We start from the raw sequence: 47,665 nt of genomic DNA, 5'->3' as shown, positions 1-47,665 counted from the left end.
ATACGACAGACAACCTGCTCTTGTCATTGAATGTTGAAAGCCTTGCAATGAGGGAGGAGACCATATACGACAACCCAGGCCACCGCCGGCTTTTGCCCCTTGACATTGGCCTGGCTCTACGGCACAGTACGCGACCTTATTTATACCCTAATTCACTGATTTTCTGAGGAGCAAGACGGTGGCCAACTCACCTCAAGCCAAGAAACGCGCCAAGCAGGCCGAGAAGCGCCGCAATCACAATGCAAGCCTGCGCTCCATGGTTCGTACCTACATCAAGAACGTAGTCAAGGCGATCGACGCCAAAGACCTCGAGAAAGCCCAGGCAGCCTACACTGCCGCCGTTCCGGTCATCGATCGCATGGCCGACAAGGGCATCATCAACAAGAACAAGGCCGCTCGCCACAAGAGCCGCCTGAACGCACACATCAAGGCCATGGCTACCGCCGCCTGATCGCGTTCTGCGTTGATGCAAAAAAACCGGCTCATTGAGCCGGTTTTTTTGTGGCCTGCCATCCTGCAAACCAGAGCGCCACACCAAGCTGCAGGTGATCATCGAGCACTGGCTCGACGATGGAGCACTGCCAACCCCCGCAAGGCGTAGCGCAGGCGCGCTACACCCCCAGCCCGGGGCTGTCGAGCGCCTGCTCGACGGCGGGAGCACACCAACCTCCGCAAAGGCGTAGCGCTGGCGCGCTACACCCCCGCTACCCCTCTACACCAGCACCAGGTTATCCCGGTGCACCAACTCCGGTTCGTCGACGTAGCCGAGAATTCCGGCGATCGCCTCGCTGGGTTGACCAAGAATCCTCGACGCCTCATAGGCGCCGTAGTTGACCAACCCCCGCGCAACCTCGCTGCCGTCCAGCGCGGCGCAGACCACCATTTCACCACGCCGGAAGTTGCCTTCCACCGCCTTGACCCCCACCGGCAACAGACTGGAGCGCCCGCTCTGCAGCGCCCGAACCGCACCATCATCGAGCAGCAGCCGGCCACGGGTCTGCAGATGGCCAGCCAGCCATTGCTTGCGCGCCGCCAGCATGCCCTTCTCCGGCAGCAACAGGGTGCCCAGGTCTTCGCCGACCTTGAGCCGCGCAATCACCTGCTCGATACGCCCACCGACAATGATGGTGCTGGCACCCGAGCGGGCCGCCAGCCGCGCGGCGCGCAGTTTGGTCTGCATGCCGCCGCGCCCCAGGGCACCGGCGCTGCCGCCAGCCATGGCATCCAGCCGGGGATCATCAGCCATGGCATTGGAAATCAGCTCGGCCTCGGGATTGTTGCGCGGATCAGCAGTAAAAAGGCCGTCACGGTCGGTGAGTATCACCAACAGATCGGCCTCGACCAGATTGGTCACCAGCGCACCAAGGGTATCGTTGTCACCAAAGCGGATCTCGTCAGTGACCACCGTATCGTTCTCGTTGATGACCGGAATCACACCGAGATCGAGCAGCCCCCGCAGGGTACTGCGCGCATTCAGGTAACGCTTGCGGTCGGACAGGTCGTCATGGGTCACTAGCACCTGGGCGGTGGTCAGCCCGAACTCCTCGAAGCTGCTTTCCCAGGCCTGCACCAGGTCCATCTGCCCCACCGCAGCGGCCGCCTGCAACTGATGAATGCTCTTCGGTCGCTCGCTCCAGCCCAGCCGGGTCATGCCGGCAGCCACGGCGCCGGAGGACACCAGCACCACATCCACCCCGCTGTTGCGCAGCTCCACCATCTGCCGCACCCAGATCGCCATGGCCTGGCGATCCAGGCCGCGCCCATCGCCGGTCAGCAGCGCGCTACCGATCTTGATCACCCACCGCCGGGCGGCCGTTACCTTGTCACGCATGCAATGTCAGCTCCGCTCACTGAACGTAGAAAATTTCCGGCCCATCTTCGTCATCATCATCCTCGTCGTCGAAGTCGTCATCTCCGTCGTCGAGACCTGCCTTGCGCCGCGCCCGGCGATCATCCAGCTCCTGGATATGCGCACGCGCCTCGTCCTCGATACGCTGGTCCAGCTCGGCCATCTCGGTGGCGTACTCTTCATCCTCCTGCAGCCGCAGGACGCGCTCATCCAGCCAGTTCATGACTTCCTTGGCCAGCTCCTGGGTACCCTGGCGCTCGGCGGCGGAAATGACGAAAACCGGACCTTCCCACTCCAGCCGCTCGACCACATCGTCGAGGATCGCCTGCTGCTCGTCTTCCAGCAACTGATCGCACTTGTTCAGCACCAGCCAGCGCTCGCGCAGGGTCAGCGACGGACTGAACTTGCCCAGTTCGTGGATGATGGTCTCGACCGCCTCGACCGGGTCACTCTGGTCCAGCGGCGCCATGTCCACCAGGTGCAACAGCAGCCGCGTACGCGACAGGTGCTTGAGAAAGCGCGTGCCCAGCCCCGCCCCTTCGGCAGCCCCGGCGATCACCCCCGGAATGTCGGCAATCACGAAACTGCGCAGCTGCCCGACATCCACCACGCCCAGGTTGGGCACCATGGTGGTGAAGGGATAGTCCGCCACCTTGGGCTTGGCCGCCGATACGGCACGGATGAAGGTACTCTTGCCGGCGTTGGGCAGCCCCAGCAGGCCGACGTCCGCCAGCACCTTCAACTCCAGCTTGAGGTCACGCAACTCGCCCAGGCTGCCATTCGAGGTCTGCCGGGGAGCGCGGTTGACACTGGACTTGTAACGGGTATTACCCAGGCCGTGAAAGCCACCCTGGGCAACCAGCAGGCGCTGGCCCGGCTCGGTCAGGTCACCAATGATTTCCTGGGTGCCGGCATCGACCACGGTGGTACCTACCGGTACCCGCAGCACCATATCCTCGCCCTTGGCCCCGGTACAATCGGAGCCACGCCCGTTCTCGCCACGCTTGGCATTGAAACGACGGGTGTAGCGATAATCGACCAGGGTGTTCAGGTTGGCATCGGCTTCCAGGAAGATCGAGCCACCATCGCCACCATCACCACCATCGGGCCCGCCCTTGGGAATGAACTTTTCCCGGCGGAAGCTCATGCAACCATTGCCACCATCACCCGCCTTTACGGTAATGGCCACTTCATCTACAAATTTCATTTCGCTCCCCCTCATGAGGGGTTATAAGGAAGACCTACGCTACAAACAAAAAAGCCCCGTCGCAAGACAGGGCTTTTTGAAACCGGGGAACTATCAGCCGGCTACGACACTGACGTAGCGACGATTGAACTCACCCTTGACTTCAAACTTGATCACGCCGTCGGCCTTGGCGAACAGAGTGTGATCCTTGCCCATACCAACGTTCTTGCCGGCGTGGAACTGGGTGCCGCGCTGACGAACGATGATGTTGCCGGCAGTGGCAGCCTGGCCACCGTACAGCTTCACACCAAGTCGTTTGGCTTCTGAATCGCGACCGTTACGTGTGGAACCGCCTGCTTTTTTGTGTGCCATGAGTCTTTACTCCTCAATACTTAGGCAGAGATGCCGGTAATCTTGATTTCGGTGTACCACTGGCGGTGGCCCTGACGCTTCATGTGGTGCTTGCGGCGACGGAACTTGATGATGCGAACCTTTTCACCACGACCATGGGCGCTGACTTCAGCGGTCACCTTGGCGCCTTCGACAACCGGAGCACCGATGGTGACGTCATCACCATTACCGACCAGCAGTACGCGATCGAACTCAATGCTGGCGCCGGTTTCGGCCTCCAGCTTCTCTACTCTCAGGTATTCGCCTTCGGCGACCTTGTACTGCTTGCCACCAGTAACAATTACTGCGTACATGTTGCTTTCTCCGTAATCCTGCTCACCCGGCGCTTGGGTATAGTCGTTAATGGCCGGCATGGCTGCAAGTGAACCCGCCTATCGGGCCCGAGCTTGCCATTGTCAAAACAGGGATGCTGTAAATCGGGTTTTCAGGGGCGGGGATTCTACCGACAAATCGGCGCCAGCGCAATGCCGAACCAGCGCGCCTGAAGAATGCGGTAATAGCCGAATGCCGCTGCTTTCTTGACAGTACGCGAGCCGCCGCCTAGCATGCCGCGCAACCCTTCTGAAAGCGTGCTGTAGATGACCACCCTGCCTTTTTACACTGCGGTCACTGATGACTTCGAAGCTGTAAACCAGTTGATCATGCGTCAACTGCATTCGCGCGTGCCCCTGGTCGAGAAGATCGGCAGCTATATCATCAGTGCCGGCGGCAAGCGCCTGCGCCCCCTGGTCGTGCTGCTTGGCGCCCGCGCCTGCGGCCTGACCGACGAGCGCCCGCACACCCTGGCGGCTATCATCGAATTCATGCACACCTCCACCCTGCTGCACGACGACGTGGTCGACACCTCCGACCTGCGCCGTGGCCGCTCTACCGCCAACGCGCTGTGGGGCAACGCGGCCAGCGTGCTGGTCGGCGACTTCCTCTATTCACGCTCGTTCGAGCTGATGGTCGAACTCGACGACATGCGTATCATGCGGGTACTGGCCGGCGCCACCAACGTGATCGCCGAGGGCGAAGTGCTGCAGCTGTCCAAGGTACGTGACGCCAGCACCGACGAAGCCACCTATATGGAAGTCATCCGCAGCAAGACCGCCATGCTGTTCGAGGCCTCGACCCATACCGCCGCGCTGCTCGCTGGCGCCCCGACACAGCAGGTCGAGGCACTGCGCCGCTACGGTGACGCGCTGGGTATCGCCTTCCAGCTGGTGGACGACCTGCTGGACTACAACGGCGACGCCGAGGCCATGGGCAAGAACGTCGGTGATGATCTGGCCGAGGGCAAGCCCACGCTGCCATTGATCTACACCATGCGCGAAGGCACCGCCGAACAGGCTACCCTGGTGCGCCGGGCGATCCAGAAAGGCGGCATCGAGGACATCACCCCGATCCGCCAGGCGGTGGAAAACAGCGGCGCCCTGGAATACACCGCAAACCTGGCCCGCCAGCATGCGGATGAGGCCATCAGCCTGCTGCAGACACTGCCGCCGTCAATCTACCGGGACTCCCTGGAACAGCTGGCCCGCTTTGCGGTGGACCGCCAGTTCTGACGGGGCATAGCGCACCTGCGCTACGCCAGCCAACCGGCCAGCCTGTGCAACACCGTCGGCGAGCAGGCACTCGCCAACCCCAGCATACCCCCGGGGTGTAGCGCACCTGCGCTACGCCAGCCAACCGGCCAGCCCGTGCAACACCGTCGGCGAGCAGGCGCTCGCCAACCCAGCATCCCCGGGGTGTAGCGCGCCTGCGCTACGCCAACCACCGGAGGCGATATGCACTTGGTTACAGAACCTTGATCAACTCGATATCGAAGATCAGCGTGCTGTGCGGCGGGATGCTGCCGGCGGCGCGCTCACCGTAGGCCAGGTTGGAGGGGATGTACAGGCGCCATTTGGCACCTTCCTGCATCAGCTGCAGCGCCTCGGTCCAGCCAGCGATGACGCCACCGACCGGGAATTCGGCAGGCTGGCCGCGCTTGTAGGAGCTGTCGAACACTTCGCCGCTGATCAGCGTACCTTCGTAGTGGGTGCGCACGGTAGAGCTTGCGGTCGGCGTGGCGCCGCTGCCCTCACTGACGACTTCATACTGCAGCCCCGACGGCAGGGTCACCACGCCCTCGCGCGCGGCGTTGCGCTCGAGGAACTCCAGGCCAGCCTTGCCTGCCGCACGAGCGGACTCCTCGGCCAGTGCCTGCATCTTCGACTGCAGGGTCTGGAAGGCGGCCTGCATGGCGGCTTCGTCGACCGGGCTGGGCTGCTGGGTGTAGGCATCGCGCAGGCCGGCCAGGACCAGATCGACGGCCAGGTCGGGGATATTGCTCGACAGCAGTTGATCGCCCATTTGACGGCCTATGCCGTAGCTGACGCGCTGTTCGTCGGTTTCGAATGTATTGCTCATGGCGGCTCTCCGCAAAAATGGCCGTAAAGACTGACACAACGAGAGCAAAAATTCACCCTGCAACCACACCCGTCGCCACAGCCGTGCCCCTTGCTGCACGGTAGGGGTAAATACGCTAGAATGCCGCCCTTTTCGGCCTCCCCACCCCGAGATCCCGCCATGCTGGAAAAGCTGTTCCAACTCAAAGCCCACGGTACCACTGTCCGCACCGAAGTACTGGCCGGCGTGACCGTCTTTCTGACGATGGCCTACATCATCTTCGTCAACCCGATGATGATGGCCGATGCCGGCATCGATCCAGGCGCCGCGTTCGTCGCCACCTGCCTGGCCGCTGCACTCGGCTCGCTGGTGATGGGCCTCTGGGCCAACTACCCGATCGCGCTGGCACCGGGCATGGGCCTGAATGCCTTCTTCAGCTATACGGTGGTCGGTTCCATGGGCTACAGCTGGCAGGTGGCGCTGGGGGCGGTGTTCATTTCCGGTCTGCTGTTCTTCCTGCTGAGCATCTTCAAGATCCGCGAATGGGTGATCAACAGTATCCCGCTGCCGCTACGTTCGGCAATCGCTGCCGGCATCGGGCTGTTTCTGGCACTGATCGCCCTGAAAAGCGCCGGCATCGTGGTCGATAACCCCGCCACCCTGGTCGGCGCTGGTGATATGACCCAGCCCGGCCCGATGCTCGCCGCACTCGGTTTCATGGTCATCGTCGCGCTGGCCTACCGCCGGGTAACCGGGGCGGTGATGATCGGTATCCTGCTGGTCACCGGGATCAGCCTGCTCGCCGGCTTCACCCGCACCGATGGCCTGGTCTCGGCACCGCCGAGCCTGGCACCGACGCTGCTGCAACTGGATATCCGCGGTGCGCTGGATGTGGGGCTGGTCAGCGTGATCTTCGCCTTTCTGTTCGTCGATCTGTTCGATACCTCCGGCACCCTGATCGGGGTCGCGCAGAAGGCCGGCCTGGTCGATGAAAAGGGCAAGCTGCCACGCCTGGGCCGGGCGTTGATGGCCGACAGCAGCGCGACCATGTTCGGCTCGCTGCTGGGCACCTCGACCACCACCAGCTATGTGGAGTCAGCCGCCGGCACCGCGGTTGGTGGCCGCACCGGCCTGACCGCCTGCGTGGTCGCCGCGCTGTTTCTGCTCAGCCTGTTCCTGTCGCCACTGGCCGGTGCGGTACCACCCTACGCCACCGCGCCGGCACTGTTCTTCGTCGCGGTACTGATGACCAGCGGCCTGGTGCAGGTCGACTGGGAGGACCTGACCGAGGCGGCGCCGGTGGTGGTTACCGCGCTGGTCATGCCACTGACCTTCTCCATTGCCAACGGCATTGCCCTGGGCTTCATCTCCTGGACCGCGATCAAGCTGCTGTCCGGGCGCTGGCGTGATCTGAATCCCAGCCTGTACGTGCTGTCGGCACTGTTCATCGTCAAACTCGGGTTCTTCAGCTGATGGCCGTGACCTTCGATCCCGCCGGCTATGCCGGGCAACTGCAAGCCAAGCGCCAGCGCCTGGTTGAACTGCTGCAACCCTTCGCCGCACCGGAGCCCGAGGTGTTCGCCTCGCCGCCCGAGCATTTTCGCCTGCGCGCCGAGTTCCGCCTGTGGTACGAGGATGGCCAGCCGCACTATGCGATGTTCGAGCCGGGGGACAACCGCCGGCCGATCCTGATCGAGCAACTACCGATCGCCAGTCGCCGTATCAATGAACTGATGATGCCACTGCTCGACGCCTGCAAGGCTGACCCGCAACTGGGTCGCCGGCTGTTCCAGGTGGAGTTTCTCACCACGCTGTCGGGCGAGGCGCTGGTCACCCTGTGCTACCACCGCCCGATCGACGAACAGTGGGATATCGCAGCGCAGCGCCTGGCCGAGCAGCTGGACATCCTGTTGATCGGCCGCAGCCGCGGCCGGCGGCGGGTCCTGCAGCGCGACTACGTGGTGGAGCAGTTGCAGGTCGCTGGTCGCAGCTGGCGTTACCAGCAGATCGAGGGCGGCTTCACCCAGCCCAACGGCCAGGTCAACCAGCATATGCTCGGCTGGGCGCTGGAGGCGGCCGGCCACAACAGCGATGATCTGCTGGAGCTGTACTGCGGCAACGGCAATTTCACCCTGCCGCTGTCCACGCGCTTTCGCCGGGTACTGGCCACCGAGCTATCGAAAAGCTCGGTACGTTCGGCGCTGGAGAATATCGCCGACAACCAGGTCGACAACGTCACCCTGGTGCGCCTGGCCAGCGAGGAAGTCACCCAGGCCCTGACCGGGGTACGCGAATTCCGCCGCCTGCAGGGCATCGACCTGAGCGGCTACCAGTTCGGCACGGTGTTCGTCGACCCGCCCCGTGCCGGTCTGGACCCGGCGACCTTGGAACTGGTCAAGGGCTACCGGCGGATTCTCTACGTGTCCTGCAATCCAGAGACCCTGGCAGCGAATATCGCCGAGCTGCAGCACACCCATCACATTACCCGCTGCGCGCTGTTCGATCAGTTCCCCTATACCCACCACATGGAGTCGGGAGTGCTGCTGGAGCGCCGCTAGCGCGCCATCAGCTCCAGCAGCGGCTGGTAGGCCGCGTGGCTTACCGGAATGATCCGCTCGGCGCGCTGCGAGCGCAGAAACTCGCTGACCTGCGCCGAGGGCGTGTGCATCAGGCTGCGGATGCGCTCTTTCAGCAGTGGGCATACCTCGGCACTGAACACGAAGGGGTCGTAGTGGATCGGCGCCGAACGCCAGAGCACCCGCAGCGATTTCTCGTCGATCAGCCCGCGCCGCAGGTATTCGTCGGCGCGTTCGCTGGACACGAACGCCGCCTCCACCCTGCCCTGCAGCAGGGCGTCCAACGCCTTGTCGTGGGAGCCGGCATAGATCTGCCCGGCAAAATGCGCGTCCAGCGGCCTGCCGGCGCTGGCCGGGAACTCCCGGTTGGGCACCAGCGCCCCGGAGGTGCTGGCCGGATCGTTGAGCACCACGCGGCGCCCACGGGTGTCCTCCAGCGTTCTGAACTCGCTGTCGCCACGCACCAGCAGCAGTGAGTGGTAATAGCCCCCGCCAGTGGAAAAATACCCGGCCCCGAGCGCCAGCGAGGCGAAGGCCTCGATGCGCGGGTTCTGTTGCCAGGCCAGCAGATAGGACGCCGGCCCCAGCAACGCGATATCGGTACCGCCGGATACCGTGGCATCGATCACGCTTGCATAGGAGCTGGCTCGCAGGATCTGCACCGGCAGGTCCAGCCCGGCGCTGAGCATGTCCGCCAGCGGCTGGTATTCCCTGACCAGCTCGTCGATATTCTTCACCGGAATGATGCTGATGCGCAGGCTGTCCTGACGGCAGGCCACCGCCTCGGCGATGGCAGTGGAGGGGTAGAACAGCATCCACAGGAAAACCAGCAGCAGTTTCATCAGGCAGTGACCTTGGCGGCGCGGAACTCGTTCTGGAAGTCGGCCACCCGGTCAGCGGTCATCGGGCGGCTGAAATGATAACCCTGGACGATGTCGCAGCCGGCCAGACGCAAGTACACCAGTTGCTCCGGCGTTTCCACGCCCTCGGCCACCACCTCCAACGACAGCCGCTTGGCCAGGGTGATGGTCGAGGAGACGATCAGACTGTCATCGTGACTGTTGGACAGCTGGGCGATCAGGCTGCGGTCGATCTTCAGCTTGTTCACCGGCAGTGAATTGAGGTGGGCGAAGCCGGCATAGCCCTTGCCGAAATCATCCAGGGCGATGCTCAGCCCCGCACTCCTGAGCAGCTCCAGGCTGGCAATGGCGATCTGCTCCTGTTCGAGAATCGCGGTCTCGGTGATTTCCAGTTCCAGGCGCCAAGGCTCCACCCCATGGCGCTGCAGCTCGCCCAGCACCATGTCGCTGAATTGCGGCTGGCTCAATTGCAGCGCCGAGACATTCACCGCCACCCGCCCGGCCACGCCCTCGGCAACCCACTCGGCCAGTTGCCGGCAGGCCAGGGAGATCACCTCCAGGCCCAGCGGGATGATGAAGCCACTGCGCTCGGCGATCGACACGAAGCGATCCGGATAGATCAGCCCGAATTCCGGATGCTGCCAGCGCACCAGGGCCTCGTAGCCGATGATCGACATCGAGTCCAGGGCGACCTGCGGCTGGTAGTGCAGCACGAACTGATGCTGCTTCAGCGCCTCGCCGAAGGCCTGCTCCAGATGGAACTCCTCCACATCCGAGACGTTCAGCGACTGGTCGAAGAAGCGGTACTGGCCCCGGCCGGCGCGCTTGGCCGAGTACATGGCCGCATCGGCATAACGGATCAGGCTGTCCACATCCTGGGTGTCGCGGGGGCAGATGCTGATGCCGATACTGGGGCTGGTATTCACCTCGCTGCCTTCGAGCTGGTAGGTGGCGGACAGGCGCTGGGTCAGGGTATCGACCCAGGCGACGATATCCTGCTCGGTGCGCTCGCCGGCCAGCAGCACGACGAACTCGTCACCACCGAACCGTGCAGCCTCATCACCGGGTTCGAGCAGCCGGCGGATACGCCCGGCCACCGCCTGCAGTAGCAGGTCACCGATGCGGTGGCCGAGGGTGTCGTTGATCGACTTGAAACGATCCAGATCGATGAACAGCAGCGCCAGCAGGCGCCGGCGATTACGCTGCTCGGCCAGCACCTGGTTGGCCACCTCGATGAACTGTCGGCGGTTGAACAGGCCGCTCAGGTGATCGGTGGAGGCGGCCCGGCTGCTGCGTTCATGCTCACGTTCCAGGCGCTCGATCAGTTGCTGGTTTTCCCGCTGCGAGTTCTGCAGGGTGACCAGCGCCACCTGCTGGCCATGCAGCATCCTGACCATCCAGAACACGCAGGCCACCACCGCCAGGCTGACGATGACGTTGAGCAGGAACTGCCGTGACTTGCCCGCCTCGAACGGGCCGAGAATCTCATCGTAGCGCTTGCTGATGACCACGGTGAAACCATGCTGCGGCATGGCATGGAAGGCACTCTGATAGCGGTCACTACCCACCACCGAGGTATACAGACCGGCCTGGCGGCCCTCCGGCGGCAAGGGCGCCAGGCGCTGCCCGGCGATGATCACGCCACTGGAGTCGGCACGCATGCGCTCGCGGCCATCGGCGTCCAGCACCTGGATGAATCCGCTCCTGCCCAGGTCGATGTAGTGATACAGGCTGACCAGATAACCGATATCCATCTCGATCAACATGGCCTGGGTGCTGCGCTCGCCGTTACCAGCCAGGGGTACCAGAAACGGCAGGCGCCAGTGCGGAAAGGGACTCGCCTGGTCATGCGTATCCAGCACCGGTGGAATGATCGGTTCATTCACCGTCGGGCCGGCGGTACCGCGCAGGCGTTGCCACCAATCGGACGGCATGCTGGCCAGGCCCGGACTATGACTGGCAAACAGCAGCTCGCCGCGCGAGCCGAAGATACTCAGGCGATTGAACACCGGGTCACCGGCCAGCAACCGCGACAGGTTCGGGCCGACCCGACCCTGTTGCCGCCCTTCCGTGTTATAGATACTGCCCGCCGCCCTGGCCCGATCGGCCATCTGCCGCAGGTTCTCGGCCACGATCACCGCCAGGTTCAGATGCCCGGCGCCTTCGGCTTCCAGCCGCTCATCGTGTACCTGCCGATTGTGGTAATGGTACATCGACCAGACAAAGATCAGGATCACCGCACCCAGCACCACGATGGCACGCTGAACGAGACCGAGGGAGATGGGCAGGCTGCGATGATTCACGATGGAGGTACCGGCAAGCAAAGTAAGGCGCATGACACCAATGATGCCAAATAGACATTACGCATAGATGACATGCTGCCAGACGGACAACGTGACGGCTCTCGCAAACCCGGCTGCTGCGACTTGGAGCGGCTGACGCTCCCGCTATAATCCTCGCATCACGTACGGGCGGATGTTGGCTGTAGCCCCCTTTCACGAGGACTGCAGCATGCTCAATCGCGGCTTTACCCTGGTCGAGATGATGGTAGCGATGGCGGTGCTGGCCATCCTGCTGAGCATCGGCCTGCCCGCTTTCGGCGGGCTGATCGACAGCCAGCGCATGGACAGCAGCGTCAACAGTCTGGTGCGCGGTATCCAGTTCACCCGCACCGAGGCCATACGGCGCAACCGCCATGTGACCATGACACCGCTCCAGCAGGACTGGAACGATGGCTGGGTGATCTTCCTGGATACCAACCATAACGGCCGCCATGACGCCGGCGAGCAGATCCTGCGCCAGGAACAACCTGCTCTGGTCAGCCATATCCATGCCAATACCAACATTGCCGACTACCTGCGCTACAACGCCCAGGGCGAATCGGAACTGCTCAACGGTGGCTTCCAGTCCGGCACCTTCTCCCTGTGCCCACGGCAACCAGGGGTGCAGGGGCGCAAGGTCATCATCAACCGCGTCGGCCGTGCACGCACCGAACGCGCGCATATCGCATCCGGCTGTCCTGGGTAGTCGACACCCTGCGGGCTCGCAATGACCAGACTCACCCCCTATACTGAGGTCGCTGAGCGCAACTACGACAATAACAAGGTGAAACGGCGACGCTCATGGCCCGTGATCTCTTCCTGTATGAGAATATCAGCGAGCACCTGCGCAACCATATCCTGAGCGGCAACTACCGGGCAGGTGAGCGTTTGCCCTCGGTCAGGACGCTGAGCAGACTGTTCAACGTCAGCATCAATACCGTCATTCAATGCTTTCGCAAGCTGGAGATGGACGGCCTGGTCGACGTTCGTCCCCGTTCCGGAGCATTCGTTGCCAGCAGCGCCCGCATGCCTGCCGCCAACGCCGATATCGCGCATTTCCCACTGCTGCCGGTGGAAGTGTCGCTGAGCGAAGATATCTTCAACTACATGGAACCGCATCTGGAACAGCAGTTGCTGCGTCTTGGCATCGCCCTGCCCAGCCCGCAGATCATGCCGATCGAGCGCATCCTGCTGACCCTGCGCGATGTTACCCGTAAGCAGCCACTGGAAGTCTGGGACTACATGCACCCCCATGGTCACCAGCGCTTCACTCACCAACTGGTGCGACGCAGCCTCAACTACCCGATCCCCCTCACCCCGAATGATGTGATCGTCACCAACGGTTGCATGGAGGCCCTGGAGCTGGCACTGCGCACCGTGACCCGACCCGGCGATACCGTGGCAGTCGAAACGCCCACCTACTACGGCACCCTGGTGGCCCTGGAAGTGATGCAGCGCAGGGCACTGGAGATCCCCACCCACTATCGCGACGGTATCTGCCTGTATTCCCTCGAGCAGGCATTCAAGCACGGCCAGGTCAGTGCCTGCCTGATCTCCTGCAATGCGCAGAATCCGTTGGGCTTCACCATGCCCGAGGAACGCAAGCGCAGACTGGTGGAACTGGCGACCCGCTATTCGGTGCCGGTGATCGAGAACGATATCTGGGGCGAGACGGTGTATGCCGGCAACGCCATGCCTGCCAAGGCCTATGACGAGGCCGGTATGGTCCTCTACTGCACCTCTTTTTCCAAATCGCTGATACCCGGCATCCGCCTCGGCTGGGTCGCGCCAGGGCGCTTCCATCACCGCCTGCGGGAACTCAAGCAGATCAGCAGCATCACCAATGCCTCGGCGCCACAGCTGCTGATGGCGCGGCTGATGGAAAGCGGTTTCTATACCCAGCACATCCAGCAGCTACGCCAGCACCTCGCCAACCAGTCCGAGGCTGCCGCGGCCCTGGTGCGCAGCAGCTTCCCCAGCGGTACCCGGGTCAACACTCCCACTGGAGGCTGCGTACTCTGGATCGAGCTGCCCGGCCGGATGGACTCCCGTCAGCTGTTCAAGCAGGCCATGGCCGAAGGCATCCATATCTTCCCCGGCCCGGTATTCTCCGCCGGCCCACGCTACGGCAACTACTTCAGGCTCAATGCCGGCAATCCGATGAGTCAACAGATCCGACAGGCGATCGAGCGTCTGGGCGCCATTGCCGACAATCTGCAATGAAACCGGTAGCGCCTCCATGGCGTACCGGTTCCATCCTTCACTTGACCATGGTTCTAGTCGAGGCGTGACACTCCGGTGTAGTCATCGCTATAGCAGGGAGTATCACCACAGACATCGGTGACCGCCCCGTTGCTGCGCATGAAGTCCGACTTCTGTTGTCTGGCAGCGACCGTATTGCGCGGGGATTCGTGCGGGTCGTTTCCGTAGGAGGGGTCGGGACCGGTATTGTTGGTCGGCGGGAAGGGGTTACCCTTGTCTCCGGACACATCACCCGAATCCCAGATCATCAGGCCATGGCCGTCATAGGGGTACTGTTCTATCCGCTCGATGCCGAACAGTGGATTGCTGTCGACGCTTTCGCCCAGCAGGGCGGTGGGTCCATGGACTGCGGCGCCAATGGTGCGGGCCATGATTTCCGCGCTCCACTGGGTCACCTGGTAATCCCCCAGGGCGACATGCAGCAACACCTTCTTGTCGGTCGGCGTTCCGGGCAGGAAGTTGCCGGCCAGATGACTCAGGTAACCATTATTCTCCGCCCGATCCCAGAGCATCTGCATCAGCGCGAAGTTCAGCGACTGGTCCAGCCCGTCGGGATAGGCCTCATACAGAACCGGCCCAAAGCGCTGGTTGAAAGGCCCGTAGCGGCGCAGCAGCAGACTGTAGTTGCTACCGGGCACACCCAGCACCCCGCGATGGATGTTGGGCGCCGTGGCCACCAGGGCCCCGCCGAGGATACCGCCCTGGCTGTTGCCGTCGTAGAACACCTCTGCGGGATCGTAGACCAGGGCATCACCCGCTCCATGGCGGAAACGCGCATCGCTGGCGAAGCCATCGGGGTGCTCCATCAACTCGGCCAGGAACATGAAGTTCAGCAGCCCCTGCTGGCTGCGGTCCAGCTGCCTGGGCAGGCCGGTCAGGTCCGCCAGGATCTGGTGGATATTCCCCGCCACCAGATCGTCCTGGGCCATGCCTATCCAGTCGGTGGCGCAGAACATGATGTTGTGCTCGGCCTGCATCCGGCGTACCTGTCCGCCACCGAACTCGCCCCCCGAGATGGCATAGGTACTCTGGCCGAACAGGCCATGCCCGTAGATGGCGGCACGCGCCGGCTGTACCGTGCCGCTGCCATCGGCAAAGTCAGCCACGGCTGTCCGCGGTATCTGGCAACGGAAGCGCGCCTGCAGGAACTCCGCACCATCGAGCACCACTGGCAGGGCATCGGGATCATCGCTGGCGTAGTTGAACGAGGCCCCCACTCCCCCGCCCGGCTGGTTCAGGTAGTTCGGCACTTCGAAGGTGCCGAGGATATTCCGGCTGAACTCGGCGTTCAGATCGTCCTCAACTTCCGTGATGGTAAATGCCGGCGCGCCATTCCCCAGACGCCCGAAGGCATCATCACGAATCGCCAGCAGCCGCTCAGTGATCGATTTCTGACTGGCAATGGTGAAATCCCAGGCCAGGGTGATCTCATCCCGCTCCACACCGGCACTGGTCAGTATCGCGAAGATGTCCTCCATGGCTTCGCGCCGCTCTTCGAATGCCGCCTCACCGGTATCGATACCGTCACGGTAGGCGCGGAACAGCTCATTCACCGCCAGCGGCTCACCGTCGGCCCCCTTGGCGTTGCGGATCACCGCGATATAGCGCTGGCCCTCCTCGAAGTTGCGCGCCGGCCTGATGATCAGCGCCTGCTGGTCCGGGTCGGTATTGTTGGCATCCAGCTCGGCCCAGATCAGTTGCTGCTCCAGGCTCGCGGCATTGATCACCATGATCGGCGCATCCGGGTCCAGCGAGGGCTCCAGATCGGTCAAGCGCACCGCCCCGGTCTGCTGCAGATCGATACCCGGCAGGTGGGCCAGCAGCATGGAGCCGGGGGAGAAACCATCGTTGCGGTTCCACTGCTCCGGCTGGATAGCTGCCGGTTCCGTGGTCTTGATATCCACGTAGCGGGTACGGCTCGGATCGGCGGGCATATCCACCGGACGGGCAACCGGCATGCCTCGTACATCGAAATCGACCCGCAGGCGGGTGGGCGTGCTGTCGTCCTCGCGGGTGAAGAAGTTGTTGGGGAAGGGGTACATGCAGTGGGCCAGTACCGTATGGTCGCAATAGCTGGCCGTGGCCGGGTCGAAACCACTCAGGTCCAGCTCGGGCTGGGGTTCGCCAGGCCTGCTGGAACTGGACCCCGAACTGGAGCCGAGACAGCCTTGCAGCACGAGGACACTGCAAGCCAGTGCCAGGAGGTTACGTTGATTGCGCATGATGCTTCCCTTTTATGATTCTTGTTGGACTGTCAGCCTAGACGAAGTAGCGTTAGCCAAAACAGGTACAGTTGCGCTGATAGCAGTCAAACAGATTGCCACCGGCCCCTGTGTCAGTCAGATACCGCAATCTGTATCTGTTTCCCCCGGTTGCTGACGCATAGCATCGATTGCTCCATAACAAGAACAATGGAGTCATTCATCATGAAGTCAGCAAAACACTATTGGCTACCCTGCGCAGCCGGCCTGCTGGCCCTGGGGTTGACCGGGTGCCTGAGCGGGTCGGGCGGCAGTTCCAGCAGCAAGACGCCCAAGCCTGAACTGAGCCTGTCGGTACTCTCCAGCGCCTCCGATCAGGTCAGCGGTGGTGATGTATTGGTGACCATCAAGGGCGATCCCGAGTTGCTCGAGCAGGAAATGGATGAACTGGAGTTCTGGGTCAACAACCAGAGCGTCACTCCAACCAGGATGAATGAACGCAACGATCAGCTAGAAATACTGATCGAGGGGCTGGGACTCGGCGAAAACCAGCTGGAACTGCAGCACAAGAAACACGGTCGCCTGGACCAGTTGGAGCTGGTCAACCATCCAATCACGGGCCCCATTTTTTCCGGTCCGCAGCAGTACCCCTTCGTCTGCACCACAACAACCGAACTGGGCAAGCAGCCACTGGTCGATACCGATGGCGATACCGGTTTCCCGGTGCTGGATGAGCTGGGTACCCAGATCGGCCTGAGCATGGATTGTTCGATAGAACCTTACGTGGTCTTCCTGTATCGCACCAATGATCCGGTCAATCCCAGCTATCAGCCCCTCCCCACCGACGGATCGCGGCCCGCCGATATGGCCACCACCAAGCTCACCGATGGTCGGGTAGTGGACTTCATCGTCCGCCAGGAGCGTGGCACCATCAACCGCTTCATCTACAGCTTCGCCACCCTTGCCACGCTGGGAGACGCAGCGGATGCCGCCGCATCAGACAAGTGGAATGGCCGTCTGCTGTTCCATTTCGAAGGCGGCGTCGCCATCGGCCATACCCAGGGCCGGGTGAGCGGTCGCGCCCTGGCACCTGAGGTGTTGGGCAAAGGCTACGCGGTGATCTATTCATCAGGCACCCGCACCAACGCGCACTACAACCTTCAGGTCGGCGGCGAAACCGCCCTGATGGTCAAGGAGCACTTCATCAAGCGCTTCGGCACACCGGACTACACCGTGGCGATAGGCGGTTCCGGCGGAGGCATCCAGCAGTATGTCTATTCGCAGAACCATCCCAGCCTGCTGGATGCTGGCGTACCGCAGTACTCCTACCCCGACATGGTCACCCAAACCATCCATATCGGTGATTGCGAACTGCTGGAATACTTCATGGATGCCACCGACAAGGACAACCCCCTGTGGCGCACCACTGCCAATCGCAGCCTGCTGGTCGGCCTGAACGCCACGGATGACTATCCCGACCCCTTTGCCGCCGCCAAGACCATGCTGGGCTACAGCACCGCACCGGGTATGACCGAATGCATACCCGCCTGGCGTGGCCTGACACCCCTGGTGATGAACCCTCATTACGGTCAGGCCACCAACCAGGAGTTAATGCAACCACCCGGCATCATGGATACGGTGCAATGGACCCATTACGACGACCTGCGCAATATCTACGGGCTCGATGAGAACGGCAACCCGCGCACTCTGTTCGACAACGTCGGCGTGCAGTATGGGCTCAAGGCGCTGACCGATGGCAACATCACCCCTGAAGAGTTCCTCAGGCTCAACAGCAAGATCGGCGGCTGGAAGCATCCGAACGAGATGGTGCAGGAGGGCTTTCCATTCCTCGGCAGCGAGGAGGATGTCATGGCCGACCCGTCCCGGTTCGACCCCTGGAGTAGCCGGAACATGCGTCTGAGCCCCGACGCAACCAGCCATGCACCACGTACCGAGGGTGACCTGCTGGCGATGAATGCCGCCTATACCTCGGGCATGGTGTTCGACGGTCAACTGGACATGCCGGTCATCGACTGGCGGCACTATCTGGAAGAGGTGCTGGACATGCACAACAGCCACCAGTCCTTCTCCGCTCGCCAGCGAATTCGCAACCAGATGGGGCACTCGGACAACCAGGTGATCTGGTTCACTGACGCCCGTCCGACCAACCTCACCGACCCCAACCGACCGCGTCCCCGCGAGGACTTCGATCAGACCTGGATGGCCCTGGATGTACTGCATGAGTGGCTGATGAATATCCGCGACAATCCCGAGCAGGGCATTACCGGTAACAAGCCCGAGGCTGCAGTGGATAGCTGCTTCGAGACCAACGGTGATCTGATCGCCTCCGGTGAGGAAGTCTGGAACGGCATACTGGATGACAGCCCGGCAGGGGTCTGTACCAATCAGTTTCCGACCCACACCACCTCCAGGATGGTTGCCGGTGGCCCGATCGAAGGCAGCATCTTCAAATGCAGCCTTAAGCCGGTCAGCGCAGCACTCAATGACGGTACCTATGGCAGCTGGACGCCAACCGCCGAGCAGCTGGACGAGCTGAACGCGATATTCCCGCAGGGCGTATGCGACTACAGCCAGCCGGACCAAGGCAGACCCTAGCGCTGAGCAGGCACTGAGAAAAAAGAAAACCGGTACGCCAGGGCAGGCGTACCGGTTTCAGTTGGTGCTCTCCGGCCCCTGTCTCAGGTGCGGTATTCGGCGTTGATCCGCACGTACTCGTGGGACAGGTCGGTGGTCCAGATGGTCTCGCTGATATCACCCCGACCCAGTTCGATACGAATGGTGATCTCGGCCTGGGCCATGACCCGCGCGCCCTGCTCCTCGGTGTACTCGGCCGCCCGACCGCCGTTGCGGGTGATGCATACCTCGTCAAGGTAGACGTCGATCTTCTCCACATCCAGCTGCGGCACGCCGGCGTAGCCGACCGCCGCCAGGATTCGCCCCCAGTTCGGGTCGGAGGCGAACAGCGCGGTCTTGATCAGTGGCGAATGGGCCACCGCATAAGCCACATCCAGGCATTCGTCACGATTGGCACCGCCATTGACCTGGACGGTAACGAACTTGGTCGCCCCCTCGCCGTCACGGACAATCGCCTGGGCCAACTCCAGCATGACCGCATTCACCGCCTCGGCCAGTTGGGCGTATTCGCTGCTGTCCAGATCGGCAATTTCCGTCATCGATACCTGCCCGGTGGCGATCAGCATGCAGGAATCGTTGGTACTGGTATCGCCATCGATGGTGATGCGGTTGAAGGACAGGTCGGCCGCCTGACGCAGCATGTGCTGCAGTACCGGCTGTGCGACCTTGGCGTCGGTAGCCACGTAGCCGAGCATGGTCGCCATGTTCGGACGGATCATGCCGGCACCCTTGGAGATGCCGGTGATGGTGATGCTCTGCCCGCCCAGGGTGATCTGCCGGCTGGCGCCCTTGGGCTGGGTATCGGTGGTCATGATGCCTTCGGCGGCAGCGGCCCAGTTGTCCTCGGCCAGATTCTCCAGCGCCTGCGGTAATGCCGCGATGATCTTGTCCGCCGGCAGCAGCTCGCCAATGACGCCGGTACTGAACGGCAGCACCTGGCCGGACTCGACCTGGGTCAGGCGCGCCAGCTCGTCACAGGTGCGCAGCGCCGCCTGCATGCCCGGCTGTCCGGTGCCGGCATTGGCGTTGCCGGTGTTGACCAGCAGGTAGCGCGGGGCGTTGCCCAGGTGCTGCTTGCACAGGGTCACCGGAGCGGCGCAGAAGGCGTTGGTGGTGAAGACACCGGCGATGCTGGCACCGGCGGGGGCCTGCATGACCACCACATCCTTGCGCCCGGCGCGCTTGATCCCGGCGCAGGCGATACCAAGACGAAACCCGGCAACCGGGTGAAGAGTCGGGAGAGGGCCAAGGCCGACGGGCATGAAAGGAACTCCAGAAATAGAATGGATGGAACACTACACCGATTGTGGAATCGACCGTGGGAGCCGCGCCCCGCGGCGATGCGATACTGCCAATTGCCTGCTCGGCTGGCAGCTCGCTTCGCACCGAGGCGGTGCTCCCACACGGTCGTCCGGGTCTTGAAGGAACAGCACTACCGCCCCGTCCAATAACGAGGCTTCCCGCTCAGCCTATCTTGCCGTGGCACTGCTTGTACTTCTTGCCCGAGCCACAGGGACAGGGATCGTTGCGGCCGATCTTGGGACCATCGCGGGTGATCGGGCTGGCCGGAGCCGGTGCGCCCTGCTCCGCCGGAGGCTGCTGCTCCTCGGGATCCTCACCGACGCCGGGTACCGAGTCATGCTTGAACTGCATGCGCTTGGCCAGCTCCTCGGCCTGCTGGCGCAGCCGCGCTTCCTCTTCGGCCGGGTCTTCACGGCGTACCTGTACATGGCTGAGCACGCGAATGGTGTCATGCTTGATCGAGTCGAGCATTTCCTCGAACAGGCTGAAGGCTTCGCGCTTGTATTCCTGTTTCGGGTTCTTCTGCGCGTAGCCGCGCAGGTGAATGCCCTGGCGCAGGTGATCCATGGTCGCCAGGTGTTCCTTCCACAGGTCATCCAGCACCCGCAGCAGCATCTGCTTCTCGAAGGTGCGCAGCGCTTCGGGACCGGTCAGCTGCTCCTTCTCGGCATAGGCGGCGATCAGCGCATCACGCACCCGCTCGCGCACACCCTCTTCATGCAGGGCATCGTCTTCATCCAGCCACTGCTGGATCGGCAGATCCAGCGCCAGCTCGGTGCGCAGGTGCTGTTCCAGCGCCGGGATATCCCATTGCTCGGGCACACTCTGGGGCGGCATGTACTGGCTGATGCAGCTTTCCACCACGTCGTCGCGGATCGCCTTGATGGTGTCCTCGACAGTATCCGCGGCGAGAATCTCGTTGCGCTGGGTGTAGATCACCTTGCGCTGTTCGTTGGCTACGTCATCGTATTCCAGCAGCTGTTTGCGGATATCGAAGTTGCGGCCTTCGACCTTGCGCTGGGCCTTCTCGATGGCGTTGGTGACCATGCGATGCTCGATCGCCTCGCCCTTCTCCATGCCCAGGGCCTTCATGAAGTTCTTCACCCGATCGGAGGCGAAGATACGCATGAGGTTGTCTTCCAGCGACAGGTAGAAGCGGCTGGAACCGGGGTCGCCCTGACGACCTGAACGGCCACGCAGCTGGTTGTCGATACGCCGTGATTCATGGCGTTCACAGGCAATGATGTGCAGGCCGCCGGCATCCAGCACCTGCTGGTGGCGCTCCTGCCATTCGGCCTTGATCTGGTCGATCTGCTCGGGGGTGGGGTTCTCCAGGCTGGCGATCTCCGCCTCCCAGCTGCCGCCGAGGATGATGTCGGTACCACGACCGGCCATGTTGGTGGCGATGGTCACCGCACCGGGACGGCCCGCCTGGGCGATGATCTCGGCCTCCTTCTCGTGGTACTTAGCGTTCAGTACCTGGTGCGCGATACCTTCCTTGTTCAGCAGTTGGGACACCACCTCGGAGGATTCGATCGAGGCGGTACCCACCAGTACCGGGCGGCCGCTCTCCCTGCAGTCCTTGATGTCCGCGGCGATGGCGGCGAACTTCTCGCCGATGGTCAGATAGACCAGGTCGTTGTAGTCCTTGCGGATCATCGGCTTGTTGGTGGGAATGACCACCACGTCCAGGCCGTAGATCTGGCGGAACTCGAAGGCCTCGGTATCGGCGGTACCGGTCATGCCGGCCAGCTTGTTGTACAGGCGGAAGTAGTTCTGGAAGGTGGTCGATGCCAGGGTTTGGCTCTCGGCCTGGATATTCAGGCCTTCCTTGGCCTCGATGGCCTGGTGCAGCCCCTCGGACAGGCGACGGCCGGGCATGGTCCGCCCGGTGTGCTCGTCCACCAGCAGCACCTGACCATCCTGCACTATGTACTCGACGTCGCGGTGGAACAGGGTGTGGGCCCGCAGTGCGGAATGCACATGGTGCAGCAGGTTCAGGTTCTGCGCCTGGTACAGGCTGTCACCCTCGGCCAGCAGGCCTTCGCGGGTCAGCAGCTCCTCGACGTACTGGTGTCCTTCCTCGTTGAGTTCGACCTGGCGGGTCTTCTCGTCGATGAAGTAGTGACCGTCGACACCCTCTTCGCCTTCCTCGGCCTTGATGCCACGCTTGAGCTGCGGCATCAGCTTGTTGATGGCGGTGTACAGCTTGGAGCTGTCCTGGGCTGGCCCGGAAATGATCAACGGCGTGCGCGCCTCATCGATCAGGATGGAGTCCACCTCGTCGACGATGGCGAAATTCAGCTCGCGCTGGAACTTGTCTTCCAGGCGGAAGGCCATGTTGTCACGCAGGTAGTCGAAGCCGAATTCGTTGTTGGTACCGTAGGTGATGTCGCAGCGATAGGCAGCGCGCTTCTCCTCCGGGTCCTGGAACGGCACCACCACGCCAACGGTCAGGCCGAGGAACTCGTGCAGCGGGCGCATCAGGTTGGCGTCGCGGCGAGCCAGGTAGTCGTTGACCGTGACCACGTGCACGCCCTTGCCGGACAAGGCATTCAGATAGGCCGGCAGGGTCGAGACCAGGGTCTTGCCCTCACCGGTCTTCATTTCCGCGATCTTGCCTTCATGCAATACCAGGCCACCGATGAGCTGCACATCGAAGTGGCGCATGCCCATCACCCGCTTGCTCGCCTCGCGCACCAGGGCGAAGGCTTCCGGCAGGATGGAATCGAGACTTTCGCCCTTGCTTACGCGCTCCTTGTATTCGATGGTCTTGGCCTTGAGCTGTTCGTCGCTCAAGCCATTCAAGCCTTCTTCGAGGGCGTTGATGGCATGCACTATCTTGCTCATGCGCTTCAACTCACGCTCGTTCTTGCTTCCAAACATTTTCTTCAATAAAGGCGCAAACATAGTCGACTTCGATATCCGTTTGGTGAAGGTGATGGGCCCGTGCACAGGTCGTTCACCGGAAAAAAACCATTCTACTCTGAAAGTCTCGAGACAATAAACCGTGGTGACTCTGAGGGGGAGGCAGGTCGGGACAGCGATGATCCATGCTCCGCCGAAGCGGAGCATGCAAGGAGCGGTGGGTAGATCAATTCAGGGCGAGGAAACGGGCCGGATTGATGGCCATGCCGTTGCGGTAGACTTCCAGGTGCAGGTGCGGTCCGGTCGAGCGGCCGGTGGAACCGACGGTGGCGATCTGCTCACCCTTCTTCACCAGGTCGCCCTTCTTCACCTGCAGCTCGTGGGCGTGGGCGTAGCGGGTCTTGTAACCGCCGGCGTGGGTGATCTCGACCATGTTGCCATAGGCGCCACGGCGGCCGGAGAAAGTTACTACGCCAGCCCCCACTGCATGGATTGGCGTCCCACGCGGCGCAGCGAAATCCAACCCTGAGTGAATCGCGATGCGCTTGGTGATCGGGTCGGTACGGCGACCGAAACCGGAAGATATGTAACCGGTCTGCACCGGGGTAAAATCCAGCGCCGCGTTGGCGTCGGTCTTGCGGTTGAGCATCAGCTCCTCGAGCAGGCGCAGCTGCTGGGTGCGATCATCGATGCGTGCGGTCAGCCGGTCGAGCACTACCTGGATATCCGCGCCTTCGTATGCCGCGCTGCTACCCTGCAGTTCCGGACCACCCATGCCGGGATCGGTATTGAAGTCGAACTCGCCATCGGACAGCTCGGCCAGCTCGGTCAGCCGCTCGCCCAGCGCATCAAGACGGGACAGGCGGGTCTGCAGGCGGCCCAGCTGCTGGGTCATGTGCTCCAGCTGTACCTGCGATTCTTCCTTTATATAGTCCGAGCCGGGCTCGTAGCCCTGCATCGACTGTTGCCAGATATGCTCGTAGTCCAGCGCGGCGGTGACATCGTCGGGCGCCTTGCCCGATGCTCCCAGTAGCTGCCAGGTCAGCAACGCCGCGGCGACCGGCATGGCGAGTATGCCCAGCACACCGGCGAGGACCCAGGGTGAACCAAGCGTCAACGCCTTGGTGGCGCCCTGGCGCCCGGTAAGAATGATGATGTTCACTTGAAAGATCCCCAAAAACGTTCCTGCGGTTCTGCTACGATGACCGCTGTTAAGTCACTCCAGACGGCAGCTCAGAGATTCCATGTCCTTTCATCCCCTGGATGCGCGTCGCCCGGGCGACCTGCTAAGAACCCACTCCACCCTGAAGGGCCTTTTCAACCAGGCTCGGGCTGTCGAACGACTGCAGCTCCTGCTTGAGTCCGTACTGGAACCCGCAGCCCGTGAGCACTGCCGCGCGGCCAGCTATCGAGATGGTCTGTTACGGCTGCTGGTGTCCGACAGTCAATGGGCGACCCGAATCCGTTACCAGCAAAAACGCCTCATCCGACAACTGCAGGCCTACACGGAATTCGCAACCTTAACGAAAATACACTGCAAGGTACAACCGCCATTGGTCAAAAAAGCGCCACCAGTTCGCAAAATGAAGCGGTCAAATGTCGCAGCTGAGAGTTTGAGCGAAACGGCGGAACAAATACGCGACCCGGATTTGCGTTCGGCGCTGGAACGACTGGCAAGGCATCACCGCGGAGAATTCTGAACTCCTGAGATGACAGGCAGGTTGCAACCGCCCGGACAAATAAAAAACGGCCACCGAGGTGGCCGTCAAACGAAACGAGGAAATGTCAGACCGCAGCGGCCGGTCGCATGAAGGAGATGGGTGCGGTTCCGGCATCTTCGAAGGTGACGATTTCCCAGGCATCTGCATTGGCCAGCAGCGCGCGCAACAGCTTGTTGTTGAGTGCATGCCCCGACTTGAAGCCGCGGAATTCACCCACCAGGCTCTTGCCCAGCAGATAGAGGTCACCAATGGCATCGAGAATCTTATGCTTGACGAATTCGTCCTCGTAACGCAGGCCGTCTTCGTTGAGTACGCGATACTCATCCACCACGATGGCATTATCCACGCTGCCACCCAGCGCCAGATTCTGCGAACGCAGGTACTCGATGTCACGCATGAACCCGAAGGTACGTGCGCGACTGACTTCCTTGACGAAGGAAGTGCTGGAGAAATCCACGCTGGCGAACTGGCTCCGGCCACGGAAGACCGGATGATCGAAGTCGATGCCGAACGATACCTTGAACCCCTCGAAGGGGACGAAGGTGGCCGTCTTGCCGTCTTCCTCGACCGTGACTTCACGCTTGATACGAATGAACTGTTTCGGCGCTTCCTGCTCTTCGATGCCCGCTGACTGGATCAGGAACACGAAGGGTCCGGCGCTGCCGTCCATGATCGGCACCTCGGGTGCACTGAGCTCCACCACCGCGTTGTCGATACCCAGGCCGGCCATGGCCGACAGCAGGTGCTCGACGGTATCCACCTTGATGCCATCCTTGATCAGGGTAGTGGACATGGTGGTTTCGCCGACGAACTCCGCACGCGCCGGGATCTCGACCACGGGGTCGAGATCGGTCCGGCGGAACACGATTCCGCTGTCCACAGGCGCCGGTTTCAGCGTGAGATAAACCTTCTCACCCGAATGCAGGCCAACACCGGTGGCCCGGATGATGTTCTTCAGTGTGCGTTGTCTGATCATGCTTGAACTGGCTTCCGCTCTAGTTGCGAATAATTTTCAACAAGTGGCGCACAGCATAGCAAATTTCGCCTTTGTTGAACACTAATCAGCCTTATCAAACCGATTGAATCACTCAATCGGCCTGCCGCCGCAGGAACGCCGGAATATCCAGATAATCCAGATCTTCCGCCGGCTGGCTCAGGCTTGCCGCTGCCGCATGACCGGCACCGGAGTTACGCATCACCGTCGGACGGTCCAGGTCGCGATAGTTCGGCGCGGTGCCGTGTTCCGGCTGACGGGCCGGCTGGGCAGCAGTGGTATTGTCCACCACCTTGACCGGCTTCTCGATACGCGCACCCAGGCCGGTGGCGACTACGGTCACCCGCAGTTCATCACGCAGTTCGGGGTCGATCACGGTGCCGACCACCACGGTGGCGGTTTCCGAAGCGAACTCCTCGACGGTGTTACCGACTTCGGAGAACTCACCCAGCGACAGGTCCGGACCGGCGGTGATGTTCACCAGAATACCGCGTGCGCCCATCAGGTTGACGTCTTCCAGCAGCGGGCTGCGAATCGCCGCTTCGGCTGCTTCACGGGCACGGTTCGCGCCGCTGGCGTGGCCAGTACCCATCATCGCCATGCCCATTTCACTCATCACGGTCTTCACGTCGGCGAAGTCGACGTTGATCATGCCGGGACGGATGATCAGGTCGGCAATGCCCTGTACCGCGCCGAGCAGTACGTCGTTGGCCTTGCTGAACGCGGACAGCAGACTGGCGTCCTTGCCCAGCACAGTGAGCAGCTTCTCGTTGGGGATGGTGATCAGCGAGTCGACATGCTGGCCCAGTTCGCGGATACCCTCTTCGGCGATCTGCATGCGCTTGCGACCTTCGAAGGGGAACGGCTTGGTGACCACGGCCACGGTCAGGATACCCATGTCGCGGGCCACTTCGGCAACGATCGGCGCAGCGCCGGTGCCGGTACCACCGCCCATGCCGGCGGTGATGAAGACCATATCCGAGCCCTGCAGCACCTCGGCGATGCGCTCGCGGTCCTCGATCGCCGCTTCACGGCCGACCAGCGGGTTGGCGCCGGCGCCGAGACCCTTGGTCACCGCCGAACCCAGTTGCAGCACGGTACGCGCGGTCATGTTCTTGAGTGCCTGCGCATCGGTGTTGGCGCAGATGAAGTCGACGCCTTCGACGTTGTTGATCACCATGTGCTGGAGCGCGTTGCCGCCACCACCACCAACGCCGACGACTTTGATTACCGCGTTTTGCGGGAGGTTATCGATCAATTCAAACATGGTCCCATCTCCTCGAGTTCAATACTCGTCTTGTTTCGTTTGTTTCGTTTCGTGGTACTGCCGTCCCGGATGACCCGGATGCCCGCTTCTGCGGGTCTGTTAAAAATTCCCCTTGAACCACCGCTTGACCTTGATCAGCGGCGACTCCCTGCTCTGCTCCGAATGTCCGTGACCTCCGTCGGCATGGTGCTTCATGCCGTAGTGCAGCAACCCGACTCCGGTGGAGTAGATGGGATTGCGCACCACGTCAGCCAGTCCCTTGAATTCCTGCGGTACGCCCAGGCGCACCGGCATATGGAATATCTCTTCGGCCAGCTCGACGGCGCCTTCCATCTTGGCTGTGCCGCCGGTCAGTACGATGCCGGCCGGAATCATGTCTTCATACCCCGAGCGGCGCAGTTCGGCCTGGATCAGGGTGAACAACTCGTCGTACCGCGGCTCGACCACCTCGGCCAGCGCCTGACGCGACAGGTCCCGCGGCGGCCGCTCACCGACGCTGGGTACCTTGATGGTCTCCTCCGGGCCGGCCAGCTTGGCCAGCGCGCAGGCGTAGCGGATCTTGATTTCCTCGGCGTGCTGGGTCGGAGTGCGCAGCGCCATGGCGATATCGTTGGTGACCTGGTCACCGGCGATCGGGATCACCGCGGTATGGCGGATCGCACCCTCGGTGAAGATGGCGATATCGGTGGTACCGCCACCGACATCGACCATGCACACGCCCAGTTCCTTCTCGTCCTCGGTCAGCACCGAGTAGCTGGAGGCCAATTGCTCAAGGATCACGTCCTCGACCTCCAGGCCGCAGCGACGGATGCACTTCTCGATGTTCTGCACCGCATTCATCGCGCAGGTCACCAGGTGCACCTTGGCTTCCAGGCGCACGCCGGACATGCCACGCGGCTCGCGTACGCCTTCCTGGTTATCGATCACGTATTCCTGCGGCAGGATGTGCAGCACCTTCTGGTCGGCGGGAATCGCCACCGCCTGGGCCGCATCCAGCACCCGCTCGATGTCCGCATGCACCACTTCACCCTCACGGATGGCAACGATGCCGTGGGAGTTCATGCTGCGGATGTGATTGCCGGCGATACCGGCGAATACCGAGTGAATCTGGCAGCCGGCCATCAGCTCCGCCTCTTCGATGGCGCGCTGGATGGACTGCACGGTGGACTCGATATTCACCACCACGCCCTTCTTCATCCCCCGGGACGGGTGCGAACCGATGCCGACGATCTCCAGCTCACCGTCAGCACCTATCTCGCCGACCAGCGCGACCACCTTGGAGGTGCCGATGTCCAGCCCGACGATCATCCTGCTACCCTGCTTGCTTGCCATGATTACTCGTTACTCCCCGTTTCAACCGTTGCAGGCTCGCGCCATGCCACTGCCATGCCATTGCTGTAGCGCAGGTCGACCCGCGCTATGAGTTCGCGGCGCTCGGACAACATCAACTTGTCGATGGCCAGGAACCGCTGCATTTTTTCCACCACATCATCGCGTCCCAGCAGGATCTCGATACCCTCGCGGGTAGTCAGGAACCAGCTGCCGCGGTCACGCATTTCCAGTCGCGCCACACCATGGCCGTAGGGCCGCAGCAGTCGGTTGAACTGCTGGTAGGTCTGCATCACCCGCTCCTTGGCGCGCTCCGGCCCGTTCAGCAGCGGCAACCCCTGGAAGCGGTCGATGCGTTCCGGAGTGAAGGCGCGGCCGGCGTTGTTCAGCAGCGCCGCATCACCCCAGCGGGCCACCGGCAGGTGCTCATCCAGGGTGATCACCAACTGGTCCGGCCAGACCCGGGTCACCGCTGCGCCGGCCACCCAGGGCATGCCCAACAGGTCGGCGCGCAGGGCATCCAGATCGATGGTCAGCAGGCTCTCGTCCAGGTACGCGGCGATGGCCTGGTGTACCGAATCCCGGTCGATATACTGCAGGTCGCCCTCGACGCTGATCAGGCTGATCGGACGTTGCGCCAGCGGTTGCAGGCGGTTCGCCAGTTCGTACAGGCCCATGCCCAGTATCACCAGCAGCAGCGGCCAGAGCAGTTGCTGGATGCGTCTGCCCGCACCCTGCCATGACGGCAATGCCAGGCGCGGCCAGCTGCGCGGGGCCGGCGGGGTAACGCGCACGGCGCCGCGGTTCGGCGAGTGGCGCCGCCCCGCAGTCCTGCCTGCACGCTGGTCCCGGATCATCAGCCCCAACATCGTCGTTCCTCAGTAACGGGCACTGGCGAGGATCGCCAGCACCAGATCGGTGAAACTCATACCGGCCGCCGCCGCCGCCATCGGCACCAGGCTGTGGTCGGTCATGCCCGGTGCGGTATTGACTTCCAGCAGATAGAAGCTGCCATCGCTGTCCTGCATCACGTCAACCCGGCCCCAGCCATGACAGCCAACCGCGTTGAAAGCACGCAGGCACAGCTCGGCCAGTTCGGCCTCGCGCTCCGGCGACAGACCGCAGGGGCACTGGTACTGGGTATCGGAGGCCAGGTACTTGGCCTGGTAGTCATAGAAGGTATTCGGCGTGCTCAGGCGGATGGCCGGCAGCACCTTGCCGTCGAGGATGCTGACGGTGAACTCGGCCCCGGTAATCCACTGTTCGACCAGCGCCACGTCATCGTACTTTTGCGCTTCCTTCCAGGCAGCCTGCAGCCCGTCCAGGGATTCCACCTTGGCCATGCCGATACTGGAACCCTCATGGATCGGCTTGATGATCAGCGGGGTGCCCAGTTGCTCGACCACCGAGGCGCATTCCGACTCGTCACGCAGGACCGCATAGGCCGGCGTGGGCAGGCCGAGGCTTTGCCATACCTGCTTGGTGCGGAGCTTGTCCATGGCCAGCGCCGAGGCCATCACGCCGCTGCCGGTGTAGGGCAGGCGCAGGCATTCGAGCAGGCCCTGCAGGCTGCCGTCCTCACCGCCACGGCCATGCAGCGCGATGAACACCCGGTCGGGGCGCTCGGCGATCAGGCGTTCGGCCAGGTCGGCGCCGGCATCGATACCGAAGGCATTCACCCCGGCGCCCTGCAGCGCGGCCAGCACCGCGGCACCGGATTTCAGCGACACTTCGCGTTCGGCGGATGTACCGCCATAGAGCACCGCGACTCGTCCAAAGGCTTTCACGTCGATCATCAGGCCGGATCTCCTTTCTGTTCGTTGCCCAGCCGGGTCAGGGCCTCGGCCAGCTGCGGCGCCAGTCCACCGATATCCCCGGCGCCCTGGGTCAACAGGATGTCGCCGGGCTGCAGCACCGCGCGCAGCAGCGGCATGAGGTCGGCATCACGCGCCACGTACAGCGGGTCGATCTGACCGCGCAGGCGGATGCTGCGGCACAGATGCTTGCTGTCAGCGCCCGGTACCGGCTCCTCGCCGGCGGGGTAGACTTCCATCAGCAGCAATACATTGGTCTCGCCCAGTACCTGCACGAAGTCCTCGTACAGGTCACGGGTACGCGAATAGCGGTGCGGCTGGTAGACCATGACCAGGCGCCGGTCGGGCCAACCGCCGCGCACCGCCTTGATCACCGCGGCTACCTCACGCGGGTGGTGGCCGTAGTCGTCCACCAGCATCACATCGCCCTCTTCGCCCAGCGGGAAGTGACCATGCACCTGGAAGCGCCGGCCGACACCCTCGAAGCTGGTCAGGCCCTTGACAATGGCCTCGTCGCTGACGCCTTCATCGGCGGTCACGGCGATGGTCGCCAGGGCATTGAGCACGTTGTGCACGCCGGGCATGTTGACGTACACGCGCAGCGGCTCATGGCCTTCGCGCAGTACGGTGAAGTGGGTCTGCATGCCGTGCTGCTCGATATCCACGGCGCGGATGTCCGCATCCTCGGACTGACCGTAGGTGATCACCTGGCGGTTGATCTGCGGCAGGATCTCGCGCACCACCGGGTCGTCGATGCACAGCACCGCCAGGCCGTAGAACGGCAGGTTGTGCAGGAAGTCGACGAAGGTGCGCTTGAGGCGATTGAAATCACCCTCGTAGGTGGCCATGTGATCGAAATCGATATTGGTGACGATCGCCGCCATCGGCTGCAGGTGCAGGAAGGAGGCATCGCTTTCATCGGCCTCGGCCACCAGATAGCGACTCTCACCCAGCTGCGCATTGGTGCCGGCGCTGGTCAACCGGCCACCGATGACGAAGGTCGGGCTCAGCCCCTCGGCCGCCAGCACCGAGGCCACCAGGCTGGTGGTGGTGGTCTTGCCGTGGGTGCCGGCCACCGCGATACCGTGGCGGTAGCGCATCAGCTCGGCGAGCATTTCCGCGCGCGGCACCACCGGGATGCGCTTGTCCATGGCCGCGGCCACTTCCGGGTTGCTCGGGTTGATCGCGCTGGACACCACCAGCACATCGGCATTCTGCAGGTTTTCGGCACGATGGCCGATATCCACCCGCGCACCGAAGCTTTCCAGTCGCGCAGTGACCGCAGAACGTTTGAGATCCGAGCCGGATACCTCGTAGCCAAGGTTGAGCAGTACCTCGGCAATGCCGCACATGCCCACGCCGCCAATACCGACGAAATGGATACGGCGGATACGGCGCATTGCCGGCAGGCTGAAGGTCGCCTTGGGACGTTTTTCAATGGTCACGGGCAACCTCCAGGCAGGCGCGAACCACGTCCGCCGTTGCGTCGGGTCTGGCCTGGTTGCGGGCATGTTCTGCCATCAGTCGTACAGTCTCCGGTTGGTTGAACAGGGTTTCGAGGCGCTGCGCCAGCAGTGCCGCGGTAAGCGTCTTTTGCGGCAGCAGCTCGGCGGCGCCGCGGTCGGCCAGGTAGCGCGCATTGGCACTCTGGTGATCGTCGATGGCATGCGGCAGCGGTATCAGCAGCGATGGCCGGCCGGCGGCCGCCAGCTCGGCCACGGTCAGTGCGCCGGCACGGCACACCACCACATCGGCCCAGGCATAGGCCTCGGCCATGTCGGCGATGAAGGCCTGCACTTCGGCGTCGACGCCGGCGCCGACATAACCCTCGCGGGCTTCCTGCAGGTGCTGCTTGCCGCACTGGTGGCGTACCTGCGGACGCTGCGCGGCGGGCAACAGGGCCAGCGCTTCGGGCAGCAGCTTGTTCAGCGGCAGGGCGCCGAGGCTGCCACCAAGGACCAGCAGGCGCGGCTGACGGCGGCCATCCCAGTCCAGCGGCGGCACCTGGAATATCTCCGCACGCACCGGGTTGCCGGTGCTGCGGCGCCGGGCATCGGCGGCAAAGCTGCCCTCGAAACCTTCGCAGCGACGTTGCGCCAGTTTGGCGAGCAAGCGATTGGTGGTACCGACCACCGCGTTCTGTTCGTGGATCACCAGCGGGATGCGCCGCAGCCAGGCAGCCAGGCCGCCGGGACCGGTGACGTAACCACCGGCACCCAGCACGCAGACCGGCTGTAGCTGGCGCACGATTGCCAGCGACTGCCACAGTGCGCGCAACAGCTGCACCGGTGCCTTGAGCAGACCGGCCTTGCCCTTGCCGCGCAGGCCCTGGATATCGATGTAATGCACGGGAATATCCGCCGCCGGGATCAGTTCGGCCTCGATGCCACGGCGGGTACCCAGCCAGTGCACCTCGTAACCCTGCTCACGCAGCAACCGGGCACAGGCCAATGCCGGGAACACATGCCCGCCGGTCCCGCCCGCCATGATCAGCACCTTACTGGCCATTGGCAGCCTCCCGCAGCGCCTGACGGCGCTCCCAGTCGATGCGCAACAGCAGGCCCAGGCTGATACAGCAGACCACCAGCGAGCTGCCACCGTAACTGAGGAATGGCAAGGTCAGCCCCTTGGTCGGCAGCAGGCCGATATTCACCCCGACGTTGATCAATACCTGACCGCACCACATGATCGCCAGGCCATAGGCCAGGTAGGCGGAGAAATAGCGTCCGGCACGCTCGGCCCAGAGACCGATATACAAGGCGCGTACGGCGACGAAGATCAGCAGGGCGAAGGCCGCCAGCGCGCCGATCAACCCCAGCTCCTCGGCCAGCACGGCGAATACGAAGTCGGTATGCGCCTCGGGCAGGTAGAACTGCTTCTGGATACTGTTGCCCAGGCCGGTACCCAGCCACTCGCCGCGACCGAAGGCGATCAGCGCCTGGGTCAGCTGGTAGCCACTGCCATAGGGGTCGTTCCAGGGGTTGAGGAAACCGGTCAGGCGCTGCAGGCGATAGGGCTCGAACAGCACCAGCAGCGCGGCCAGGCCACCGAGCGAGCCGAACAGCAGGGTGAAGCGGAACAGGCCGACGCCGCCGAGGAACAGCATGCCGGTGGCCGCGCCCATCAGCACCACGGTAGCACCGAAGTCCGGCTCGATGATCAGCAGCCAGGCCATAGGGCCGAGCACCATGAACGGCTTGATGAAACCGAACCACTCCTCCTTGACCTCGTCCCGGCGATGCACCAGGTAACCGGCCAGGAACACCACGGCGAACAGCTTGGCCAGCTCCGACGGCTGTACGTTGATCGGGCCGACCGCGATCCAGCGCCAGCTGCCGTTGACCTCACGGCCGATACCCGGGATCAGCACCGCGATCAGCAATGCGAAGCCAAGGAACAGCAGCGGGAAGCGGAACTGCTCCCACAGTCCGACCGGCACCGCCAGGGTCGCCAGCATCGCCAGTACGCCGATGATCATGTACACCAGCTGGCGGTTCATATAATAGAGGGGATTGCCCAGTTGCCCGGCAGCCACTTCCATGGAGGCGGAGGTGACCATCACCAGGCCCAGGCCGAGCAACGCCAGCCCGCCGACCAGCAACGGCAGGTCCATGTCGAAGCGGCGCTCGCCGAACAGCGGCGCCAGTGAACGTTGCACGACGTCGGTCAGGATCATGCCGGCAACCTCCCGACCGCGGCGGCGAACAGCCGGCCACGCTCCTCGAAATTGCGGAACATATCCAGGCTGGCGCAGGCTGGCGACAGCAGCACGGCATCACCCGGCCGGGCCAGCGCAGCGGCGGCGGTGACCGCCTGTTCCAGAGTGTCCACCCGTTGTACCGGCACATGCGCACCCAGCACCTGCTCCAGCAGCGGCGCATCACGGCCCAGCAGCACCACCGCCCGGCAATGGCGAGTGACCGGCGCCACCAGCGCGGAGAAGTCCGCTCCCTTGCCGTCGCCACCGGCGATCAGCACCTGTTTGCCCTGCAGATCGCCGCCCAGGCCCTCGATCGCCGCCAGCGCCGCGCCAACGTTGGTGGCCTTGGAGTCGTCGTAGTAATCCACCCCGGCATATTGGCCCAGCCACTGACAGCGGTGCGGCAGGCCGGCAAATTCGCGCAGCGCCTGCAGCATCACCGGCATCGGCAGCCCGACGGCGTGACCCAGGGCCAGCGCGGCCAGCGCGTTGGCCTGGTTGTGCGCACCGCGGATCTTCAGTTCGCTGACCGGCAGCAGTGCCTTGAATTCGAAGGCCAGCCACTTCTCGCCGTCCTGCTCGATCAGGCCGAAGCCCTTGAAGTCGGGACGCGACAGGCCGAAGCTCCAGCACGTCAGCTGATCGGCCACCAGCGGCCGGGACAGCGCATCATCACGATTGACCACCACCTGCCGCGCACCGCGGAAGATGCGATGCTTGGCCAGATGATAGGCCGCCAGGTCGGTATAGCGATCCATGTGGTCTTCGCTGATGTTCAGCACGGTGGCCACTTCGGCGTTCAGCGCCTGGGTTGTCTCCAGCTGGAAGCTGGACAGCTCCAGCACATACAGCTCCGGCTGCTGGTCCAGCAGGTCCAGCGCCGGGGTACCGATATTGCCACCGACCGCCACCCGCTTGCCGGCCTGCTCGGCCATGGCGCCCACCAGGGTGGTAACGGTGCTCTTGGCATTGGAGCCGGTGATGGCGACCACAGGTGCGCTGGCCTCGCGGGCGAACAGTTCGATGTCGCCCACCACATTGACCCCGGCCTGCAGCGCGGCCTGGATCGCCGGGGTCGACAGAGCGATACCGGGATTGACGATCAGCTCCCCGGCGCTGCACAGCAGGTCGGCATCCAGCTCGCCCAGGTACAGATCGGCCATGGGCGCGAAACGCTGCAACTGGTCCAGCCCCGGCGGGTTGGCGCGGGTGTCACAGACGGCGAACGGCAAACCACGGCCGGCCAGATACCGGGCAACCGATAAACCGGTTACCCCGAGTCCGACGATGATCCGTTGCTTGTCCGTGGAGATCAGTGACACCTTGTGTTCCTCAACGCAGCTTCAGAGTGGACAGACCGATCAGCACCAGTACCGTGGTGATGATCCAGAACCGCACGATGACCCGAGGCTCGGGCCAGCCCTTCAATTCGAAATGGTGGTGGATCGGCGCCATGCGGAATACCCGGCGGCCGGTCATCTTGAACGAGGCCACCTGCACGATCACCGACAGGGTCTCGACCACGAAGATGCCACCCATGATGAACAGCACTATCTCCTGGCGCACGATCACCGCGATCACGCCCAGTGCCGCGCCCAGCGCCAGCGCACCGACGTCGCCCATGAATACCTGCGCCGGATAGGTGTTGAACCACAGGAAGCCCAGCCCGGCACCGATCAATGCGCCGCAGAAGATCAGCAGCTCGCCCGACCCCTGCACGTAGGGAATCAGCAGGTACTGGGAGAACTGCGCGTTACCGGACAGGTAGGCGAAGATACCCAGGGCGCCACCGACCATCACCGTGGGCATGATCGCCAGGCCGTCCAGGCCGTCGGTCAGGTTGACCGCGTTGCTGGAGCCGACGATGACGAAGTAGGTCAGCACGATGAAGAAGGCGCCAAGCTGGAACTCGACGCTCTTGAAGAACGGCAGGATCAGCGTGGTCTCCACCGGCGTGTCTGCGGCCATGTACAACACCACGGCGGCGACCAGGCCGAACACCGATTGCCAGAAGTACTTCCAGCGCGATGGCAGGCCGCGGGAGTTCTTCTCCACCACCTTGCGATAGTCGTCGACCCAGCCGATGGCGCCGAAGCTGACGGTGACGCCGAGTACCACCCATACATACAGGTTGCTCAGGTCGGCCCACAGCAGGGTGCTGATGGTGATGGCCATGAGGATCAGCGCGCCGCCCATGGTCGGGGTGCCTTTCTTCGACAGGTGCGACTGTGGTCCGTCGTTGCGTACCGCCTGGCCGATCTGGCGCAGTTGCAGGGTGCGAATCATCCAGGGCCCGAGAAACAGCGCCAGCGCCAGGGCGGTGAGCACGCCGAAGATGCCGCGCAGGGTCAGGTACTGGAATACACCGAAGCCGGTGTGAAATTGTTGCAGGTATTGCGCGAGAATCAGCAGCATGTCGGCTTGCCCTCTTCCTGAATTTGCGAGCCTTCCACCAGAGCGGCGACGACCTCTTCCATACCCGCGCTACGCGAGCCTTTGACCAGTACCCGGGTCGCCGGGTCCAGTTCCGTTGCGAGTGCGGCGGCCAGTGCCCTGCGGTCGGTGAAGACCTGGGCGCCGGTGCCGAATTCCTCTGCCGCCAGTGCCGACAGCGGCCCGGTGACATACAGCCCATCCAGGCCGCGGGCCCTGGCATAGGCACCCACATCCCGGTGCGCCTGCTGCTCCAGCGCACCCAGCTCGCCCATGTCGCCGAGCACCAGCAGGCGCCGCCCGTCCAGGTCGGCGAGCACATCGATGGCGGCACGTACCGAGGCCGGGTTGGCGTTGTAGCAGTCATCGATGATCAAGGCACCATTGCGACCGGACAGGCTCTTGCCACGACCGGCCACCGGCTGCAGCGCGCCCAGGCCCTTGGCAATCGCCTGCAGCGGCACCTGCAGGGCCAGCGCCGCGCCGGTGGCGGCCAAGGCATTGGCGACATTGTGCCGGCCCAGCAGGTTGAGCTGCACGGCAATGCTGCCGACCGGGGTCACCAGCTCGAAGCCCGGGCAGCCGCGCTGGTCGTTGCACACCTGTGCGGCGTGCAGCTCGGCGGTGGGGTTGTCGATACTGAAGGCCCAGGCCTTGCGCCGGCCGAGGGTCTGGTACCAGCTTTCGATCCAGGGGCTGTCGAGGTTGATCACGCCCTGGCCGTCGGCGCCGAGCCCGGCAAGAATCTCACCCTTGGCCTCCGCGATCGCCTGCTCGCTGCCGAAGCGGCCGATATGCGCGGTGCCGGCATTGGTCAGCACGCTGACATCCGGCTTGGCCAGGCGCATGCTGTAGGCAATATCACCGATCGCTGCCGCGCCCATTTCCACCACTGCATAGCGGTGCTCCGGCGCCAGTTCGAGCAGCGTCAGTGGTACGCCCAGTTCGTTGTTCAGGTTGCCGCGGGTGGCCAGTACCGCGCCGCACTCGCGCAGGATGGCGGCGAGCATTTCCTTGACAGTGGTCTTGCCACTGGAGCCGGTGATGGCCACCAGCGGCCCGCTGAACGTCGCACGGTTGAGGGCACCCAGTTGACCCAGCGCCAGGGCGCAGTCGCGCACCAGCAGTTGCGGCAGCGGATCGGCGACCGGGCGCTCGACCAGCGCCGCCGCGGCTCCGCGCTCACGCGCCTGGGCAATGAAGTCATGGCCATCCACCCGGCTGCCGGGCAGGGCCACGAACAGACCGCCGGGTTGCACCTGGCGGGCATCGATACTGACGCTGTCGAAGCTGGCATCGCTGCCGTTGAGTGTGGCTGCCAGTGGTTTGAGCAGGTCTGCCAGGTTCATCGCCTCAAGCATGATGACCCTCCCGCTCCTGCAGGGCACGCGCGGCCTGCTCGATATCACTGAAAGGGTGACGCACCCCGTTGATCTCCTGATAGGTTTCATGGCCCTTGCCGGCCAGCAGGATCACATCGTCAGCCGTAGCCTGGGCGATGGTCCGGGTGATGGCCTCGGCACGGTTGGCTATGACTGTGAGCTGTGCGGTGCGTTCAATCCCGGCACAGATTTGCTCGATGATCACGACCGACGGTTCGGTACGCGGATTGTCATCAGTCACCACCAGCAGATCGGCGCCCTGCTCGGCCGCCTTGCCCATCAACGGACGCTTGCCATTGTCCCGGTCACCGCCACAGCCGAACACGCAGATCAGGCGCCCGGCGACGTGCGCACGCAGGGCGGCCAGGGCCTTTTCCAGGGCGTCGGGGGTATGCGCATAATCGATCACCACCAGCGGCTGGCCATGCCCACCCAGGCGTTGCATGCGCCCGGCCGGTGGCAGCAGTTGACCGAGCTGGGCGCTCACCTGGGCCAGTGGCAGTTCCAGGCTCAGCAGCACCCCGGCCACCGCCAGCAGGTTGGACAGGTTGAAGGTGCCGAGCAGCGGGCTGCGCAGCTCGGCGCTGGTACCCTGGGCGTGCAACCGCGCGCTGATGCCCTCGGCATCGAAACGGATGTCGCTGCAGTACAGTTCGGCTGCGCTGTCGCTCAGGCTGTAGCGCAGCAGCGGCAACGGACAGCGATCAGCCAGCTCACGGCCGAAGCCGTCGTCGATATTGATCACCGCGCGCTGTGACTGGTCAAACAGGCGCGCCTTGGCCGCGCCGTAGCTGGCCATGTCACCGTGGTAATCCAGATGATCGCGGCTGAGATTGGTGAACACCGCCACCTCGAAATGCAGGGCCGCGACCCGCCCCTGGTCCAGCGCATGGGAGGACACTTCCATGCTGACCCGTCGGGCGCCCTGGTCACGCAGCGCGGCCAGCTGCTGCTGCACCGCCAGCGCGTCGGGGGTGGTCATGCCATACTCGAACAGCGCACCAGGCATACCGCTGCCCAGGGTGCCTATGACGCCGCAGGGTTGGCGCAGATTGTTCAGCGCCTGGGCCAGCATCTGGCTGACACTGGTCTTGCCGTTGGTCCCGGTGATGCCGATCAGCCCGAGGCTGCTCGCCGGCTCGCCATGGAAGCGCCCGGCGATGGCCGAGAGCTGGGCCGCCAGATGGCCGATAGGCAGCAGCGGCACCGTGGTGGTGCAGGAGAAACCATCGTTGGTTTCGCAGGCGACAGCGGCCGCACCAGCGGCCACCGCCTGCTCGATATGCCGGCGGCCGTCGTGGCGCAGGCCGGGCACAGCGAGAAACAGATTGCCCGGTTGCACCTGGCGGCTGTCCAGCGCCAGGCCGGTGATCTCCACCGGCTCGCCCTGCCATTGCGGGAACAGTTGCTGGAGCTGCATCATCCACGCCCCTCCTGCTTGTCGACCACCGGCAGCTCGACCTGCTGCATCTCGTTCAGGTTGTCCGGGGTGATATTCAGCAGGCGCAGGGCATTGGACATCAGCCCGCCGAACACCGGCGCGGCAACCAGGCCGCCGTAGTAGCCGCCCTTGGTCGGCTCGTCGATGACCACGGCAATCGCCAGCCGCGGATTGCTGCTCGGAGCGAACCCGGCGAACAGCGAGCGGTAGGAATCCTGCTGGTAACCCTTGCTGCCAGTGTTGGTCTTGCGTGCGGTACCGCTCTTGCCGGCGACGTGGTAACCGGGCACCTGGGCACGGAAGGTACCGCCGGGCGCTTCGATGACCTGCTGCAGCATGCCCTGCACGGTCTGTGCGACCTTCTCCGGGATCACCTGCTGCACGCTCGGCTGCTCGGCCAGGCGCAGCAGCGACATCGGCGCCTTGCGCCCGTCATTGGCCAGAATCGCATAGGCCTGGGCCAGCTGTACCGTGGTCACTGATAGTCCATAGCCATAGGACAGGGCCGCGGTCTCGGCCTGACGCCACTCGCGGAAGCTCGGCAGGTTACCTACCCGCTCGCCGGGAAAACCCAGGCCGGTGTACTGGCCAAAACCGATGTTATGCATGGTTTCATGCAGCGCCGGGCCGCCGATATCGAAGGCCACCTTGCTCATGCCGACGTTACTGGACTTGAGCAGGATGCCGGTCAGATCGAGCACGCCACCCGGCGCGCGGGATACGTCGCGGATGGTATAGCGACCGATCTGCAGGGTACCGGGGTAGACGTTGACCTTGTCGGTGGGCGACCACCGACCGGTGGCCAGCGCGGCGCTCATGGAAATCGGCTTGACTGTCGAACCCGGTTCGAAGACATCGATCAACGCGCGGTTGCGCATCATGTCCGGCTGCAGGTTGGCGCGGTTGTTCGGGTTGTAGCTGGGATGGTTGACCATCGCCAGCACCTCACCGGTGCGTACGTCGAGCATGACGATGGAGCCGGCCCGAGCGTCGAACTCCTGCAAGGCTTCGCGCAGTTGACGGTGGGCCAGATACTGCAGGCGCAGGTCGATGGACAGGGCCAGGTCGTTGCCCGGGCGTGCATTGCTGACCACCTGCACGTCCTTGATCAATCGCCCACGCCGATCCTGCAGCACCTGGCGCTTGCCGGGCACGCCTTCCAGCCAGTGGTCATAGGCCAGCTCGATGCCTTCCTGGCCCTTCTCGTCGACGTTGGTGAAACCGACCAGATGCGCTGCCACGTCACCGGCCGGATAGAAGCGGCGATACTCCTCGATGCTGTAGACACCCGGTACCTTGAGCGCCATGACCACCTCACCATCGGCCGGGACCATACGCCGGCGCAGATAGATGAACTCCTTGTCGGCATTGGCCCTGAGCCGCTGGCTGAAGGTGCTCAGGTCGATACCCAGGGCAGCGGCCAGTTTCGGCCAGTGGTCCTGCTGGCTGATCAGTTGCGAAGGGTTGGCCCAGATGGTCAGCACCGGTGTACTGACTGCCAGCGGTTCGCCATTGCGGTCGGTGATCTGCCCGCGGTGGGCGGGGATCGGCACATGCCGCACGCTGCGCTTGTCGCCCTGGTTCTTCAGGAAACCCTCGTCCAGTACATGCAACTCGACGATGCGCCAGGACACGGCAACGCAGCACAGCGCGAGCAGGCCGATGACCAGCCGGAAACGCCAGGGATAGAGACTGCCATTGGGCTTGAAGTTGATTTTCTTCATGGCTGCTGCACCAGGATCACTTCGCTGGCCTCGGGCACACGCATGCCCAGCTGCCGGGTAGCAATGGTCTCGACCCGGCTATGCGCGGTCCAGGTGCTCTGCTCCAGCACCAGCCGGCCCCATTCCGCCTGAGCCTTCTCCCGCTGGGTCATCTCGCCGGCCAGCTCGTTGAGCAACTGGCGACTCCAGTGGGCGCTGTAGGGGACTGCCAGGGCGCTGGCCAGGATCAGCACCCACACCAGCAACAGCCAGCCGCTGCCGGCGGGCAGGCCGGAACGGGTGGGTGCAGCGGCGAGGGCCTGCTCTGGCGTGTCCATCAGCGTTTCTCCGCCACACGCAGCACCGCACTGCGGGCACGCGGGTTGGCAGCCACTTCGGCGGCAGAGGGCTTGATCGCCTTGCCGATGAGCTTGAGGCTGACCTGGATATCGGCATCGCGTACCGGCAGGTCGCGCGGCAGCGGCGCTCCCTTGGCCTCGCGACGCATGAACTGCTTGACCTGACGATCCTCCAGCGAATGAAAACTGATCACCGCCAGCCGTCCGCCCGGGGCCAGCACCTCCAGTGCTGCCTGCAGCCCGGCGCTCAGGTCCTCCAGCTCGCGGTTGATGAAGATGCGGATACCCTGAAACGCACGGGTCGCCGGATGTTTGTGCTTCTCCCAGGCCGGGTTGGCCTGCTTGATCACCTCGGCCAGGTCGGCGGTACGGCTGAACGGCTGTTCGGCGCGCCACTCGACGATGGCGCGGGCCATTCGCCGAGAGAAACGCTCCTCGCCATACTCCCAGAGCACGGTGGCAATATCGGCCTCGGCGGCACTGTTGATCCACTGCGCGGCGCTCTGTCCGACAGCCGGATTCATGCGCATGTCCAGCGGGCCGTCATTGAGGAAACTGAAACCGCGCAGGGGATCATCCAGCTGCGGTGAGGACACGCCCAGGTCCAGCAATACGCCGTCCACCTTGCCATGCAGACCGCGGGCACGTGCCTCCTCGGCCAGCTCGGCAAACGAGCGCTGCACAACGACAAAGCGGCCATCTTCGGCCGCCAGCTGATTTCCGACCCGGATCGCCTCCGGGTCCTTGTCGAAGCCGAGCAGTTGCCCCCCCTCCGACAGCTGCCGGAGGATGGCGCGGCTGTGCCCGCCACGGCCAAAGGTGCCATCTATATAAAGGCCCTGCGGGCGAACCGCCAGCCCTTCCAGCGCTTCGTTCAGCAGTACACTGACATGTTTCAATTCGGTCTGCTGATTCATAGGCTCAACAAGTGCAGTTCCGCCGGCAGCTCGCCAACGTCCTGCTCTTCTTCCAGATAGGCGGTGGTGGTGGCCTGCCAGGCCTCTTCACTCCACAGCTCGAATTTGCTCAGTTGACCCACCAGCATGACCTTCTTGTCCAGGCCGGCGTGATCGCGTAACAGCGGCGGCACGACGAAACGGCCATGGCTGTCGAGTTCTATTTCATTGGCATTACCGATCAGCAGGCGGTTGAGCCGCTTGACCGCCGGGTGCATGTTCGGCGCCTTGCGCAGTTGCTGCTCGACCGCCTCCCATTCATGCAGCGGGTAGATCCACAGGCAGCGTTCCTCCAGGGCAATGGTCGCGACCAGCTGGCCACCACAGGACTCAAGCAGACGGTCGCGATACCGGGCAGGCATCGCGAGTCGCCCCTTGACATCCAGATTGATGGCGCTCGTTCCACGAAACACGTTTTGTTATTCCCCTGATGACCCACTGGTGTGACAACGATTAACCCAAAAAAATCCACTTCTACCCACTTCAACCCACTTTTGCACACTATAGAAAGGCGCCCATACAGCGTCAAGTGAGCAATTCACGGAAAAGCCTTATATGGCGAGGGTTTAGCGACAATCGAAGGGGAAAAGCGGCAGATCAGGAGCAGCCCCGACACAGGAATCGGAAGCAATAACAAGGAGATGCTCAAACAAAGTTAATGTTGAACATGAAGTTGAGATTTTTTTGCCGGGAGCCGACGGGAGGAAAAACAAGAGTTGGCCTGTAAGCCGGGTTCTGTCGAGGACAGTCATTCCTCTGCGACAGCCATCACTGACTGCCTGTAGCAACCTACCCGAACCCAGTGCGGGCCGCACCGAAGGGTTCCTATTTGGTCTTGCTCCGAGTGGGGTTTACCATGCCACGAACTGTTACCAGCCGCGCGGTGCGCTCTTACCGCACCCTTTCACCCTTACCGGCGCTTGCGCGCTTAGGCGGTCTGCTCTCTGCTGCACTTTCCGTAGGCTCGCGCCCCCCAGGCGTTACCTGGCACTCTGCCCTATGGAGCCCGGACTTTCCTCCATATCGCACAAGCGATATAGCGACTGTCCAGCCAACTCTTGCGCACAAGGTTAGCCGGGTTGATGGCCAACGGCAAGCACTGATGCGTCAAGCGCGGGCATTTCTGCCGGACGGACAACCAGTTGGAAAGCCAGTCTCAGCTGCTTTTCGCCAGGGCCAGCTGGTACAGCCGATTCTTCTTCAGGCCGGTGATGCGCGCCGCCAAAGCCGCCGCCTGCTTGACCGGCAACTCCTCCAGCAGCACCTCGAGCACCCGCTCCGCCTCGGGATCGAGGGCGTCCTCATCAGCCACCTGCGGCGCACCTTCGACGATCAGCACGCATTCCCCGCGCTGCTGGTCAGCATCGGCGCGCACCCAGTCGACCAGCTCGCCCAGCGGTGCGCCCTTGATGGTCTCGAAGGTCTTGGTCAGCTCCCGGGCCAGAACCACCTGACGCTCGGCGCCAAGCAGATCGCACAGGTCCTCCAGGCATTCGAGCAGACGGTGCGGCGCCTCGTAGACCATCCAGGTGCGCTGCTCGGCAGCCAACGCATGGATGCGCTGGCGACGACCGTGGGCCTTGGCCGGCAGGAAACCCTCGAAGGCGAACCGGTCCGAGGGCAACCCGGCGGCGCTCAGGCCGGCAATCAATGCGCAGGCACCGGGGACCGGGCAGACCCGCACGCCAGCCTCGCGAGCCTGGCGCACCAGGTGAAAGCCGGGATCGGAAATCAGCGGCGTGCCGGCATCGGAGATCAGCGCCATGTCCTCGCCGGCCAGCAGACGCTCCACCAGCCGCGCACTCTTGTCCCGCTCGTTGTGATCATGGCAGGCGGTGGTCGGCGTGGTCACGCCGAAGTGCTGCAGCAGGCGCGCGCTGTGCCGGGTATCTTCAGCGGCGATCAGGCTGACCGCCTTGAGCACCTCCAGCGCACGCGGCGTCAGATCCTGCAGATTGCCGATCGGCGTGGCAACGACATAAAGGGTACCGGCGGTGGCCATGGCGAATCCTGTGAAGAAGGGACGCTGCATTGTACAGGATGTGACCCAGTTCCAGGCACAGGAGCAACCACGCACATGGCGATGGTGGCGCCCCTTGGTTACAATGCACAGCGTATGGATACTCCGACAACCGCTCGCGCGCCCAGCGCGCCCCAGTCCAAGGTGCCCGCCCTGATGTCCCGCATGATTCGCCTGTCGTTCTCCGGTCTGCTGCTGGCCTCATTGATCGCCGGCTGCTCGTCGCCGCCCCGCCAGCTGTCGGAACTGCCCGCCACCACGGACACACCGGTCGAGCAGATATTGCGCCAGGCCGAACGCCGCTCCGGCGCCGAGGCCAACCTGCTGCGCCTGCACGCCGCGCAGACCGCCTGGAGCCGCAGCCAGCCGGAGCAGGTACGCAGTATCCTGGCACTGATTCCGCAAAGCGAGCTGCCGCTGGACCAGCAGCAGCGCTTCAGCGAACTACAGGCGCGCAGCGAACTGGCGCTGGGCCAACCAGCTGCCGCACTGCGCGCACTGCGCCACCCCTCGCTGGAGCAGTTCGACAGCCTGGCTCCGCAGGCCCAGCTGGATATCCAGTTGCTGCGCGCCGAGACCATGGCCGCCGCCGGCGAGCACCTGAACGCCGCGCAGGAGCGGGTCTTCATTCACGACCTGCTGCCGGCCGCGGCGCAACAGGACAACCTCGCCGCCATCTGGAACGAGCTGAACCAGGTGCCGACCGAGCAATTGCGCGCCGCCAGCACCACCACCAGTGGCGACCTGGCCGGCTGGCTGAGCCTGGCACTGATCCAGCGTGATCATGGCAACCTCGACCTGCAGGTCCATGCCATGCAGCAATGGCAGGCCCGGCACCCCGACCACCCGGCTGCCAGCACACCACCGGAGGGTGTCAGCCGGCTGCTCGAGCTGCATGCCCAGCGCCCCCAGCATATCGCCCTGCTGCTGCCCTTCGACGGCAACCTGTCAGCGGCAGCCGACGCCCTGCGTGATGGCTTCCTGGCAGCGCAGTATCACGCCTACAGCCAGGGTCTGGCGCAGCCGCAGATCAGCCTTTACGACAGCGGCAGCTATGCCGACCTGATGCAGTTCTACCGCCAGGCCCAGGCTGATGGCGTGCAGTGGGTGGTCGGCCCACTGGACCGCCAGCAAGTGGCGTATCTCGCCGGTCTGCCGCAGTTACCACTACCTACCCTGGCATTGAACTATGCGGACAACAGAGCCACACCTCCTGCCGGCCTGTTCCAGTTCGGCCTGGCGCCAGAGGACGAAGCCCGCTCCGCCGCCCTGCGCGCCTGGCAGGATGGTCACCGACGCATGGCCATCCTGGCCAACCGCGACGACTGGGGCGTGCGTGCTGCCCAGGCCTTCGTCGCCCAGTGGCAGGAGCTGGGCGGCACCCTGACCGGCCATGAGGTCATCGACCAGCCAGCCGGCATTTCAGGCCAGGTAGCCAACCTGCTGCGGGTACGCGAGAGCGAGCAGCGCAACCAGGCCCCGGATCAGCTGCCGAACGAGGAGTTGGCAATACAGCCGTCCCCCAGCAGCGGGCTGGATGCGCTGTTTCTCGCCGCCAATCCGCTGCAGGCGCGCCAGATCAAGCCGACCCTGGTGTTCCAGTACGCCGGTGACCTGCCGGTCTATGCGACATCCCACGCCTACCGCCTGTCCCTTGGCGGCGAGCCCAACGCGGATATCGACGACCTGCTGATCGCCGAGATCCCCTGGCTGCTCGACCGCTCCGACAGCCTGTACCAGAGCGTGGTCGACAGCTGGCCTGCCGCCGCCGGCCCCATGGGGCGGCTGTATGCCATGGGCATCGATGCCCAACGTATCTTCACTCGCCTGCTGCAGATGCAGGAACAGCCCGACACCCGCATCGATGGCGCCACCGGTCGCCTGTCGCTGGACCGCGATGGCCGTATTCGTCGCGAACTGTCCTGGGGGCAGATCGTCGATGGCCAGCTGCAACCGCTGCCCTCGCTGCCATCGATCGAAGCAATGGAACCGATGCTGCGCTGATGAGTCCGTGGACTGACAGGCAGCGCACCGGCAACCAGGCCGAACGGGCTGCCGAGCAACTACTGCTGAATGCCGGCCTGCGCCTGCTCGCGCGCAACCATCGCTGCAAACAGGGCGAGCTGGATCTGGTCATGCGCGATGCGGATACAGTAGTATTTGTCGAAGTGCGCTACAGGCGACGAAACCTGTGGGGCGATGCGGCGGAGACCGTGGACTGGCGCAAGCAGAAACGTCTGATCGCCGCCGCCCATCATTATTTGCTGACCCATCCCCACCTGGCCGACCAGCCCTGTCGCTTCGACGTCGTCGCCGCCATCGGCGATCCTGCGGATCCAGCTGCATACCGATGGATCCGAGAAGCTTTCACTTGCTAGCGAGTTCTTCCCCTATGGACATGCAACACCGTATCAGACAGCTGTTCACCGACAGCATCGAAACCAAGACCCGCGCCATGGACGTGCTGGGGCCGAGCATCGAACAGGCCAGCCAGTTGATGGTCAACGCCCTGCTGAGCGAGCGCAAGATCCTCAGCTGCGGCAATGGCGGCTCCGCCGGTGACTCCCAGCACTTCTCCTCGGAACTGCTCAACCGCTTCGAGCGCGAACGTCCCAGCCTGCCGGCCATCGCCCTGACCACCGACAGCTCGACCATCACCTCGATCGCCAACGACTACAGCTATGACGAGGTGTTCTCCAAGCAGATCCGCGCCCTGGGCCAGGCCGGCGATGTGCTGCTGGCCATCTCCACCAGCGGCAACTCCGGCAACGTGCTGCAGGCGATCCAGGCCGCCCATGACCGCGATATGCGCGTGGTCGCCCTGACCGGCCGCGACGGTGGCAGCATGACCTCGCTGCTGCTGCCTGACGATGTCGAGATCCGCGTACCGGCACGCTCCACCGCCCGCATCCAGGAAGTGCACCTGCTGGCCATCCACTGCCTGTGCGATCTGATCGATCGCCAACTGTTCGGGAGCGAGGAATGATCCGCCTGACCGCCCTGCTGCTGACCGTCACCCTGGCCGGCTGCAGCGGTGTACTGACCGCCACCCGGGACACGCCGATGGAGCCGAACTACGGCACCCGCACTCTGGGCAGCAGCATCGACGACCAACTGATCGAAACCCGGGCCGACGTCAACATCGCCAAGGTCGATCCCGCCATGGAGCGCGAAGCGCGCTACAGCGTCACCAGCTACAACGGCGTGGTATTGCTGACCGGCCAGGTGCCACGCGCCGAGCTGATCCAGTTGGCCGGCGATACCGCCAAGCGCGTACAGCGGGTCAAGGTGGTGCATAACGAACTGACGGTAGGCCCCAGGCTGCCGCTACTGGCACGCAACAACGACGCCCTGATCACCTCCAGCGCCAAGACCCGAATGCTGGCCGATAGCAACGTTCCCGGTCGCCGGGTCAAGGTGGTGACCGAGGCCGGTGCGGTATACCTGATGGGACTGGTGACCCATACCGAAGCCAACGCTGCGGTCGCTGCGGTGCAGCAGGTCGGCGGCGTCCAGCGTATCGTCAAGCTGTTCGAATATATCGACTGAGCGGAGCGGCGCTCACTCTCCGGGAGCCTGTGGGAGCCCGCTTCGCGCCGAGGCGGCGCTTGTATGGTTTTCCTGCAGGTCCAAAATGGGACCTGTCAGGGTGGAGGGGCTAGCGTCGCTTCCGACCTTTCGG

The 47,665-nt window shown here is 63.6% G+C and carries 40 protein-coding genes and 1 other RNA gene; 12 read left to right on the top strand and 29 right to left on the bottom strand.

What is annotated here, in order from left to right:
* The first annotated feature begins 178 nt into the window (after nt 1-178).
* Nucleotides 179-451, top strand: a complete 273-nt coding sequence (gene rpsT / locus H6X51_RS17520; protein WP_185268757.1) for a 30S ribosomal protein S20 — start codon at nt 179-181, stop codon at nt 449-451.
* 261 nt (nt 452-712) lie between these two features.
* On the opposite strand, the gene proB is transcribed toward rpsT, so the two are convergent.
* The 4 genes from proB to rplU all read right to left on the bottom strand — a co-directional run bounded on the left by proB (nt 713) and on the right by rplU (nt 3,739).
* Entirely contained in the window at nt 713-1,831 is a 1,119-nt protein-coding gene (gene proB, locus H6X51_RS17515; protein ID WP_185268756.1) for a glutamate 5-kinase, read from the bottom strand.
* Nucleotides 1,832-1,847: 16 nt separating this feature from the next.
* Nucleotides 1,848-3,056, bottom strand: a complete 1,209-nt coding sequence (gene cgtA, locus H6X51_RS17510; RefSeq protein WP_185268755.1) for an Obg family GTPase CgtA — start codon at nt 3,054-3,056, stop codon at nt 1,848-1,850.
* Between the two features lie 93 nt (nt 3,057-3,149).
* Nucleotides 3,150-3,407 carry a 50S ribosomal protein L27 gene (rpmA, locus tag H6X51_RS17505; RefSeq protein WP_105643096.1) on the bottom strand — a complete coding sequence of 86 codons (258 nt, stop codon included), beginning with the start codon at nt 3,405-3,407 and terminating at the stop codon, nt 3,150-3,152.
* 20 nt (nt 3,408-3,427) lie between these two features.
* The gene (gene rplU, locus H6X51_RS17500) at nt 3,428-3,739 is read right to left on the bottom strand and encodes a 50S ribosomal protein L21 (protein ID WP_185268754.1); all 312 of its coding nucleotides are present in this window, start codon (nt 3,737-3,739) and stop codon (nt 3,428-3,430) included.
* A 285-nt stretch (nt 3,740-4,024) separates the two neighbouring features.
* On the opposite strand from rplU, the gene H6X51_RS17490 reads away from it, so the two are divergent.
* Nucleotides 4,025-4,993, top strand: a complete 969-nt coding sequence (locus tag H6X51_RS17490; protein ID WP_185268753.1) for a polyprenyl synthetase family protein — start codon at nt 4,025-4,027, stop codon at nt 4,991-4,993.
* 232 nt (nt 4,994-5,225) lie between these two features.
* Here H6X51_RS17490 and H6X51_RS17485 read toward each other — a convergent pair whose 3' ends face one another.
* On the bottom strand, nt 5,226-5,840 hold the full coding sequence (locus H6X51_RS17485) for an FKBP-type peptidyl-prolyl cis-trans isomerase (RefSeq protein WP_185268752.1): 615 nt from the start codon (nt 5,838-5,840) through the stop codon (nt 5,226-5,228).
* 159 nt (nt 5,841-5,999) lie between these two features.
* On the opposite strand from H6X51_RS17485, the gene H6X51_RS17480 reads away from it, so the two are divergent.
* The gene (locus tag H6X51_RS17480) at nt 6,000-7,292 is read left to right on the top strand and encodes an NCS2 family permease (protein ID WP_185268751.1); all 1,293 of its coding nucleotides are present in this window, start codon (nt 6,000-6,002) and stop codon (nt 7,290-7,292) included.
* Nucleotides 7,292-8,377, top strand: coding sequence for a tRNA (uridine(54)-C5)-methyltransferase TrmA (gene trmA / locus H6X51_RS17475; protein WP_185268750.1), 1,086 nt, complete (start codon nt 7,292-7,294; stop codon nt 8,375-8,377). Before H6X51_RS17480 ends, trmA begins: the two co-directional genes overlap by 1 nt.
* Here trmA and H6X51_RS17470 read toward each other — a convergent pair.
* Nucleotides 8,374-9,237, bottom strand: coding sequence for a phosphate/phosphite/phosphonate ABC transporter substrate-binding protein (locus H6X51_RS17470; RefSeq protein ID WP_185268749.1), 864 nt, complete (start codon nt 9,235-9,237; stop codon nt 8,374-8,376). The genes trmA and H6X51_RS17470 overlap by 4 nt on opposite strands.
* A complete protein-coding gene (locus tag H6X51_RS17465; protein ID WP_185268748.1) occupies nt 9,237-11,558 on the bottom strand; it encodes a putative bifunctional diguanylate cyclase/phosphodiesterase in 2,322 nt (773 codons plus the stop codon). The genes H6X51_RS17470 and H6X51_RS17465 overlap by 1 nt, the downstream gene beginning before the upstream one ends.
* Nucleotides 11,559-11,766: 208 nt before the next feature.
* Between H6X51_RS17465 and H6X51_RS17460 the strand changes: the two genes are divergently transcribed.
* Together H6X51_RS17460 and H6X51_RS17455 are read left to right on the top strand one after the other, a co-directional pair.
* Complete coding sequence (locus H6X51_RS17460; protein WP_185268747.1) at nt 11,767-12,282, top strand: GspH/FimT family pseudopilin; 516 nt, start codon at nt 11,767-11,769, stop codon at nt 12,280-12,282.
* Between the two features lie 95 nt (nt 12,283-12,377).
* Nucleotides 12,378-13,799 (top strand): aminotransferase-like domain-containing protein, encoded by a 1,422-nt coding sequence (locus H6X51_RS17455; protein ID WP_185268746.1) that lies wholly within the window; start codon nt 12,378-12,380, stop codon nt 13,797-13,799.
* 53 nt (nt 13,800-13,852) lie between these two features.
* Here H6X51_RS17455 and H6X51_RS17450 read toward each other — a convergent pair whose 3' ends face one another.
* The gene (locus H6X51_RS17450; RefSeq protein ID WP_185268745.1) at nt 13,853-16,060 is read right to left on the bottom strand and encodes a hypothetical protein; all 2,208 of its coding nucleotides are present in this window, start codon (nt 16,058-16,060) and stop codon (nt 13,853-13,855) included.
* A 204-nt stretch (nt 16,061-16,264) separates the two neighbouring features.
* Between H6X51_RS17450 and H6X51_RS17445 the strand changes: the two genes are divergently transcribed.
* On the top strand, nt 16,265-18,655 hold the full coding sequence (locus tag H6X51_RS17445) for a DUF6351 family protein (protein ID WP_221627407.1): 2,391 nt from the start codon (nt 16,265-16,267) through the stop codon (nt 18,653-18,655).
* 83 nt (nt 18,656-18,738) lie between these two features.
* Here the strand turns inward: H6X51_RS17445 and argJ are convergent, their stop codons facing one another.
* The 3 genes from argJ to H6X51_RS17430 form a co-directional block, all read right to left on the bottom strand.
* Entirely contained in the window at nt 18,739-19,956 is a 1,218-nt protein-coding gene (argJ, locus tag H6X51_RS17440) for a bifunctional glutamate N-acetyltransferase/amino-acid acetyltransferase ArgJ (protein WP_185268744.1), read from the bottom strand.
* Between the two features lie 202 nt (nt 19,957-20,158).
* A complete protein-coding gene (gene secA / locus H6X51_RS17435) occupies nt 20,159-22,906 on the bottom strand; it encodes a preprotein translocase subunit SecA (protein ID WP_185268743.1) in 2,748 nt (915 codons plus the stop codon).
* A 184-nt stretch (nt 22,907-23,090) separates the two neighbouring features.
* Nucleotides 23,091-24,026: a M23 family metallopeptidase gene (locus H6X51_RS17430; protein ID WP_185268742.1), complete on the bottom strand. Its 936-nt coding sequence runs from the start codon at nt 24,024-24,026 to the stop codon at nt 23,091-23,093.
* 82 nt (nt 24,027-24,108) lie between these two features.
* Here H6X51_RS17430 and H6X51_RS17425 point away from each other — a divergent pair, with 82 nt between their 5' ends.
* Nucleotides 24,109-24,564: a DUF721 domain-containing protein gene (locus H6X51_RS17425; RefSeq protein ID WP_185268741.1), complete on the top strand. Its 456-nt coding sequence runs from the start codon at nt 24,109-24,111 to the stop codon at nt 24,562-24,564.
* An 85-nt stretch (nt 24,565-24,649) separates the two neighbouring features.
* On the opposite strand, the gene lpxC is transcribed toward H6X51_RS17425, so the two are convergent.
* From lpxC to rsmI, 18 genes are all read right to left on the bottom strand, one after another.
* On the bottom strand, nt 24,650-25,561 hold the full coding sequence (lpxC, locus tag H6X51_RS17420; RefSeq protein ID WP_185268740.1) for a UDP-3-O-acyl-N-acetylglucosamine deacetylase: 912 nt from the start codon (nt 25,559-25,561) through the stop codon (nt 24,650-24,652).
* Nucleotides 25,562-25,673: 112 nt separating this feature from the next.
* A complete protein-coding gene (gene ftsZ / locus H6X51_RS17415) occupies nt 25,674-26,846 on the bottom strand; it encodes a cell division protein FtsZ (RefSeq protein ID WP_185268739.1) in 1,173 nt (390 codons plus the stop codon).
* A gap of 99 nt (nt 26,847-26,945) precedes the next feature.
* Complete coding sequence (gene ftsA, locus H6X51_RS17410; protein WP_185268738.1) at nt 26,946-28,178, bottom strand: cell division protein FtsA; 1,233 nt, start codon at nt 28,176-28,178, stop codon at nt 26,946-26,948.
* Nucleotides 28,179-28,180: 2 nt separating this feature from the next.
* The gene (locus tag H6X51_RS17405; protein ID WP_185268737.1) at nt 28,181-29,044 is read right to left on the bottom strand and encodes a cell division protein FtsQ/DivIB; all 864 of its coding nucleotides are present in this window, start codon (nt 29,042-29,044) and stop codon (nt 28,181-28,183) included.
* 9 nt (nt 29,045-29,053) lie between these two features.
* The gene (locus tag H6X51_RS17400; protein WP_185268736.1) at nt 29,054-29,971 is read right to left on the bottom strand and encodes a D-alanine--D-alanine ligase; all 918 of its coding nucleotides are present in this window, start codon (nt 29,969-29,971) and stop codon (nt 29,054-29,056) included.
* Nucleotides 29,971-31,389 carry a UDP-N-acetylmuramate--L-alanine ligase gene (murC, locus tag H6X51_RS17395; protein ID WP_221627411.1) on the bottom strand — a complete coding sequence of 473 codons (1,419 nt, stop codon included), beginning with the start codon at nt 31,387-31,389 and terminating at the stop codon, nt 29,971-29,973. Before murC ends, H6X51_RS17400 begins: the two co-directional genes overlap by 1 nt.
* A 34-nt stretch (nt 31,390-31,423) precedes the next feature.
* Nucleotides 31,424-32,497, bottom strand: coding sequence for an undecaprenyldiphospho-muramoylpentapeptide beta-N-acetylglucosaminyltransferase (gene murG / locus H6X51_RS17390; RefSeq protein ID WP_185268734.1), 1,074 nt, complete (start codon nt 32,495-32,497; stop codon nt 31,424-31,426).
* Nucleotides 32,487-33,662 (bottom strand): putative lipid II flippase FtsW, encoded by a 1,176-nt coding sequence (gene ftsW / locus H6X51_RS17385; RefSeq protein ID WP_407925987.1) that lies wholly within the window; start codon nt 33,660-33,662, stop codon nt 32,487-32,489. The genes murG and ftsW overlap by 11 nt, the downstream gene beginning before the upstream one ends.
* Nucleotides 33,662-35,011, bottom strand: coding sequence for a UDP-N-acetylmuramoyl-L-alanine--D-glutamate ligase (gene murD, locus H6X51_RS17380; protein WP_185268732.1), 1,350 nt, complete (start codon nt 35,009-35,011; stop codon nt 33,662-33,664). The genes ftsW and murD overlap by 1 nt, the downstream gene beginning before the upstream one ends.
* A gap of 10 nt (nt 35,012-35,021) precedes the next feature.
* Complete coding sequence (gene mraY / locus H6X51_RS17375; protein WP_185268731.1) at nt 35,022-36,104, bottom strand: phospho-N-acetylmuramoyl-pentapeptide-transferase; 1,083 nt, start codon at nt 36,102-36,104, stop codon at nt 35,022-35,024.
* Nucleotides 36,095-37,483 (bottom strand): UDP-N-acetylmuramoyl-tripeptide--D-alanyl-D-alanine ligase, encoded by a 1,389-nt coding sequence (locus H6X51_RS17370; RefSeq protein ID WP_185268730.1) that lies wholly within the window; start codon nt 37,481-37,483, stop codon nt 36,095-36,097. The genes mraY and H6X51_RS17370 overlap by 10 nt, the downstream gene beginning before the upstream one ends.
* Nucleotides 37,476-38,924: a UDP-N-acetylmuramoyl-L-alanyl-D-glutamate--2,6-diaminopimelate ligase gene (locus H6X51_RS17365; protein ID WP_185268758.1), complete on the bottom strand. Its 1,449-nt coding sequence runs from the start codon at nt 38,922-38,924 to the stop codon at nt 37,476-37,478. Before H6X51_RS17365 ends, H6X51_RS17370 begins: the two co-directional genes overlap by 8 nt.
* Complete coding sequence (locus tag H6X51_RS17360; RefSeq protein ID WP_185268729.1) at nt 38,924-40,669, bottom strand: peptidoglycan D,D-transpeptidase FtsI family protein; 1,746 nt, start codon at nt 40,667-40,669, stop codon at nt 38,924-38,926. Before H6X51_RS17360 ends, H6X51_RS17365 begins: the two co-directional genes overlap by 1 nt.
* Nucleotides 40,666-40,986 carry a cell division protein FtsL gene (ftsL, locus tag H6X51_RS17355; RefSeq protein ID WP_185268728.1) on the bottom strand — a complete coding sequence of 107 codons (321 nt, stop codon included), beginning with the start codon at nt 40,984-40,986 and terminating at the stop codon, nt 40,666-40,668. Before ftsL ends, H6X51_RS17360 begins: the two co-directional genes overlap by 4 nt.
* Nucleotides 40,986-41,924, bottom strand: coding sequence for a 16S rRNA (cytosine(1402)-N(4))-methyltransferase RsmH (rsmH, locus tag H6X51_RS17350; protein ID WP_185268727.1), 939 nt, complete (start codon nt 41,922-41,924; stop codon nt 40,986-40,988). Before rsmH ends, ftsL begins: the two co-directional genes overlap by 1 nt.
* Complete coding sequence (gene mraZ, locus H6X51_RS17345; RefSeq protein WP_185268726.1) at nt 41,921-42,376, bottom strand: division/cell wall cluster transcriptional repressor MraZ; 456 nt, start codon at nt 42,374-42,376, stop codon at nt 41,921-41,923. Before mraZ ends, rsmH begins: the two co-directional genes overlap by 4 nt.
* Before the next feature lie 295 nt (nt 42,377-42,671).
* An RNA gene (rnpB, locus tag H6X51_RS17340) (RNase P RNA component class A) lies at nt 42,672-43,022 on the bottom strand.
* Nucleotides 43,023-43,119: 97 nt separating this feature from the next.
* Nucleotides 43,120-43,965 (bottom strand): 16S rRNA (cytidine(1402)-2'-O)-methyltransferase, encoded by an 846-nt coding sequence (rsmI, locus tag H6X51_RS17335; RefSeq protein ID WP_185268725.1) that lies wholly within the window; start codon nt 43,963-43,965, stop codon nt 43,120-43,122.
* Between the two features lie 174 nt (nt 43,966-44,139).
* Between rsmI and H6X51_RS17330 the strand changes: the two genes are divergently transcribed.
* From H6X51_RS17330 to H6X51_RS17315, 4 genes are read left to right on the top strand one after another with little or no spacing between them, the layout of a single operon-like run.
* The gene (locus H6X51_RS17330; RefSeq protein WP_185268724.1) at nt 44,140-45,987 is read left to right on the top strand and encodes a penicillin-binding protein activator; all 1,848 of its coding nucleotides are present in this window, start codon (nt 44,140-44,142) and stop codon (nt 45,985-45,987) included.
* On the top strand, nt 45,987-46,361 hold the full coding sequence (locus tag H6X51_RS17325) for a YraN family protein (protein ID WP_185268723.1): 375 nt from the start codon (nt 45,987-45,989) through the stop codon (nt 46,359-46,361). The genes H6X51_RS17330 and H6X51_RS17325 overlap by 1 nt, the downstream gene beginning before the upstream one ends.
* 14 nt (nt 46,362-46,375) lie before the next feature.
* Nucleotides 46,376-46,969 (top strand): phosphoheptose isomerase, encoded by a 594-nt coding sequence (locus H6X51_RS17320; RefSeq protein WP_185268722.1) that lies wholly within the window; start codon nt 46,376-46,378, stop codon nt 46,967-46,969.
* A complete protein-coding gene (locus tag H6X51_RS17315; protein ID WP_185268721.1) occupies nt 46,966-47,532 on the top strand; it encodes a BON domain-containing protein in 567 nt (188 codons plus the stop codon). The genes H6X51_RS17320 and H6X51_RS17315 overlap by 4 nt, the downstream gene beginning before the upstream one ends.
* The last annotated feature ends 133 nt before the right edge of the window (nt 47,533-47,665 follow it).

This window comes from Halopseudomonas xiamenensis (assembly GCF_014219065.1).
GTDB lineage: Bacteria > Pseudomonadota > Gammaproteobacteria > Pseudomonadales > Pseudomonadaceae > Halopseudomonas > Halopseudomonas xiamenensis.
Note: the sequence above shows the minus strand (reverse complement) of the source record. Positions and strands in the feature narration are given on the sequence as shown.

Excerpts from the sequence above, each read along its gene's own strand:
- H6X51_RS17405 (WP_185268737.1), bottom strand. The coding sequence starts at position 29,044 with ATGTTGGGGCTGATGATCCGGGACCAGCGTGCAGGCAGGACTGCGGGG.
- H6X51_RS17365 (WP_185268758.1), bottom strand. The coding sequence starts at position 38,924 with ATGCAGCTCCAGCAACTGTTCCCGCAATGGCAGGGCGAGCCGGTGGAG.
- cgtA (WP_185268755.1), bottom strand. The coding sequence starts at position 3,056 with ATGAAATTTGTAGATGAAGTGGCCATTACCGTAAAGGCGGGTGATGGT.
- rpmA (WP_105643096.1), bottom strand. The coding sequence starts at position 3,407 with ATGGCACACAAAAAAGCAGGCGGTTCCACACGTAACGGTCGCGATTCA.
- mraY (WP_185268731.1), bottom strand. The coding sequence starts at position 36,104 with ATGCTGCTGATTCTCGCGCAATACCTGCAACAATTTCACACCGGCTTC.
- H6X51_RS17480 (WP_185268751.1), top strand. The coding sequence starts at position 6,000 with ATGCTGGAAAAGCTGTTCCAACTCAAAGCCCACGGTACCACTGTCCGC.
- H6X51_RS17325 (WP_185268723.1), top strand. The coding sequence starts at position 45,987 with ATGAGTCCGTGGACTGACAGGCAGCGCACCGGCAACCAGGCCGAACGG.
- H6X51_RS17370 (WP_185268730.1), bottom strand. The coding sequence starts at position 37,483 with ATGCTTGAGGCGATGAACCTGGCAGACCTGCTCAAACCACTGGCAGCC.
- H6X51_RS17470 (WP_185268749.1), bottom strand. The coding sequence starts at position 9,237 with ATGAAACTGCTGCTGGTTTTCCTGTGGATGCTGTTCTACCCCTCCACT.
- ftsL (WP_185268728.1), bottom strand. The coding sequence starts at position 40,986 with ATGGACACGCCAGAGCAGGCCCTCGCCGCTGCACCCACCCGTTCCGGC.
- H6X51_RS17360 (WP_185268729.1), bottom strand. The coding sequence starts at position 40,669 with ATGAAGAAAATCAACTTCAAGCCCAATGGCAGTCTCTATCCCTGGCGT.
- ftsA (WP_185268738.1), bottom strand. The coding sequence starts at position 28,178 with ATGGCAAGCAAGCAGGGTAGCAGGATGATCGTCGGGCTGGACATCGGC.
- H6X51_RS17490 (WP_185268753.1), top strand. The coding sequence starts at position 4,025 with ATGACCACCCTGCCTTTTTACACTGCGGTCACTGATGACTTCGAAGCT.
- rsmH (WP_185268727.1), bottom strand. The coding sequence starts at position 41,924 with ATGAATCAGCAGACCGAATTGAAACATGTCAGTGTACTGCTGAACGAA.
- H6X51_RS17450 (WP_185268745.1), bottom strand. The coding sequence starts at position 16,060 with ATGCGCAATCAACGTAACCTCCTGGCACTGGCTTGCAGTGTCCTCGTG.
- H6X51_RS17485 (WP_185268752.1), bottom strand. The coding sequence starts at position 5,840 with ATGAGCAATACATTCGAAACCGACGAACAGCGCGTCAGCTACGGCATA.
- trmA (WP_185268750.1), top strand. The coding sequence starts at position 7,292 with ATGGCCGTGACCTTCGATCCCGCCGGCTATGCCGGGCAACTGCAAGCC.
- rsmI (WP_185268725.1), bottom strand. The coding sequence starts at position 43,965 with ATGGCCACCGCCGGTACCCTTTATGTCGTTGCCACGCCGATCGGCAAT.
- H6X51_RS17425 (WP_185268741.1), top strand. The coding sequence starts at position 24,109 with ATGTCCTTTCATCCCCTGGATGCGCGTCGCCCGGGCGACCTGCTAAGA.
- argJ (WP_185268744.1), bottom strand. The coding sequence starts at position 19,956 with ATGCCCGTCGGCCTTGGCCCTCTCCCGACTCTTCACCCGGTTGCCGGG.
- murC (WP_221627411.1), bottom strand. The coding sequence starts at position 31,389 with ATGCGCCGTATCCGCCGTATCCATTTCGTCGGTATTGGCGGCGTGGGC.
- murG (WP_185268734.1), bottom strand. The coding sequence starts at position 32,497 with ATGGCCAGTAAGGTGCTGATCATGGCGGGCGGGACCGGCGGGCATGTG.
- H6X51_RS17445 (WP_221627407.1), top strand. The coding sequence starts at position 16,265 with ATGAAGTCAGCAAAACACTATTGGCTACCCTGCGCAGCCGGCCTGCTG.
- H6X51_RS17330 (WP_185268724.1), top strand. The coding sequence starts at position 44,140 with ATGTCCCGCATGATTCGCCTGTCGTTCTCCGGTCTGCTGCTGGCCTCA.
- rplU (WP_185268754.1), bottom strand. The coding sequence starts at position 3,739 with ATGTACGCAGTAATTGTTACTGGTGGCAAGCAGTACAAGGTCGCCGAA.
- H6X51_RS17315 (WP_185268721.1), top strand. The coding sequence starts at position 46,966 with ATGATCCGCCTGACCGCCCTGCTGCTGACCGTCACCCTGGCCGGCTGC.
- proB (WP_185268756.1), bottom strand. The coding sequence starts at position 1,831 with ATGCGTGACAAGGTAACGGCCGCCCGGCGGTGGGTGATCAAGATCGGT.
- H6X51_RS17320 (WP_185268722.1), top strand. The coding sequence starts at position 46,376 with ATGGACATGCAACACCGTATCAGACAGCTGTTCACCGACAGCATCGAA.
- H6X51_RS17400 (WP_185268736.1), bottom strand. The coding sequence starts at position 29,971 with ATGATCGACGTGAAAGCCTTTGGACGAGTCGCGGTGCTCTATGGCGGT.
- H6X51_RS17460 (WP_185268747.1), top strand. The coding sequence starts at position 11,767 with ATGCTCAATCGCGGCTTTACCCTGGTCGAGATGATGGTAGCGATGGCG.
- H6X51_RS17455 (WP_185268746.1), top strand. The coding sequence starts at position 12,378 with ATGGCCCGTGATCTCTTCCTGTATGAGAATATCAGCGAGCACCTGCGC.
- lpxC (WP_185268740.1), bottom strand. The coding sequence starts at position 25,561 with ATGATCAGACAACGCACACTGAAGAACATCATCCGGGCCACCGGTGTT.
- ftsZ (WP_185268739.1), bottom strand. The coding sequence starts at position 26,846 with ATGTTTGAATTGATCGATAACCTCCCGCAAAACGCGGTAATCAAAGTC.
- secA (WP_185268743.1), bottom strand. The coding sequence starts at position 22,906 with ATGTTTGCGCCTTTATTGAAGAAAATGTTTGGAAGCAAGAACGAGCGT.